Origin of the sequence: Paraburkholderia sp. A1RI-2L, assembly GCF_048957375.1 — a bacterium.
In the GTDB taxonomy this organism is placed as follows: domain Bacteria; phylum Pseudomonadota; class Gammaproteobacteria; order Burkholderiales; family Burkholderiaceae; genus Paraburkholderia.
Window position 1 is genome coordinate 171,638 of the sequence record NZ_JARBTA010000001.1, and the last position, 55,667, is coordinate 227,304.

The following is a 55,667-nucleotide window of genomic DNA, read 5'->3' on the forward strand; positions in this document are numbered from 1 at the left end:
TCGTCGGCGATTGAGAATAGCGCGCTCAGGAGTGCTTCAACCTTGTCGCGATCTACACGTTCGGCGTGCGTTATCAGTTCGCCGAGCCATACCGCAGCCTTGGTCCCGCCCGATCGTCGAGTCACCGTTAAGGCGTGGCGCAACGTGGCCTTCACATATTCCATGTCGTCGGCGCGCGCCACAAACTCATCAAGTTCGGTGCTCGTGAGCACCTCGTCGCCGATCGAGAAGCGGAAGTAGGCATCGAAATGTGCGGGTGAACACACACGGCGTTTCATTGCCCATTGTTTTGCGAAGCCTTCGCCGTAGCCCATATTTGCCCACGCGGACTCCAAGACTGGAAAAAGCCGCATCAGTAGCCGTCGCATCCGGTCCTGATCTGGAGGTGGCGTAGCGCCGAAGAAAAGCTCGTTGAAGTGCTGTGCTGCCGCTCCACGATCACGCCCTTCGCCGCGTCCACTACCGCTCAGTTGCTCTTTGTTTTGGCGAATGGCGCGATATATCGCGGGATGCAAGAGCCGAAGCATTTCTAGTGCGAGGAAATCGGCCCGGTCTACTTCACCGGCTACGGCGGGCCATGACACGCTCAACGAATTGGTGAAGCGTGCGACGTCTCGCGGCGTCCGCATCGCCGGCGAGATCCCTTCGTAGAAGATGTTCATGAAGCGGACCATGTCCGCCTCCGCGGGCGCGCCGCAGATCGACTCGATCAGCGATAGCAAATGTTGCTGAACATCAAGCGCTGCCGGATCGGGTAATTCGAATGCAGCCTGAACGATCTTTTCTAGGTAATGCGGGCCCTCCGAAGGGTAGCGGTCGCTGACGATCCTCTCGGCGAGCGGCCGGTCATAAACCAGCAAGTACATGACGTTCGGCAAACGGCCGACCGACTTGACGAGTCGGAAGATCAGTAAGGCCTCGTCAGGTGAGAGACGATCGATGTCGTCGATGACGATGAGGAAGCGCTTCTTCTGTTCTCGCAATGCCTTCGATAGCTCTGCGTGAAGCGCCTCGACGGTTTCGTCTTCCTCAATCAGGCCTGCGAGCCATTCCATGCCCTTTTCGGCGATACCGCCGGCAATCACTGCACCGGCGGCCTCCGCGATCTTCCCGACAAGCGCGCCGGCCCGGAGCAGGCGTGCCCCGAGCTTTGGCAGCTTCTTCTTCACCTTGTCGCCCAGGCTCGGGCCTAGGCCGGCGTACAACTCTCGGAAAAAGGCGAGCGCAAGGGCATCTTCGCCCCTAAACCACCAGCAGGCAAAGTCGATGACGACAAGCTCGTTAGCCTTGACTGCTTCGGCCAGATGGTGCTTACAAAGATTGACTGCGCTGCTTTTGCCGGAACCCCAGGGACCGTTGAGACCGATCACGGCCCCCTGGGGCGATTGCATCTTACGAATGCTTGCAGCAAGGGCGCGTGCAAAAGGGTCAACGCCGAAGCGATCCTCGCTTGGGCTTTCGATCGGTTGGTCGTTGTAAGACAGGTGCTCGGTCATAGCTCCATCTCAGCGCGCAGGTCGGATAGCCAGCCATCTTAGCAGCGCCTCGGCACCGAGGGAGCGACCGGCCGGCCTAACCTTCCGAGGCCTTGCGTGCTTCAGCTTGTGCCACCGCCTCACCGGGAAGTAGGCCACATAGTTCGCGAGCATTGGTCCTCGTGATGAACAGCGGAACGTCAAGGCTGGGGCCTTCGTCGTCTAAGAAAGTCGGCTCTGGCGCATTAGCCAAGTTGACCAAGACGTTACCCCGTGCGATGGCATCTTGCTCGCTCAAGACATTCTCCTTGAACGCACCGGTCGCGTTCTCCGCCTTGCGGCTTGGTTGGGGGTGGCCATTGAGATTCGATTGTTTTTCGTCGCTGCTCACGGTCATGGGCGTCTTGGCTCAGTTGAAGATTGACGTTCACGGGTGCGTGATACGCAGCCACTGCCCAAGAACGTCCTTCAGGCACCGCTGACAGAGGTCGATACTGACTTGACTGCCATCCCCGAAAACGGACGTGTAACCGCCCGTGAAGGAGAGCGACAATATTTCGTGCCACTCCATATGGGCGGACGTTAGGCGGCGGGTACAGCGATCGCACGTGCAGGAGACGGCTTCGTAGACGGTAATGGGCTGATACTCAAGCATCGGGGCACTCCAGCTCAGTTCAAATGCGATGCACCGTGTTGCGGTAGCCGGTAAGAAGAATAATATTCTTACCGGCGCTATGCGCTACGTGCTGGTCACAAACGGCGTGCCCTGGCTCGAAGGTCATCCGGCATGGCTCTCGGCAGTGATATGAAGTCGAGCTCGGCCATTGTCTCGTAGGTGCCTCGAAACGGTAGGTAGCAATCCACAACCCACGATTCACCTTCTTTGCGCCCAGCATAAGGGTGAAGAACTTCGCCATCCGAACGCTTGCGGTCAAATCGCAGAAGTCCTTGGTGTGGGTACCGGTGCGCGCACCGAGTCGCCATCATCCGTTCGACAACCTCGTGGGGAAAGCCCGGATGCCCGGACGTATCTGCGGCGTGGACCGCTGTACGAACCGATTCCTCGACTGTACGATGACAACGCGCAATGTCGTCTTCGTCAAATACCTCCTCTTTGACGATATAGGGCGGGCCTTCATACCAGCGCGGATCGTCGTGGTCCAACCGGATCGCCAAGATGGTTCGCGCCCCGACATCGGTGCAACGCCACCATCCAGTGCAATCCATGAAGACCCGGCCGATATGAAAGTCGGAGTGGTTCATGGAAACTCCTTGTGTCGATAGATGCCACTCGCCAGCGACTCAATGGTGCTGCAAGGTTTCGCGTACAGCAGCCATTGCCTCACTGAAATCCAGGTGCGTCGCTCGTCCAGTTTCGGCCTGGTAGAAAACGACCATGAACAAGTTCGCAACTGCCTCGGCCATTTTTGATAGCTCCCGAGCGGTGCGCTGGTCCATGAAGTCCAAGTCCGCGAGTTGCGCTGCGGCATGATGGATAACTTGCTGCGCTTCGGTATTATGCGTAGTTGCCATGCTTCACCTCTCCAGCAGGTGTTGATACGTGGAAGTGCCGGCCGGTTACCGCCGGCCGGTGCGCTTTCTAAGCATCGTCTTGTGTTGGACGTTGCCTGTTCACGAACGTGGCTACCTCATCGTTCGTGGGGGTGCCGGCCGTCGCGCTTTGCTGCTCCCCACTGAGACTGTCGCCGGCGAAACTCGGTCCGTCGTCGGTGCCGGCGCCGCTCTTGCTCGAAATTGCCGATGCGATTTTGCCACCCGTCGTCTGCGCGATTCGTTCCGTGGCGGTATCCGCGATGTTCGCGGCTTTGCCCTTGGCGATTTCGCCTGCACCCTTGGCGAGATTCCCACCCATGTCAGCCGCGAATCGACCGGCCGTGCTCATCGCCGATGCGAAGCCACCGCTGCCACTCGAACCACCAAGCGAAGCACCGCCCGAACCACCTCTGATACCGCTCGAGCTGCCGCCGCCGTCCGAGAACATGCCGCGACCCTCGGCCATGTTCTGCTGCGCTGACTGAAACGCTGCCTTGAGCGCCGACGCCCCACCAGCCGCGCTTGTCGCGCCAGCCATCGCAGCAGAGCCGACCGAAGCCGCCGCGCTCGCAGTCATGGCGGCTGCACCCATCACCGAACCAACCCCGACGCCACCTATGGACCCAGCGCCGCCAACCCCGACGATGCCTGCGATCCTCGGCGGCACCTTGTTCGTGAGATACATCAGCACGAATGCGGCGATGAGCATGATCGCCATTTCCTTGAGGTCGATGCCAGCTCTCATGCTGGCGTAATACTCGTTGATGAACGTTCTGCCAATGCCGATGAGCAGCAGCATCACCATCATCTCGGCACCGATCGCTAGGACATGCTTGTAGTAGCTGATTGCGATGTCCGACGTCCAGCGCGCCCCGCCAAAGCCTAGGAAGAACACTCCGCCGTAGATCATGATCCAGGCCGACACGAAGACCAGCAGCAGGTTCACACCGACAATCGTGAGAACAATCATCACGACCAACGCCATGAGAAGGCCTACCACGCTGTCCGTTGGCGACCAGACCGACGACTGATCGAACGCCTTGGTAAAGATGTCGTAGCCGATTTGCACAATACCTCCTGGCGTAAAATCGGTTGACTGGCCGATGGCCTTGGCACCGATCATCCACATCGACTTGACGATGGAGTCGGCAATCGCGGGGCCATTGAACAGAATCCACCAGAAGAAGCCGAGCACGGCGAAGAAGCGAACGATTTCGGCAAACGCCTCCTGAATGCCGGCGTTTCGCAACGCCATCATTCCGAAGGTCCACACCATGCTTATCAGCGCGAGGCCCCAAAAGAGCCACGATGCGTAATTGACCATGACGCTGCCCCACGCGCTGGCTGCTGCCTGGTATTTCCCCATCACCGAATCGACCACATCGGCATTCATCGGCGCGGCCGTCACAGTCGCCGAGTACGCGACGGCTATTAGGCCGAGCACTGAGAGTTTGCCGCCGTTGGAAAACATCGTTTTCATAGCGCTGTCCTTCATCATTGATCGTTTTTCTGCGGTTGTGACGGCGTATCGCCCCATGACCAGTTTTTTGGAGACGGGATGACGATGTTGCTGCCATCATGCAGTTGTTTCGCTGCGGCAGCCCGCTGGGAATCGGTCTGGGTGCTCTTGTCATTGCAGCCAGCAAGGAGCCCGATCAGTGAGAGCAAGATAATGAATTTCATCGTCGCCCCCTTATTCAAAGCTCCAGTTTTTCGGTGTCGGGGTGGTGATGTTGCTGCCATCACGAAGCTGCTTTGCCGATGCCGCCTGCTGGGCCTCTCGATCTGCAATCACCTGTGCGCGGGTGGCGGCCGCTGTTGCCTGCGCTGTCAGCATGCCCCGGATTTGCAGGAGCTGGTTTGTCTGCGCGCTAGCGAGCTGGTTCGCTGCCTGCAGCGCCTGCATTTGTCCCTGCGCACTCGTCGCTTGTGACTGCAACTGGCGAAGGTTCGCGGCGTCTGTCGCAAGCGTTTGTTGCTGCTGATCGACGCCCTTCAATACGGCATCGTTCGCCTTTTTTTGCGCCTCAGAGCCGTTCGCTTGCGCATCAAGCAATGCTTGCCGCTGCGCGTCTGTGCAACCAGTCGAGGTGAAGCACGGCGACGAGCGGTAATAGGCCACGTCTTGGTAACGCGACAGATACCCGTCGATGCTCCCAGCCTGGTTCTTGTAGTAGTTCAGCGTGTCCTGTGCTTGTAGGAGCTTGCTGATGGTCTGGTTTGCCTGATCCCACACGTAGGCAGCCGGCGCGAGCGTGTTTTGCAGCATGTTTTGGTATTGCTGCAACTGCGTCTCGTACTGCTGAATCTGTTTCGCGACCGCCGCCACGTTTTGCATGGCGCTGATCGTCGTTTGAACAACGTTCGTCGCGTCGATAACGGGGATGCCGGCGTGTACCGGGCCACCGAATGCTGCTGTGATTCCGATAGCCAGTGCCATCTTGGTGGCCTGACGCGTTGCTCTACGCATCTTGCTTCTCCTTCGATTTGTGAGGCGCCGCGCTGCGAACCGAACATCAGGAGCGATGGGATGCTCGTTTTAGCGGCTAAAAAAATCATCCGAGCACTATTCGTTTCATGACAGCTCGCAATTCGTCCTGCGTGGCCTCGATCTTCGCCAGCAGCGCACGGATAGTTGCTGGCGTGAACCCAGCCGTCCGCTCATCGTTCGTCAACCAGAGCTTCAACAGGCCACCGAGGCGACCGAGGTCGCCATTGACTCGGGCCAAATCCTGGACCTGAACGAGATCGAGGATGCCGCGAACCTCATAGCCCACACCGACGTTTCGCAAGTAGGCGGCGATGCTCAAGCCAGTGGCCGCCGCGTTGCGCTTTATTGCTGCCTCTTCGTCGGGCAAGACCGGCACGCGGAGGTGACGACCATACTTGCGCGTTGTCATCTTTTTCTCGTCGTTCATCGCTTCTCCAAGCCGGTGTGAACCGGCACTGAGCGGCGGTAGCCGCTGCCTCGCAGAGCAGGATTCCCGTTGAGCGCCGAGGGCGCGAATGAGGGAAGTGAAGATAGATAGCCGGCTTGCCGGTTAGCTAACTTCACCTATCCTGCCCGGTATGCAATCGCTCTCGAAATGAGATCGGACCTTTCCGCCATCGACATGCCGGTGTTGATTTGCCATATCCCTTTCGATCAATCGAAAGAACAACGTGCGAATGCCGCATGGTTCGAAAAAAGACCTGTTTTGTTCGACTCCAGGAAGGTAATGGCCGAGTGCAGCAAGGTTGTTGACCATTACCGAGACACTTCCTGATTGCGCGTCAGTTCGTCGGCGTATCTGCGGAAAGCTTGGTAGCCGTAGTGGATGTGTCCTTCCTCCACCAGTGCCTCCCAGATGCTCATCAGCGAATGTCCGTCATCGATGGCTGCCTGAATTTCGGTGCGCATGAGAAGAAACGCTGCGCGGTTCCTTGCATTGCGACCAACGGCGCGCTTCAGCGCCCTCTCTGCTATGCGCTCGGATAGTGTTTTCATGGCATCAGACCGTATACCCGTGAGACGACAGAACATTGGCCATGTTGGCCCCCTCCCAGCTTCCCGGCCGACTGACTACCAGGCCGGCATCCTCAGCCAGCATGGCAAGAAGGCTCGCTCGGGTGAGGCGGCCGTGACTGCTGTACTGGTCGACGGATTCATGGTGATCGTTGAGTAGCCTCACGAGCTCGTCGAGCTCGGTTGCCGTCTTGTCACTCAAGGTGACGGTGAGTCGTTTCATGAGCGTCCCTCATTTCAGATTTCGCAGGTTGTCCACAGCCTGCTGCCGGCCGCTGCGCTTCTTGTTAAATAGATTTATCTATCTTGTTAGGGTGTCCGGCTGACACCGATTCGCGGTCAATTGGTATCTGCCGGGCACCAATGTGGATAGGTCGGGTGTCAGGCAGACACGTATCAGCCTGAGCTGTGTACAACTTCTTCCTGGCGTCGAGCCTCGATCTTCGTTCGCAGCGACATCAAGATGTCTCGCATGTCCTGCGGCAGGCAGGCGATGTCCTGAGCGTTGAACACGACGGCGTTGCCGCTCGCGTGTGTGACGTTGACCTGTAGCCGCTCGATTTGAACAATCCTCGCCCCTGCGAAGTCGCCCGAAAATAAGACGTTTCTCAGGTCGGCCGTCGCAGCCTGAACCGTTGAGGGGAGGTAATCCCATGTCGCCACCGCGGCCGGCTGACCGGCTCCGTCCTGAATGCAAATTTTCTCGCGCAGCCGATATTCGTTGCGCCGGCCGTCGCGGGTCTTGGTGATGTATCCGAATGCCTCAAGCGTCTTCAGCTCGCGGATCACTTGGCTGCGGCTGATGCCTGACTCCGCAGAAATCGTGTCGATTGCCGGGAACGAGCGTCCGGTCTTGAAATTGGTGTGAGCCTTGATGACGAGATAGACCGTTACCGCATACGGTCCCATGCGAGCTATATCGCCGGTTTCGATCATGGAGTGGAACACGTGGAACCACGTGGTCTCCGCGCGAAACAGGTCGCCTTGCTCGTGCATGACGTTGGCCTTCATGACTGCACCGAGAACTGCTCGTCGATCAACTTCGCGATCGCTTCGGTGCGGAAGTAAATCCGGCGTCCGATATGAACTTTCGTCGCGTTGATGTGGCGTACCCAATCGGCGCGCGACGTGCTCAAGCTGATGCGCAGGCCTTCCGGGCTGCGGTCGAGAATTTCCGCGAGCTGATCCAGCGTTAGCAATACGGAATATCGTTCCTTCAATGCGGCAAGCGTCGTTGTCACGGTAGCTCCGGGGATATCTGCAAGTTACGTTTGGTATCGCTAGTTTTCGCTGAACTCAGCTATATTGGGCGGTAAAAGAAATTCGCCGCGAGTCCGCCGATGCCCAAAGCTCTTTCGACTACGTTAAGTGTGGTGCCTGTCCGGCCAAGGCGCGGTCGGCCGCTTGGTTCCATCAAGGACGACCAAGCGCGCTTGCGCGACCGCATCCGCGTGGTCGCAACATTGAATGAGCTGCTGACGCGGGATACCACTGTAGAGAATGCAAACCAGTTCGCACGCTGGTTCGACGGGATCATGCGGAAGCAGCATCCGCTGCTTCCGTGGGAGACCGAAGAGTCAGGCAAGTGGCGCAAGAATTTCGCCGGCAGCGTCGCGCTGAATCCGGAGTCAATTGAGCACTTGCAGGAACTGTTTCCAGATGGTCGCTACTACAGTGCCGTTGGCTTGTGTGGGCGAGAGCATGAAACGAGAGTTGCGTATCCGGTAGCGCGAGGATCTGCACCAATGCGTGTGCGCGAGCTTTACGATGCCGGCCCCGGTAGGTTGTGGGAGGCTCTTTGGGCACACAGTGAGGCTTTGTCGAAGCTGTGGGAGATCTACCCACCGAATAGTCTATGGGGGCCGAGCGAGAGTTTTACCGATGTGCTCGCGGAGCTCTCGATGAAGCTATGGAGCGATTCACGCTGTGGTGTTGAGATTGAGTTCGAAGACCTCGGGCGCGCAATCGTGCTTTACCGACTTGAGCTTGCCGGTATAGCGGGGAGTCCAGAGGATGGCGTTGATGCATATCTGTTGGTCAGGCTTGCGATGGCGGAGCTGTCACCGGTGCTTCGATGTCTTGGCGTATGGAATGATCTAGCGTCCTACATCATCGATATGGAGCGTGACCGGGTTCGGTTGCATCCCCAATATGCGGCCGTTATTGAGACAAGGTATTCGACGGGGCATCCGTTCGATGTGTACACCTACGTCGAAAACCCATTTTTCGCGATGCTGGGTGTGGTCCAAGGCGAGCCCTCGCTGGCTCGCCATATTGAATGCATCGCCGGGCTGTCGCAGTGCTAGGAAGGCACGGTTCGATGGCATGCGGAAGTACGACATAGCTACATGCACGGGGCATAAGTGAACGCGATTAAGAATCGAAGTGTTCTCTCTCTGATAGCGCGGGGCGTAAGGTAAGCGGTAAGCCATGAGCGTTATAGAGTTCGCGTAGATGTCGTTGCAGAATGCTCCTCGTTCAATGCGATCAGGAGCAGACGATGAAGGCAGCAGCGAAGCGAGAGGAAGTGGAATTAGCGTGGCGCCAGAGGCTGGCACGCTTCGCAGAGCGCGGACTGACGGTCAGAGCGTTCTGCCGTGAGGAGTCGGTGTCGGAGTTTCGCTTCTATCATTGGCGGCGGCGCTTGCAGGGCCTGGCATCTCCGTGTGGCGTGGATGCATCCGCCGGGGACTCGGCCTTTGTCGATCTGGGGACCATTGCGGCAACTGACACGCACATCAACCCGGGCACGCAGGCTGGACAGGCGAATCTGACGATCCGCCTCGATCTGCCCGGCGGCATCGTTCTGACAATCGCGAGAAGCTGATGTTCTTCCCTGAGCAGCAGGTACGTGTGTTCCTGTACGGCGCACCCGTGGACATGCGGCGCTCGTTCGATGGCTTGCACGCGATCGCACGCCACAGCATGCCGGTCGATCCACTTGGGGGCCATCTGTTCGCGTTCATCAATCGTCGTGCCACGCAAATCAAGGTGCTTTATTTCGATCGCAGCGGCTGGTGCGTTTGGGCCAAGCGGCTCGAGCAAGGCCGATTTCTGGCCAACTGGAACCGGGCGGACACGCGTGAGATCGATGTCACCCAACTGAAGCTGTTGCTCGAGGGAATCGAGGTCGTCCGGCAGCGGCATCGTTACCGGCACACGCAGCCACAGTCGCCGGTGAGGCCCTCGCCATGAGGCATGCGTTGCCCTATGATGGTGGCCATGCCATCGACTGCCGCCACCGACGAAACGCTCGTAGCGCTCACTGCGCACGTGGCGGCGTTGTCAGCGCGATGCGAAGCGGTACTGAGCGAGAACGCACAATTGCGCGCGCAAGTCGCGTGGTTCCAGCGCCAGCTGTTCGGCCGCAAGAGCGAGCGTCGCATCGTACAGCCCGATGCGGCACAAGGCACGCTGGGCGAAGCCTTCGATGCTGTGCCCGATGCACCGGCGCCGGGCAGGAAGACGCGCATAGCAGGCCACGAGCGCAGCACCACGCCCAGTCGCCCGGGTGTCGACGAATCAACGCTGTTCTTCGACGAGGGCAAGGTGCCGGTCGAAGTCATCGAGATCGCGAACCCCGAGAGCGCAGGTCTCGATCCCGAGGATTACGAAGTAATCGGCGAGCGTGTGAGCCACCGGCTGGCCCAACGTCCCGGCAGCTATGTCGTGCTCAAGTACGTGCGCCCGGTGATCAAGCGGCGCGATACGCAGGCACTGTCGTGTCCTGCGGCGCCGGTTGGTGTGATCGAAGGCAGCCGCGCCGATGTGTCGTTCATCGCCGGGCTGCTCATCGACAAGCTGGTGTACCACCTGCCGCTGTACCGCCAACATCAGCGGCTTGCCCAGTGCGGCATCCGCGTGTCGCGGCAGTGGCTCACGCAGATCGCGCAAGCGGCCATTGCGCTGATCGAGCCCGTCCACGACGCGCAGTGGCAGTCGATCCTGAGCTCGCGTGTCAAGCGCATGGACGAGACGCCGATCAAGGCCGGACGGGACGGCCCGGGCAAGATGAAGTCGGCGTACTTCTGGCCGGTGATGGGCGAGCTCGAGGAGATCTGCTTCCACTACCAGCCGAGCCGGCGGCAGGAGCACGTCGAGCAGTTGCTCGGGCAAACCGCGGCGGCTGGCAGCGTCCTGCACACGGACGGCTACAAGGCGTACGCCTGGTATGCGAAGAAGACGGGTCTGGCCCACGCGCAGTGCTGGGCGCACAGCAGGCGTGCCTTCGTGAAGGCCGAAGAGATCGAGCCGGCACGCGTGGCCGAAGCGCTGGAGCATATCGGCGCGCTGTATCGCGTCGAGGAAGACATCCGGCAGAAGGGCCTGACAGGCTCCGGCAAGCGCGCATGGAGGCAGCAGCATGCGAAGCCGGTGGCGCAGCAGTTCTTCGTCTGGGTGGACAGGCAGTTCGAAGCGCAAGGCTTGCTGCCGAGCAGTCCGCTCACGAAGGCGCTGGCCTATGTCCGTGAGCGCCGCGATGGCCTGTTGCTGTATCTGGATGATGCGGATGTCGAGATCGATACGAATTCATTGGAGCGGGCGCTGCGCGCCATCCCAATGGGCAAGAAGAACTGGATGTTCTGCTGGACCGAACTCGGCGCCAGGCAGATCGGTATCGCGCAAAGCCTGCTGGTGACGTGCAAGCTGCACGACATCGATCCCTACGACTATCTGGTCGACGTGTTGCAGCGCGTGGGCCAGCATCCGGCATCGCGCGTGCATGAACTCACGCCGAGGATGTGGAAATCACTCTTCGCCGGCAATCCCCTGCGCTCGCCCTTGCATCAGAGCGCCTGAGATCGCAAGAACGTCGGTGAATTACCGATTACGGCGTAAGCTCGGAACTCGCACAACGTTTGTTTTCCGAAGGGCACAAAATTGGCACGCTCAAGACAAAAGCGCTCGACGAGCTTCTGTCGCTCGGGCTATCTGAGCCCGTTGCACGGGGCCTTCGGTCTGGACGAACTCCCATCCCCGAAGACCGTCTACTGAAATTGCTCTATGACAACAAATGGGTCTGCTGTGTTTGTCGTTCACGCGACGACGCGGTCGTAGTTCATCACATAGAACCGTGGGCGACCAGCCGGTCACATGACGCAGACAATTTGGTTGTGCTGTGTCCCAACGACCACAGCAGAGCACACAGCAGAGGTGACCTTACCCAAAATCTAACGCCGAATCGGCTCAGAGAATTAAAGCGCTTGTGGGAAGCAGAGGTAAAAATCGATGACTCAGCGGTGATACAGAAGGCTGCTCAATCAATCGGTGAGTATTGGTATTTCTTTAATCTTCTTCGATTGTATGAGTTCGCCGAGCACGAGCATATCGACTTACAAACACTCCCTCACTATGTCGATGCGCGTATAGCTGGAATTTTGGATGCTCACGGGCATTTGGTGCCAGAAGAGAGGGGAAGTTTATATGCGTATTCAGGTTCGCACGCGCCGCTAAGGTATTACTATGCTAAAGACCTTTTCATGCGCGTACTTGAAGGAATATCCATAATCAATATCTCGGATCGACTCGACAAGGGAGATCTTTCCAACACGATAATTCAAAACGACTTAATCTATGTTGCAGGGGCGCACAACTTTAAGCAGCTCAATGACGTGTCATTCGGTCCAGGGCAATTAGTCCGGGGACGTCGATCGGCAAACTCAGTTCAGATCGAGTTTGTATTCGATCGTTGGGAGGCAACATCGACGTCTGCCAATACGGTGTGGCTAACAGGCCGGAATGTTGTCGGTAGTTTTTGTCGTGTAGGAAGCATCTCACGTAGTGAAGACAAAAAGGCGATCTTAATTAAGTGCACAGTTCTCGCTATATGTGCCGAGCTACCAGATATGCGAACGCGTTCTTATGTGTCGAATACACTCTTCGAAAATTTTCACAGCATCAATGGCGGAGATGATGAGGAGTCTGACGATTGGAATGTTACATTTGATGAATCGGATAACTTTTGAGCTAATCGCCTTGGTTTCGCAGAAGGAAAGATTGAGCCTAGTATCATAAAAGTTCTTGCAGTCGTGTCTTGCAGGAGAAATTTTTAGACGTAGAGAAATGGATGCAATTATCGGCGACATGGTTCAATGCCACGGATGCACAAGAGAACGTGCTAGAACCGTAGATTGCGCTTCCGAGGAGAGCGCCTCATTGCTCTCCGGTGGCTGCATGCGACTTCAAAAGGCCGCGTCCCGGAAATTCGGAGTGCCGCTTCGGGGCCGGTACCGGCGTTCACTACGTGCATGGTTGAAAAGCCTTCGCCGGATCTGACGGTATCCGTCCGCTGACGTCCCAAGTTATGCGGGCCGAGCGCATCTGGCATTTCGGCATCCGCTTCTGCACGTAAAGCCGCGTTGAGCTTGAGATGATTTAGGTCTTGCCCTTTCGATAGTGCTCTAACAGATCTTCGTTCCCGGAAAGGACCTCCACCATCATTTGAAGCATCAAGACCGGTCCCGGAACGATCCCCGCCTCATCGATCTCCTGCCCGTCAAAGTCGGGATTGGTTGGAATCTCAACGTTCACCACCCACCAGACCTCGATTTTTCTCAAGATGGTGATCAAATCTTGGAAAATCTCGACGTGGTCAAAATCCACCGCGCTCATCACGACCGATGGCAGTTCGTGAGCTAGCTTGTTTCGGATCGACTTGATGTGTTCGAAGGTTTCAAGATCGCCAAGATCGATTGCGCCATGCTCGGTCAGCCAATCGAGCGATGCGTACAGGGTGCTTTTGTTGCGAGCGAGAACTTCCGAGCGATATTCCTCGCTCAGCTGATACGTACCCGGCTCGAGACCAATGCTTTCAATGTTGTAGAAATCGCGAATACGCCCGACGATTGATTGCCTCAGAAGTTCAAAGGCTGTGATGTAGAGCGACGCCGAGATGAGCTTTTCTTGCATCACCGCTGGCGTCAGCAATTGTTCCCATTGCTCGTTGGCGGGCATAGGTCGTGAACTCCGTTAGGTCCGCGAGGCCGTTTTGATGGTATCAAGCTTGCCGACAAGGTCCTCGGCACGCAAGTGCGTGTACCGGCGGAGCATCTGCATCGACTTGTGCCCGCTGATCGAAGCCACTTCCTGATCGCTCAGCCCCGCCTCGACCAGCCGGCTAACCGCTTCGTGGCGGAGGTCGTGAAAGCGGAAGTCGATCAGGCCTGTCTGCTTTTTGATGGCGTTCCAGACCTTTGCGAATTGGTACGCTCGCCGTTTCCTGTCGCGGCCGGGTTCTCCGAAAAAGACGAGGTCGGTGTCAATAGGACGAATCGGGTTCGCAAGGGCGCTTTGCAAGACCGACGCCGCGAGCTTGGTCAGGGGCACTGTGCGGGCAGCATTGTTTTTGGTGTCGGTCAGGCGGACAACGCGACGTTCCAGGTCGATCTGGCCTCGCCGTAGCCCAACTATTTCCGACTGTCGCATTCCGGTTTCTATCGCCAGGCGCACAATCCAGCCCAGCATGGGGTTCGTGTGTTTATCGACAGCTGCGAGTAGCAGTGCTTGCTCACGGCCGGACAGACGCCGATTTCGCCCCTCTCCGGGGCGGGGCTTGCGGATATTGGCGACAGGGTTGTAGACCAGTCCGATATGCCATTCCTTGATTGCTACGTTGAACAAGTGACCAAGCAGGGCGAGTTCGAGGCGGACGGTGTTGTTTGCTTTACCTTGGGCGAGCCGGTCGTCGCGGTAGCGGCCCACGAGGTCAGGCGTGACGGCCGCCAATGAGTATCTCCCGAAGTGCGCTTTCAGCTCTCGAATACGAGCGCCTTCCCGACGCTGCGTGCTGGCTTTCTTGGTGGGGACGATTTCTCGCTCGTAGCGGTCGAGCGCATCGGCTACCGTGGTCTTTTCCGAGGGCGCGCGCTGGATGAACACGCCGCGTACCATCTCGTCCTCGGTGCGCCGCGCCCAATCCTCGGCGTCGCGCTTCGTGCGGAATGTCTTGGCGACGGTCGGCCAACCAACGCGTCGGATGGTTGCCTTCCACGTGCCAGAGGGGGTTTTTGTCAGTGCTGCCATGGTGCTCCTTCCGTGAGGTCTGCACCGCGTATTGCACCGAATTTGCACCGCGAGGGGCCGGTAAAAGAAAAGGGCTCGCAGCGAAGCCGCAGAGCCCTTAGTGAAAAAGCCCTGTAAATCAAAGATTTACAGGGCTTTCGCATTTGGTGGCGAATCAGGGATTCGAACCCCGGACCTGCGGATTATGATTCCGTCGCTCTAACCGGCTGAGCTAATTCGCCTAAGAAAAAGAATTATGAAGGTGCCGGCCTAAGCTGTCAACCCCTATCGACATCTTTTTTCAAGATTCTCGGAACCGGCTCGCGCCGGTCCTCCATCAGCGCATCAATCCTGCGCGTAGATATCCGAGTCCTTGGTCTCCTTCACGAACAGAACGCCAATCACGCAGGTCGCGAGTGCGATGATGATCGGATACCAGAGCCCCGAATAGATATTGCCCTTGGCCGCCACGATCGCGAAGGCCGTCGCCGGCAGGAAGCCGCCGAACCAGCCGTTGCCGATGTGATAGGGCAGCGACATCGACGTATAGCGGATGCGCGTCGGGAACATCTCCACCAGCATTGCCGCGATGGGCCCGTACACCATCGTCACGAAGATCACGAGGATGGTCAGAATCGCCACGGTCATCGGCCAGTTGAGCTGCGCCGGATCGGCCTTGGCCGGGTAGCCCGCCGATTTCAGCGTGCCCGAGAGCGTCTTCTCGAACGCCGCGCCCGCTTCCTTCGCACCCGCAGCCTTGCCGTCATAGGTGTCGACCGTCGTGTCGCCCACCTTGATCTGCGCCATCGTGCCCGCCGGCGCGGCCACGTTCGAGTAGTTCAGGCCCGCCTTCGAAAGCGCGCTCTTGGCGATATCGCACGAGCTCGTGAATTTCGAGGTGCCCACCGGGTTGAACTGGAACGAGCATTCGTCCGGGTTCGCGATCACCACGATCGGCGCGCGCGCCGTCGCGGTTTCGAGCGCCGGGTTGGCGAAGTGCGTGAGCGCCTTGAAGAGCGGGAAGTAGGTGAGCGCCGCGATCAGGCAGCCGGCCATGATGATCGGCTTGCGGCCGATCTTGTCCGAGAGCGCGCCGAAGAACAGAAAGAACGGCGTGCCGATCAGCAGCGCCAGCGCGATCAGGATGTTGGCGCTCGCGCCGTCGACCTTGAGCGTCTGCGTGAGGAAGAAGAGCGCGTAGAACTGGCCCGTGTACCAGACCACGGCCTGGCCCGCCGTCACGCCGATCAGCGCGAGGATCACGACCTTGAGGTTCTTCCACTGGCCGAACGCTTCGGAGAGCGGCGCCTTCGAGACCTTGCCTTCAGCCTTGATGCGCTTGAATGCCGGCGATTCGTCGAGTTGCAGGCGGATCCACACCGACACCGCGAGCAGCAGGATCGAGGCCACGAACGGAATGCGCCATGCCCAGGTGGCGAACGCTTCTTCGCCCACCGTCGTGCGCACGCCGAGAATCACGAGCAGCGAGAGGAACAGGCCGAGCGTCGCCGTGGTCTGGATCCACGAGGTGTAGAAGCCGCGGCGTCCGGGCGGCGCATGTTCGGCCACGTATGTCGCCGCGCCGCCGTACTCGCCACCGAGCGCAAGGCCCTGGAGCAGGCGCATGCCGATGAAGATCACGGGCGCGGCGATGCCGATCGACGCGTAACCGGGCAGGAAGCCGACCACGAAAGTGGACAGGCCCATGATGACGATGGTGACGAGGAACGTATGCTTGCGGCCCACGAGGTCGCCGAGGCGCCCGAACACAATCGCGCCGAACGGCCGCACTGCGAAGCCCGCCGCAAAGCCGAGCAGCGTGAAGATGAAGCCTGCGGTGGGGTTCACGCCAGAGAAAAAGCTCTTGCTGATGTAGGCCGCGAGCGAGCCGGCCAGGTAGAAGTCGTACCACTCGAACACCGTGCCGAGCGACGACGCGAAGATTACGCGTTTTTCGTCGCTGGTCATCGGCGCGTGTGAGACTTGTCCGCCAACGGTTGCCATATGTGTCTCCATTTTTGATATGCGTATGGGCCCGCCATGCGAGCGGTCCTGCGGAGCATTATTGGAATGGAAACTTACGGGGTTCTGACGACAGTGACGCTTTCCTGTGGCGCGATCCGGATGGCCTATTGTTTGCTAATTGCTCTCAACGATTGGGTAACGGTCGTCAAAATCAGGTCAATTGATGCTATCTTTCGAGCTCGTGTGGGGTGGGCGGGTGCTGGCTAAGGGTAAGTCCCATCCCGGTTTTCGCCCGTTTTGCCGTCAGCTGCCGTCGCGCAGACGCAGTGTCACGCGCACGAGCGTGCCGGCGAGACGCGGTTCGGCTTGATAGACGTTGTCGTCGATGGTGAGCGTGCCGCCGTGCATCGTGGCAATCTCGCGCACGATCGCGAGCCCGAGGCCGCTGCCGTCGCCGTCGCGCCCGAGGATGCGATAGAAGCGTTCCTGAACGCGTTCGCGCTCCGCTGCCGGAATGCCGATGCCGGTGTCCTCCACTTCCAGATGCACCACGTGCGCGGCGGGTTCAGGCCGCACGCGCACCGTGATGCGGCCGCCGGCGGGCGTGTAGCGGATCGCATTGTCGATCAGGTTCGACAGCATCTCGCGCAGCATCACGGGGTTGCCGTCGACCTGCACCGGTGCGGCGCGGTCCTGCGTGCCGCGTTCATCGCCGTCGTTCGCTTTGCTCTCCGGACCTTCGTATCCGAGGTCCATCTGCTTGGCGAGCGCGGGCTGCACCCAGTCGCGCACCGCGTGACGGGCCACATCGGCGATATCGACGGGGGCGAAAATCTGCCCCGTCATCCGGTTTTCGGCGCGCGCGAGCGCGAGCAGTTGCGTGACGAGCCGCGCGGCGTGCTCGGAACTCGTCGCGATCTGCTCGAGCGAGCGGTGCACCTCGGCGCTTGCGTCCTGGCGCAGCGCCAGCTCGGCCTGGGTGCGCAGGCCCGCGAGCGGCGTCTTCATCTGGTGCGCGGCATCGGCGATAAAGCGCTTTTGCAGCTGCATGTTCTGTTCGAGGCGCGTGAGCAGGTCGTTGAACGAGGTGACGAGCGGCTCGATCTCGGGCGGCGCGCGCCGCGCTTCGAGCGGCGAGAGGTCGTCGGGGCGGCGCATGCGCATGTTCGATTCCAGCGCATGCAGCGGCGCGAGGCCGCGCGAGAGGCCGAACCAGACGAGCAGGATCGCGAGCGGCAGGATCACGAACTGCGGCAGGATCACGCCTTTAATGATGTCGTTGGCGAGCTGGCGGCGCTTGTCGAGCGTTTCGGCCACCTGCACGAGCACGGGCTGCGAGCCCGACAGATTCGCCAGTTCGACCGTCGTATAGGCCACGCGGATATCGATGCCATGCAGCATGTCGTCGCGGAATTCCACAAGGCCGGCGGGCGGGCGGTCGTCGTCGCGCGGCAGCGGCATCTCGCGGTCGCCGCCCACCAGTTCGCCGCGGCGGCCGAGCACCTGGTAGAACACGCTGTCGACGTTGTCGGCGCGCAGGAAGTCGCGCGTGGAGGCGGGCAGCGAGAGCTCCACCACGCCGTTGACCGGATGGATCTGGCGCGCGAGCACATAGGCGTCGGTTTCGAGCGCGCGGTCGAACGGGCCGTTGGCGATCGACTTGGCGACGAGATACGTGACCGCGATGCTCATCGGCCAGAGCAGCAGCAGCGGCGCGAGCATCCAGTCGAGAATTTCGCCGAACAGCGAGCGGGGGCGCGCGGCGGCGGCTTCGGCCTCGTCGGGCGGGGCGAACGGGTTGGCGTAGCGGGCGTCGCGCGCCTCGTCGTCGAGCGCGCCGGGCTGGGCGGCGGGAGCGGGCTCGGCCATCGTGGCGCCTGGCTATTTGTAGTGGTGGCTCGCCGGCATGGCGGGAGGCGCGGCGGCGCCTGCCGAGGGGCTCGCCGGGGTGCCTGCCGGGTTGCTCGCGTTTGCCGGATTCGCTTCCTTTTCGAGGCAATATCCGAGCCCACGCACGGTCACGATGCGCACGCCGCCCGTTTCGAGTTTTTTGCGCAGCCGGTGCACGTAGACCTCGATCGCGTTGTTGCTCACTTCCTCGCCCCATTCGCACAGATGGTCGACGAGCTGTTCCTTCGAGACGAGCCGCCCGAGCCGCTGCAGCAGCACTTCGAGCACGCCGAGTTCGCGCGCGGAGAGATCGAGCACCTGGTCGTTGATGCGCGCCACACGCCCGACCTGGTCGAACGCCAGCGCGCCATGGCGCACGACCGTGGGGCCACCGCCCGCGCCGCGCCGCGTGAGCGCACGCACGCGCGCTTCCAGTTCGTTGAGCGCAAACGGCTTGGCCATGTAGTCGTCGGCGCCGAGGTCGAGGCCTTTCACGCGTTCGTCCACGCTGTCGGCGGCGGTGAGGATCAGCACGGGGAGGTTGGAATTGCGCGCGCGCAAGCGGCGCAGCACTTCGAGGCCCGGCATTTTCGGCAGGCCCAGATCGAGGATCAGGAGGTCGAACGACTGCATCGACAAGGCCGTATCGGCATCCACGCCGTGACGCACGTGATCAACGGCATAGCCCGCCTGGCGGAGTGATCGGACGAGACCGTCCGCGAGTATGCTGTCGTCTTCGGCAATGAGAATTCGCATGTGCGCCAGCGTCGCCCTCATAGCGCTTTGATGCCCGTTTTGTGCGGCGCGGGGTGTGCAGCGCGCGCAGCGCTCCCGGCAGGGAGCGGGCCCGGGCAGCGTCGGGCGGCGGTCTCCGAAAATTCGCGGTTTCGGCGCGCGCGTTTGCCCAAAAGGGCCAAAAACGGGCTTGCCAAAACTACTGTTTTTTTATACAGTGTCTGCGTTCAGGCGCATGTGCGCAAAAGCACGCGCGCATCGTCACCAGACGCCGTTCATCATAGCAAAGGACGATTCATGGAAGATAGCAAGAAAGGCTCGGCTGGGCTGACTGCTGAAAAGAGCAAGGCACTGGCTGCCGCGCTCGCGCAGATCGAAAAGCAGTTCGGCAAAGGGTCGATCATGCGGCTCGGCGACGGCGAGGCGGTCGAAGACATTCAGGTGGTCTCCACCGGTTCGCTCGGCCTCGACATTGCGCTCGGCGTGGGCGGCTTGCCGCGCGGCCGGGTGGTCGAGATCTACGGTCCGGAATCGTCGGGCAAGACCACGCTCACGCTCCAGGTGATCGCCGAATTGCAGAAGCTCGGCGGCACGGCGGCGTTTATCGACGCGGAACACGCGCTCGACGTGCAGTACGCGTCCAAGCTCGGCGTGAACGTGCCGGAGCTGCTCATCTCGCAGCCGGACACGGGCGAGCAGGCGCTCGAAATCACCGACGCGCTGGTGCGCTCGGGCTCGATCGACATGATCGTGATCGACTCGGTTGCGGCGCTCGTGCCGAAGGCCGAAATCGAAGGCGAAATGGGCGACTCGCTGCCGGGGCTGCAGGCGCGCCTGATGTCGCAGGCGCTGCGCAAGCTCACCGGCACGATCAAGAAGACGAACTGCATGGTGATCTTCATTAACCAGATCCGCATGAAGATCGGCGTGATGTTCGGCAACCCGGAAACCACCACGGGCGGCAACGCGCTCAAGTTCTACTCGTCGGTGCGTCTGGATATTCGCCGTATCGGTTCGATCAAGAAGAACGACGAAGTGATCGGCAGCGAAACGCGTGTGAAGGTCGTCAAGAACAAGGTGTCGCCGCCGTTCCGCGAAGCCGTGTTCGACATCCTCTACGGCGAAGGCATCTCGCGCCAGGGCGAAATCATCGACCTCGGCGTGCAGGCCAAGATCGTGGACAAGGCAGGCGCGTGGTACAGCTATAACGGCGAACGCATCGGCCAAGGCAAGGACAATGCGCGCGAATTCCTGCGCGAGAATGCGGACATCGCTCGCGAGATCGAAAACCGCATTCGCGAGTCGCTTGGCGTGAGCACGATGCCGGACGGCGTCAACGACTCCGGCGAAGTCGAAGTCGCGGGCGAAGAATAAGTTCGGATCATCAGTCTCGAATGGGCACCAGAGAGTCAGCACGATCGTGATGCGCAAGGTTGGGTTCGCTTCGGTGCCGCATGAGACGGAAACGTCAGAGGCCCCGCCTTCGTCTTTGGGCGAAGGCGGGGCCTCGTCGCAAGCCGACCAATTCGAGCGCACCTCCACCTCGCGTACCTCACGCACCTCGCGAAACGCGCCCACGAACGAAGCGCCTGGCAGGCAGCGCCCCGAGCGTTCCCTCAAGGGCCGTGCGCTCGGCTATCTCTCGCGCCGCGAATACAGCCGCGCAGAGCTTTCGCGCAAGCTCATGCCTTTCACCGAAAACGCCGACGAGCTCGAAGCACTGCTCGACGCGCTCGAACGCGAAGGCTGGCTATCCGACGCACGCTTTGCGGAAAGTGTCGTGTACCGCCGCGCCGCGCGCGTGGGAGCGGGGCGCATCGTCAGCGAGCTCAAGCGTCATGCCGTGGGCGACGCGCTCATTGAAGAAGTCAACGCTCAACTGCGCGAAACGGAACTCGCCCGGGCCCGTGCCGTCTGGCAAAAGAAGTACGGCCAGTTACCCGAGACGCCCGCCGAGCGCGCGCGTCAGGCGCGTTTTCTGGCCGCGCGAGGCTTTTCGATGTCGATAATCGGCAAGATTTTGAAGGGCATCGAAGACAGCTTCGAGGGCGACTGACCAAAAATTGATCCGGTCGACTCAAAAAACAGCTGCGGCCTGGCACTGCCGGGCGCTGTGGGTTCGCCGCTGTCTCAAATACTCGGTATGCTAAAATTGAGAGGTTTTCCTGTCCGGTCTTACCTCTACTAGCATGCCGCTTTCTTCGCCAGCGCCTCGCCAGTTGCGTCATCAGCGCGCTATCCGGGCGGTCGCCTATGAGCGCGAAGACGGCCTGTGGGACATCGACGCGTGCCTGACCGATCATAAGCCACGCGACGTGCCGCTCGCCGCCGGTGTGCGGCCCAACGGTTCGCCAATCCATGAACTCTGGCTCCGCATCACGATCGATCGCAAGCTCAACGTCGTCGACGCCGAAGCGTCGTCCGACTGGGTGCCGTACGACGGTCAGTGCCAGAACGCTCATCCCGCCTATCGGGCCCTTATCGGGCTCAATCTCCTCAAGAACTTTCGCCGCGAAGCCGGCCGGTTGCTCGCCGGCACGGTTGGCTGCACGCACCTCACGGAAATGCTGGGCGTGTTGCCGACAGTCGCGGTCCAGGCGTTTGCAGGAGAGGTGTGGGAAATCTCGCGCGGAACGCCCGGCGAAGCGTCCGGGCAGGAACCGAGCAAGACCGCCGACGGCGAAGCCGCCGGCGAAACGCCGCCTTTCCAGCTCGGCCGCTGCCATGCGCTGCGGTTCGACGGTGAGGCGGTGAGGCAGTTTTATCCGCGCTGGTATGGTCATGTGCCGCAATCAATAGAACGCGGCGCACAAGCCTCCAGCGTGCGCGACAACCCAACAGGCCTGAGCCAAGAGGGCAGGGCCGGCGTTCTCGCGCATGAATAACAACAGCGGAAACGAAGTTCACTCCAACTCTCAGACTGAAGGAATCACGCATGAAGATTCACGAGTACCAGGGTAAGGAAATCCTGCGGAAATTCGGAGTCGCGGTACCGCGCGGCAAGCCGGTGTTTTCGGTGGACGACGCGGTCAAGGCCGCTGAAGAGCTGGGCGGTCCGGTGTGGGTCGTCAAGGCGCAGATTCACGCAGGTGGCCGCGGCAAGGGCGGTGGCGTGAAGGTGGCGAAGTCGCTGGAACAGGTTCGCGAATACGCGAGCCAGATTCTCGGCATGCAGCTCGTCACGCACCAGACCGGTCCGGAAGGCCAGCGCGTCAACCGTCTGCTGATCGAAGAAGGCGCCGACATCAAGCAGGAACTGTATGTCAGCCTCGTCGTTGACCGCGTGTCGCAAAAGATCGTTCTGATGGGTTCGAGCGAAGGCGGCATGGACATCGAAGAAGTTGCCGAAAAGCATCCGGAACTGATTCACAAGGTCATCGTCGAGCCGTCGACGGGTCTGCTCGACGCTCAGGCCGACGACCTCGCCGCGAAGATCGGCGTGCCGGCTGCCTCGATTCCGCAAGCGCGCGCGATCCTGCAAGGCCTGTACAAGGCATTCTGGGAGACCGACGCGTCGCTGGCCGAAATCAACCCGCTCAACGTCACGGGCGACGGCAAGGTCATCGCACTCGACGCGAAGTTCAACTTCGACTCGAACGCGCTGTTCCGCCACCCGGAAATCGTTGCTTACCGCGACCTGGACGAAGAAGATCCGGCTGAAATCGAAGCCTCGAAGTTCGACCTCGCGTACATCTCGCTCGACGGCAACATCGGCTGTCTCGTGAACGGCGCAGGCCTTGCGATGGCCACGATGGACACGATCAAGCTGTTCGGCGGCGAGCCGGCGAACTTCCTCGACGTTGGCGGCGGCGCCACGACCGAGAAGGTCACCGAAGCGTTCAAGCTCATGCTCAAGAACCCGGGCCTGAAGGCGATCCTCGTGAACATCTTCGGCGGCATCATGCGCTGCGACGTGATCGCGGAAGGCGTGATCGCCGGTTCGAAGGCCGTGAATCTGAATGTGCCGCTCGTCGTGCGCATGAAGGGCACGAACGAGGACCTCGGCAAGAAGATGCTGGCCGAATCGGGCCTGCCGATCATCTCGGCGGACAGCATGGAAGAGGCTGCGCAGAAGGTCGTCGCGGCTACCGAAGGCAAGTAATTTTCAGCGGATACGAATGGCATCGTGCCGGCGCGAAGGCTCGGGTCCGCCCGGCTGACGCGACGCGCGACGCCAAACGAACAGAGGTCAATACATGTCGATTCTGATCAACAAAGACACCAAGGTCATCACGCAGGGCATCACCGGCAAGACCGGTCAGTTCCACACGCGCGCCTGCCGTGAATATGCCAACGGCCGCGAAGCGTTCGTCGCGGGCGTGAACCCGAAGAAGGCCGGCGAGGACTTCGAAGGCATTCCTATTTACGCGAACGTGCGTGAAGCCAAGGAAGCCACTGGCGCGACCGTTTCGGTCATCTACGTGCCGCCCGCAGGCGCCGCCGCCGCGATCTGGGAAGCCGTCGAGGCCGACCTCGATCTCGCGATCTGCATCACGGAAGGCATCCCTGTCCGCGACATGATCGAAGTCAAGGATCGTATGCGCCGCGAAGGCCGCAAGACGCTGCTCCTCGGCCCGAACTGCCCCGGCACGATCACGCCGGACGAGCTGAAGATCGGCATCATGCCGGGTCACATCCACAAGAAGGGCCGCATCGGCGTCGTGTCGCGTTCGGGCACGCTCACGTATGAAGCGGTGGGCCAACTGACGGCGCTCGGCCTCGGCCAGTCGTCGGCAGTGGGTATCGGCGGCGATCCGATCAACGGTCTGAAGCACATCGACGTCATGAAGATGTTCAACGACGACCCGGATACGGACGCCGTGATCATGATCGGCGAGATCGGCGGTCCGGACGAAGCCAACGCCGCTTACTGGATCAAGGACAACATGAAGAAGCCGGTGGTCGGCTTCATCGCAGGCGTCACGGCGCCTCCGGGCAAGCGCATGGGCCACGCCGGCGCGCTGATCTCGGGCGGTGCGGACACGGCCGACGCGAAGCTGGAAATCATGGACGGCTGCGGCATCAAGGTGACGCGCAACCCGTCGGAAATGGGTCGTCTGCTGAAGTCGATTCTGTAATTTCGGCGCGATAAATTTCAAAACTGGCTGCGCGCCCGCGCACGATGTGATGCGCGGGTGGCCAGCGTTTTTTGATATGCTTGCGGAACCCTTTCAAGAGGTTTCCGGACAGAAGCGAGGGAGTCAGTCATGGCTGCCTCGCTTTTTTACTTGTGCGGCTACTTTTTTTACGGCGGCCGCGCCTTGTTGCTGCATTCACGATTCTCTTGTCGCTTTCATGCTTGAGTTTTTCACGTCGCTCCACTGGGGCGCTGTTTTTCAGATCATCGTCATCGACATCCTGCTCGGTGGCGACAACGCCGTGGTGATCGCGCTCGCCTGCCGCGACTTGCCCGCACAACAGCGCCTGCGCGGCATCGTTTGGGGCACGGTCGGCGCGATCGTGCTGCGTGTCGTGCTGATCGCTTTTGCGGTCGTGCTGCTCAACGTGCCGTACCTGAAGTTCACGGGCGGCCTGCTGCTGCTGTGGATCGGGGTGCGGCTGCTTGCGCCTTCGCATCTCGAGCACGCCGACGTGAAGCCCTCCGACAAGCTGATCGGCGCGATCAAGACCATCATCGTCGCCGATGCGGTGATGAGCCTCGACAACGTCGTGGCTATCGCGGGCGCGGCCGAAGCCGCCGACCCGCGCCACCGCATCGCGCTCGTGATCTTTGGCCTGATGGTGAGCATTCCGCTGATCGTGTGGGGCAGCCAGCTCGTGCTCAGGCTGCTCGACCGCTATCCTGTGGTGGTGACGCTGGGCGCTGCGCTGCTCGGCTGGATCGCGGGCGGGCTGATCATCAACGATCCGGCCGGCGACCGCTGGCCGCTGCTCGATACGCCCGCGGCCGAATATGGCATGAGTGCGGGGTGCGCGATTCTGGTGGTGGTGGTCGGGCATCTGCTCAAGCGCCGCAACGAGCGGCGCGCGCAGGGCTCGCATTGAGTGCGGCGCTGGCGTTCTTCTGGTCGTTCTGAGCGGGCCGTCGCGTGGACGCTGCGCCTCGCACACAAGCCGATGCTCCGACAGCGTCAGGCCTAAGCCATCCGGCCGACTGCTGCGCCAACGGGGGCGCCGATACGATCGAAGCGCCTGTTCACTGTTTCGTGAGCAGGCGTTTCTCGTTTCAGGAGCCCTGATGATGACCGTATCCCCATCCCTTTCCAGCCCGAGCGCGTCTCGCTTCGCCGGGCCCTGTGCCGCGTCGGCCGCGGCCCCACCGTTTGCGAGCCATGCCACGCATGCCGCGGCTTCGCTCGTGCGGTCCTGTCGCGCGTTCGTGCGTCTCGCGAAGCGCTGGTCAGCGCCCGGTTTCACGCTCATCGAACTGATGATCGTGCTCGCCATCGTTGGTGTGATCGCCGCGTATGCCATTCCTGCGTATCAGGACTATCTTGCGCGCAGCCGGGTGGGCGAGGGCCTCTCGCTGGCTTCCGCAGCGCGGCTTGCAGTGGCGGAGAACGCGGCAAGCGGCAATGCGTTCGGCGCAGGCTACACGGTGCCGCCGGCCACGCGCAACGTAGACTCCGTGAAGGTGGACGACACGACCGGGCAGATCACCGTGGTGTTCACCAAGCGCATTGCGCCCGATGGCAGCAACACGATCGTGCTCGTGCCGTCGGTGCCCGACAACGCGGACTCGCCCACCGCGCGCGTGGCGCTCACGCAAGGCAGCGTGCAGGGCGGCACGCTCACGTGGGAATGCTTCGCGGGCGGCAAGTCGGCCTCGTCGCTCGGCGCACCTGGCTTGGGTCCGGTGCCTGTCGAGGCGGCTACGCTGCCCGCCAACCTCGCGCCGCCGGAGTGCCGGGCTTGAGAGCGTGAGGGTCTTGTGAAGCACGCGTGAGAGGCGGCAATTCGCGCGCCGGCCGTCGTGAGAGCGTCCGGCGCGCGATGTCTGGCGCATGCGCCGCCATGCTGCACCCATCTGGAGCCGGGGCCTGATGCGCGGCGTACGGATCGAAGGCATGGCAGGTGCGGGCGGATTTCATTCGTCTGCCTTCCGCACAGGGAGGGAAAAGTTTTGTATAGTGCGCCGGTTGCCGACGCCCCCCATTCCCATGCCTTCTCCTTTTGCGCGTTACCTTACGTTCGTCCTGCTGGCCGTTGCATTGATCCTGCCGTATGCGGTCGTCGTCCACACGTATCCCATCCCGACGTTCTATTCCGAATTCACCGCGCTCGCGCTGTATCTGATGGTCGGCGCCGGGGTCTGGCTGCTGGTGCGCTCCGCGCGGCCGGCGCGCGACTTCGCTTCGCCCGCGGTCGCGCTCGTGCCGCTCGCCTTCGGTGTGCTGCTCATCGTGCAGACCCTCGCGCTGCCCGTCGAGCAACCGTCGATGAACTGGCTGGGCGCGGGCTATCTGCTGGCCGCCTTCATGGCCGTCCACGCGGGCTATGGCATCACGCGCGTGAACCTCACGCGCACGGCGATGGTGTGGGGCGCCTGGGCGCTCATGATCGGCGGCCTGTTCGCGGTGTTCTGCCAGGTCATTCAACTGCTGCATCTCGAGGCGAAGGTCACGCCGCTCGTGGTCGCCTACAACGTGCGCTTCGACCGGCGGCCGTTCGGCAACATGGCGCAAGCCAATCACCTCGCGACCTACATCGCGTTCGCGACGGCAGCGGCGCTGTACCTCGTGCAGACGCGTCGTCTGAACGTCCTGTTGTGGGTCGTGCTTTCGGTCATCTACTCGGGCGGTCTCGCGCTTACCGTGTCGCGCGGCCCGTGGCTGCAGATGGCCGTAATTGTCGTTGCGGGACTCTGGATGGCGCTGTCCGCGACGCGCGGCGTGCGTGCCGGAGACGAGGCGGGCAGCACCACCGGTGCGTTCGCGCGTGTCGGCAGCGCGCGTGCCTGGGTCGTGCCCATCGTGCTTTTTGTGATTTTCTTCGCCGTGAACGGGCTCGTGCGCTGGGCCAACGTCCACTACGAGTTGTTGCTCGACCAGTCGGCGGCCGATCGCTTCAAGGATGCCGGCCAGATCGCGCCGCGCATCGCACTGTGGCGCTACGGCTGGACGATGTTCAAGACGCATCCGCTGCTGGGCGTGGGTTGGGGAGACTTCCCGATCCATCAGTTCGAACTCGCGCGCACGCTGGGCGGCGTCGAGATCGCCAACAACTCGCACGACATCTTCATCGACTTGCTCGCCAAGACGGGTGTGCTGGGCTGCGCGATCGTCGTGATCGGGCTCGTCGCCTGGTTCGTGCGCGCGCTGCGCGCGCCGCATACGGCAGAGCGCATTTTCGGTTTTGCGCTGATTGGCGCGCTGGTCATGCATGCGCTCGTCGAGTATCCGCAGCAGTACATGTTCTTCCTGCTGCCCGCGATGTTCGTGTTCGGCCTGCTCGAGACGAAGCCGCTGCGCTTCGTTCCGCCGAGCCTCACGCGCGCCGTTTATGCGGTGCTCGTGTTCGGCGGCATCGTTTCGCTGTGGCCGGTGCTGCACGACTACAACCGAGCGGAGGTGCTGTACTACGGTTCCCATCCCGCCGAGGAGTATGCGGCGCAGCCGTCGTTCCTGTTCCGCGCCTGGGGCAATTACGGCATGGCGACGCTCATGTCGATCGACGCCCGGGATCTCGCGAGCAAGCTCGCCGCGCACGAGCGCGCGATTGCGCTGCTGCCGGGCGAGACCGTGCTGCGCCGCTATGCGGCACTGCAGGCGCTCGATGGGAATCAGGACGGCGCGTTCGACACGGTCGAGCGCCTGAAAATCTTTGCGCAGGAACTGCATGACTGGCCCACGCAAATGGCCTCGCTATACAGCCTCTGCGACGCCGAGCCGGCGCTCGCAGGCTTCAAGGCCGCGCTGGTGAAAAAGTACGGCATGCCGGCGACGAAAGTCCAGCAAGAGTCGAACGAATCGGACGACGATTCGGATGATTGAGGGATGATTGACTATCGGGCGCGGCGGCTGGGCTCCGGCTCGCCGCTGGGCGCGCCAACGAACGCGCTCAGCGTTTGGACATTGCCTTAACTCCGCCCTGGCGGCGCCTTAACCCGCCGCCACCCAATCCCCCGACTTCCCGCCGTGCTTCTCCAGCACGCGCACATCGGTGATCGTCATGCCGCGGTCCACCGCCTTGCACATGTCGTAGACCGTCAACAGGCCCACCTGAACCGCGGTCAGCGCTTCCATTTCCACACCCGTGCGGCCCAGCGTCTCCACTTGCGCGGTGCAGTGCACGCCTGGCAGCGCCTCATCGAGCGCGAAATCGACCTTCACGCGCGTGATCGCGAGCGGATGGCACAGCGGAATCAGATCCGAGGTGCGCTTGGCGCCCTGGATCGCGGCGATGCGCGCGACGCCAATCACATCGCCTTTCTTCGCGTTGCCGTCGCGCACCAGCGCGAATGTGGCCGGCAGCATGCGAATCGTGCCGCTCGCCACGGCGATGCGCCGGGTCTCGGCCTTGCCGCCGACGTCGACCATGTGCGCGTCGCCTGCGGCGTCGAAATGGGTGAGTTCGGGCATGGTGGGTTCTTTCATGATAAAGGCGCGGATTAGCAGGATTTCGCTCGACGCGCCGTGTATTTGCTATCGACGCAGGTGCTGCGCCAAGGTTCCGGGATTGTAAGCTCGGAGTGAATCGTTCGCGCCGATATATTAAGCGAAAGATTCGAATACGGCCCCGCCCGTCGGAGCATCCGGTCAAGCACGGAACATGGAGACCTGGCGATGGCTCTCGCGCATCGTTGCGGCTGCACTTCCATTGGGGAGTGCAGCGTTCCAGGCTTGCCGCACGGGGCTACAATCGGTCGGTCGGGGCCAGTCGGCGCAGGCGCCAGATGATGGATTCCTGCCACTGGGCCAGCGCTCTGCATTCTTCGATCCTGTCATCAATGCATCTGAAACGGCTGCTTGCTGCGTGGTTGTGCATGTCGCTTGCCGTTACGCCGCAAGCGCACGCACAGGCGCCGGGCGGTGGGGCGGGGGCATCGGCTGCGCACGCGGCCGTGCTCGATCTCCATGCGGCGAGCGCGCCCGCCACGGGTGCGGCCGGGCCTCGCGCGAGCAAGCCATCCGTCGTTGGCGCGCTCGCCGCCGATGCACCCGCGCTCGTAAGCGGCCCGCCCGACGATGAAGCCAGCTTCGCCATTCCGGCCTCGATCGCGCAGGGGGTATTCGGCACTTATGGCGGCGCGCAGAGCCGTTTCGGCACGTCCGGTTCAGAACAACTCGCCGACTCCTCCGGGATGCCGGGCGCACGCGGCAACGCCAGTGCGCGCGCGCCGGCCTGGGTTCCGCAACTGCCCGACCTCGGCGACGGCTCGGGCGGCGAACTCACTCCGCAGGCGGAGCGCCGCATCGGCGAGCGCGTGATGCGTGAAATCCGGCGCGATCCCGACTACATCGGCGACTGGCTCGTGCGCGACTATCTCAACTCGGTGGCGGAGCGCCTCTCGGCTTCGGCGGCGGCGCAGTTCATCGGTGGGTATCGGCCGGACTTCGATCTGTTCGCCGTGCGCGATGGACAGATCAACGCGTTCTCGCTGCCGGGCGGCTTCATCGGCGTGAATACGGGACTGATCATGGCCACGCAGACCGAGTCGGAGCTGGCTTCCGTGCTCGGCCACGAGATGGGCCACGTGCTCCAGCGGCACATCGCGCGCATGCTTTCCCAGAGCGAGCGTACGGGTTATGCCGCGCTCGCGGGTATTGTGTTCGGCATTCTCGCGGGCGTGCTGGCGAGGAGCGGCGACCTCGGCAGCGCGATCGCCATGGGCAGCCAGGCTTACGCCGTCGACAGCCAGCTGCGCTTCTCGCGCGCCGCCGAGCATGAGGCGGACCGCGTCGGCTTCAAGCTGCTGGCCGGCGCAGGCTACGATGCCTGGGGCATGGTGGCGTTCTTCGAGCGGCTCGAGCGCACGTCGCTGGGCGACGCCGGCGTGCCGGCCTACGCGCGCACGCACCCGCTCACGATCTCGCGCATCGCCGACATGGAGGATCGCGCTCGCCGCTCGCCGTACCGGCAGCCGCGTCAGTCGCCCGAATACGGTTTCGTGCGTGCGCGTGTGCGCGTGCTTCAGGACCGTTCGCGCGGCGATTACCTCGACGAGATTGCGCGTCTGCGTGTCGAGATCGACGATCGCGTCGCGCTCAACGTCGCGGCGAACTGGTACGGCATTGCCTGTGCGCAGATGCGCGTCGAACGCTACGACGACGCCGCGGCGTCGCTTGCGAATGCGCGCGCATCGTTTGCCAGCTTCGAAGCCGCGGATGGTGAAAGCGGGGGCAGCAACGCGGGTAAGAGCAGTGGCGGCAAAATCCGCAGCTCGCCGAGCCTCGACGTGCTGGCTGCCGAGATCGCGCGTCGCGCGGGCCGCTTCGACGAAGCTGTGCGGCTCGCGCAGGCCGCGCATGCGGCGTGGCCCGCGTCGCATGCGGCCACCGACGGCCTGCTGCAGGCGCTGATCGACGCGCGCCGCTTCAAGGAGGCGCAGACGCTCGCGCGCAGCGAGACCGAGTCCGAGCCGCGCGAGGGGGCGTGGTGGCTGTATCTCGCTCAGTCGAGCGCGGGGCTGGGCGACCTGCTTGCGCAACGGCGGGCGCTCGCGGAAAAGTTCGCGCTCGATGGCGCGTGGCCGTCGGCGATCCGGCAGCTAAAGGAGGCGCGCGACATGAAGTCGGTGGGGTTCTACGATTTGTCGACGATCGATGCGCGCCTGCATGACTTCGAGGCGCGCTACAAGGAAGAGCGCGCGGACGAACAGGACCAGGGGTGAACGCGCCTATCCGGCTCAGCCAGCGGCTTTTTCCGCCTTTTCAGCTTGCTCCGGACTCCGTATGAACGCGAAACGCGCGGGCACGTCCGCGCGCGCGATGGGCTGCAAGGGCAGCGCGGTCTCGGCGCGCCAGTGAAACGTGCCGCTCTCGCCGTCCTCGGCTAGCGTCGCATGCTCCGTGAAGCAGTCGAGGTCGTGATCGTGCAGCAGGGCCACGCGCGCATGCGTGGCTGCGGCGATGTCGGCGCTTTCCGTGGCCGCTTCCATCGTCGATTCCGGCGCAGCTTCGAACAGCACGCTGCCATGCTCGTCGACGTACACGGCAGTCGGCTCGAAAGGCTGGCCCGCCTGATCGGCGAGCGTCAGTACGCCGCCGTTCGCGCTGGCGAGGCGCACGACCAACGGCGTGTATTCGAGCTCGACATAGACGCGTTGCGGCCCGTTCTGAAAGAACCATTGGCCCTTGGCGTCGCGTCCGTAATTGCGGTTGATGAAGCCGATGAGCGCCTCGTGCCGGATTAGCGTGCCTGGTGCGCCCTGGGCCTGGTCGGCTTCGTCGCGCAGGCGCCAGTGGCCGCGCGCGTCGAGCAGCAGCCAGCCGGTGCAATGCGGAACGTTGGGCCAGCGCGCGAGCGCCTGTTTGACGATGTCATCCATGGGTTTTGGCGAGGTGGGGCGAGAGGTAGCGGGTCACGCGTTGCGCGAGCCAGTCGTTGCGGCCAGGAAACGGCCCCGTCATGAAGCCGACGTGGCCTCCGTCTTCGGGCTGCTCGAGCTCGACCGCAGAACTCACTTCGTGGTGCGCAGGCAGCGCATCGCCGGGCAGGAACGGGTCGTTGCGCGCGTTGAGGACGAGCGTGGGCACGGCGATCTCGCCGAGCTTCGGGCGCACCGTCGCGCGGGTGTAGTAGTCGTGCGCGCTCTTGAAGCCATGCAGCGGCGCGGTCACGACATCGTCGAATTCGTACATGTTGCGCGTCGCCAGCACCGCTTGCGCGTCGAACAAGCCTGGATACTGTTCGAGCTTTTGCAGCGCTTTCACCTTGAGCGTCTTCAGGAAGCTGCGCGTGTAGACCATGCCGAAGCCGTTCGCGAGCATCTTGCCGCCCGCGTGCACGTCGAGCGGCGCCGAAATCGCGGCGGCGGCGCTCACGATCCTTGCGTCTTCGCGTTGCTGCGCGAGCCAGTGCAGCAGCACGTTGCCGCCGAGCGAAACGCCCGCCACCACGAGCGGGCCCGCGTGGCGCGCGGCGAGGCGGCGCAGGACCCAGTCGACTTCGGCTGCGTCGGCGAGATGGTAGAAGCGTGGCAGCAGGTTCATCGGCCCGCTGCAACTGCGAAAGTGCGGGATGACCGCGTGCCAGCCGTGCGCGTGCGCTGCCGCCGCGAACGCGCGGGCATAGTGCGAGCCGGAGCTGCCTTCAAGACCGTGAAAGAGCACGAACAGCGGCGCTTGTGACGAATGCTGCGGCGGCGCGTCGGCCCAATCGAGCTCGATGAAGTCGCCATCGGGCGTGTCCCAGCGTTCGCGCCGATAGGCGGGCAGGGGCAGGCGCGAAAACAGCGCGGGGATGATGGTCTGGAGGTGCGCGCCCGGCAGCCAGAAGGGGGCCTGGTAGGGCGTCTGGCAGGGTGACTGGCAGTGCGTCTGATAGGCGGCGGGGTGGTTCGCGTCCCCCTGCGCGTGGCCGCGCGCACCGTTCAGGACAGACGCGGCGGCAGGGTGTCTTGCCGCTTCGTTGCTAGTCCGGCTTAACGCCGCTTTTTCGCTTGTCGTGCTCATGGCCGTCCCCTTTCTCCCGCGCCTGGCCCTGCTTTTACCGCTGTCCTGCTGGCGCCGCGCACGCCTTTGTCAATGCAGCGCGCCCTGGCCGTGGCGCAGCTTTGCTGAGAACTGGCTCGCGGCGTCGTCGGGCATGCGGCTCGCGTGAATGTGCGCGATGCGCCACTCGCCGCGCTCATGCACCATCACATAAGTCGTGAAGACCATTGCCGGAATCGCGTTCGGATCCACAGGGCGATGCGCCTCCACGATGGCGTAGACCACCGTGCCCAGGCTGTCGTAGACGCGGATGTCGAGCGGCTCGATCGACACCGGCGCGGCTTCGAGCTCCGCGGCGAGACCGGCGCGAATGTCGGACAGGCCGTGCAGATGCGAACCCTGGGCGCTGATGCAACTCACGAACTCCTCGTCGATCCACAGGCCCATCAACGTGTCGATGTTGACCTCCGCGACGGCCTGATAGTACGCGTTGAGGGTGTCCGCGGCGGCTTCGAAGATGTGGGCAAAACGTGGCATGGCTCGTTGATCTGATGCGCTTCTTGCGCGGGTTGGCGTTGGCTTCGGCGTTTGCTTCGGTTCCGAGGCGGCGGTTGGTGGCGCCTGGCAGCCAGGCGCACGCCGCCGCATCATGAGACCGTCGCGAGACAGGCCTGTGACGCCCCGCTTCGTAGCGCGTTACCTGAATTGGGCGCGCGCTCGATGCATGGTGTCAGTGGCGTGCCGCACATCCACGGCCCGAAGCCCGTGAGGGGCGCGAGGTTTGCCGGGCGCCGGCAGCCCGCGGGCAGGCCGAAGGGAAACCGCGCGGGGGCGTGCGCGGCGCGCTCGCCGCCCGGGTTCGGTGCTGCTAGCGCTGGGCGACCAGCATACCGCGCAAATCGTCGAAGACCTGTTCCGGGCTCAGTTCGCGCAGGCAGTTTAGATGCCCGAGCGGACACTCGCGCGCAAAGCAGGGGCTGCATTCGAGATGCAGCCATTGTACCTTTGCGAGGTCGGACAAGGGCGGCGTGTGGCGCGGATCCGTCGATCCGTAGATCGCCACGAGCGGCCGGCGCAGCGCGGCGGCGACGTGCATGAGACCCGAATCGTTGGTGACCACGGCGCTCGCGCGCGAGATGAGCGCGCAGGCTTCGCCCAGCGCGGTCTGGCCGCACAGGTTGCGCACGTTCGGGGCTTTGTCGGCGATCGCCTGGGCGAGCGGAGCGTCCTTGGGCGAGCCGAGCGCGATGATCTGCATGTACGGGAACGACTGCCCGACCATGCGCGCGAGCGCCGCGAAATGCTCGGGCGGCCAGCGCTTGGCGGGGCCGTATTCGGCACCGGGGCAGAACACCAGCAGCGGCACGCGCGTGTCGAGATTGAAGCGCGCCGAGACGCGCGAGGCTTCGTTCGGATCCGCTTCGAGACGCGGCAGCGGCAGGTCGTCGGGTGCGGTGGCGCCGGGCGCGTAGGCGAGCGCGGCGTAGTGCTTGACCATCGGCGGGCGCTCGTCCTTGGGGGGATTTGCGTGGCGCACGTTCAGGAAGCCGTAGCGGCTCTCGCCGGTGTAGCCGATGCGCAGCGGAATGTTCGCGAGCCACGGGATCAGCGCGGACTTGAGCGAATTCGGCAGCACGTAGACCGCGTCGTAGCGCTCGGCGCGCAGGTCGCCGGCCAGTTGCCAGCGGCGCAGCAGCTGCAGCTTGCCGTGGGCGAGGTCGGTGGCGTAGACGTCGCGTATCTCGGGCATGCGCTCGAGCACGGGCGCAACCCAGGTGGGCGCAATCGCATCGATGTCGATGCGCGGATGCAGTTTTACGAGCCGCGAAAGAAGCGGCTGCGCCATCAGTGCGTCACCGATCCAATTCGGTGCAATTACCAGCGCGCGGCGCATCGGGAGTCAGGGTCCGGAAAAAGGGCGGGGATTTCGTACGCGGCCCGGCAACCTTGGGCCGGAGCGTGCGCGAAACGCGGTTAGGGAATCGGCGCGGCAAGCGCGCCGGCGGGTTGCGGGCCGTTCGAGGGGCCTGCGTGGCGGATGATGCGCCAGTGGCGGCAGGCGCGAGGAACATGCCGCGTGCCGGCGCGGGCATCATCGGGTGCCCACGCTGGCGCGGCGTCTTCTGTTGCGCTGAGCGCCCGGAATGCGGCGGCCCGGGCCGCCTGTCCTCACGTTACCGCCGTGTGTGCGAACCTTGCGAACCGTGCCGCTTCCTGCCAACAGCAGCCGTCAGTGGCCGTGCACGACCTCGCCGTCGCGCAGCTTGTAGCGCGTGCTGCAATACGGGCACTTCGCTTCGCCGTGGGTCACGTCGAGAAAGACACGCGGATGATTGCTCCAGCGCGGCATCGACGGATTCGGGCAATACGCGGGCAGGTCCTTGGCCTTCAACTCGACCAGGGGCATTTCCTTGAGTTCGCTCATGAGGATGATTCTCTTTGTATCCGGTGTATCGATCGGGCGCAGCCGGCTGTCTTGCCACATTCGGCGCCGCACGCCCCAGGCGCGAACCCTTCGGGCGCGCGCGGGGCAAAGAGTGCCATTTTAGCGTCATTTGTGCGCCGCAAGCGCGCTCACGGGCGCGCGCGTTGGCGCTGTAAGGTCTCGCAAGGTCTGCGCAGCGCCCATGCAAATACGCGACATTCTCTGATGCACGCTCAGATCAACCTGGCTATCGGCTAAAATACCGATCTCGCAAATCGATGCTGGCCTCGCGCCCGGCGCCGAGCAGCGACCCGCAGCGGCGCAGCGGCCTGTCACAGAGCCGGCAGAGGGCAGCCGCGCGGATCCCGCGCCGCGCCCTTTGCGTCTTTGTCCCCGATTGCACGTGTCGGGCACCCATGGCACCCACGGTAGCCATGGCACCCGGGCACGCGTTGCATTCGGCGCCCGCATCGGCTTGCCACCGCCTTCCCACCATCAAGATGAAATCTCCATGAACAAGGTTCTGCGTCTTTCCGACCTCATCTCCGAAGGCAAGCTCAAGGGCAAGCGGGTGTTTATCCGCGCCGACCTGAACGTGCCGCAGGACGACCAGGGCAACATCACCGAAGACACCCGCGTGCGCGCGTCCGTGCCGGCCATCAAGGCGGCGCTCGACGCCGGCGCGGCCGTCATGGTCACCTCGCACCTGGGCCGCCCGACCGAAGGCGAATTCAAGCCAGAAGACTCGCTCGCGCCGGTCGCGAAGCGCCTTGCCGAACTGCTTGGCCGCGACGTGCCGCTGGTCGCGAACTGGGTCGAGAACGGCGTGAACGTCGCGCCGGGCAACGTGGTCCTGCTCGAAAACTGCCGCGTCAACAAGGGCGAGAAGAAGAATTCCGACGAGCTCGCACAGAAAATGGCGAAGCTCTGTGACGTCTATGTCAACGACGCTTTCGGCACCGCGCATCGCGCCGAAGCCACCACCTACGGCATCGCGAAGTATGCGGGCATCGCCTGCGCAGGCCCGCTGCTGGCGGCCGAGCTCGACGCGCTCGGCAAAGCGCTCGGCGCGCCCAAGCGCCCGCTCGTGGCGATCGTCGCGGGCTCGAAGGTCTCGACCAAGCTCACCATCCTCAAGTCGCTGGCCGAGAAGGTCGACCAGCTGATCGTCGGCGGCGGCATCGCCAACACGTTCATGCTCGCGGCCGGCCTGAAGATCGGCAAGTCGCTCGCCGAAGCCGATCTCGTCGACGAAGCCAAGGCCATCATCGAAGCAGCGCGCGCGCGCGGTGCTTCGGTGCCGATCCCGACCGACGTCGTGACCGCCAAGGAATTCGCGCCGACGGCCAAGGCCGAGACGAAGAACGTGGCCGACGTGGCCGACGACGACATGATTCTCGACATCGGCCCGGTCACGGCCAACGCGCTCGCCGCGCAGCTCGCGCAAGCCGGCACGGTGGTGTGGAATGGCCCGGTCGGCGTGTTCGAGTTCGACCAGTTTGGCAACGGCACCAAGACGCTCGCGAGCGCCATCGCGAATTCGGGTGCGTTCTCGATCGCCGGCGGTGGCGACACGCTCGCGGCCATCGCGAAGTACAACATCGCCGACAAGGTCAGCTATATCTCGACCGGCGGCGGCGCATTCCTCGAATTCCTCGAGGGCAAGAAGCTGCCGGCAGTCGAAGTGCTCGAAACCCGGGCGGCAGGCTAAGTGGCGCCGCGCGCCCCGGCCGCCAAAGTGGCAAAGGCGGTGGCAAGAGCGGCGGCACAGGCCGCCGCTGGCAAGTCTCCTCGCGCCGGCGCGGCCAGGCCGCGCGGCGCAGCCGGGGTGGCAAAAGCGGCAAAAGAGCAGGGGCGCGCAGCGCCCCTCGCAGGCGCAGCGCGGGCGAGCGCGACGCCCGCCGCCGCGCCAAAGCGCGAGCATGCGCCGCTCGCGGGCACGAACATCCATAACGCCGGCAACGTCGGCACAAGCAACGCCGCGCCAGTCCAGCCGACTGGCGCCGAGCCCTCCAAGAAAGCGACGCCGGGTCTGACCGGTGCGCGTTCCGGCCCCGCCTCATCGGCGTGGGAGCCGGCCAGCACATCTCGCAACATCGGTTTTTCCAGCGATCCCATCCAGACGAGGAGACTCATGCATCGCGCCACCAAGATTGTTGCCACCATCGGTCCGGCTTCCAGCACGCCGGACGTCCTGCAGAAAATGATCCGCGCGGGATTGGACGTGGTGCGTCTGAACTTCTCGCACGGCACCGCCGACGATCATCGCCAACGCGCCGAGATGGTGCGGGAATGCGCCCGTCAGTGCGGCCGCGAAGTCGCGATCATGGCCGACCTGCAAGGCCCGAAGATTCGCGTGGGCAAGTTCGAGAACGGCAAGACGACGCTCCAGCCCGGCCAGCCCTTCATCCTCGACGCCGACTGCGAGCTCGGCAACGACGAGCGCGTCGGCCTCGACTACAAGGATCTGCCGCGCGACCTGAAGCCCGCCGACGTGCTGCTGCTCAACGACGGCCTGATCGTGCTCGACGTGGTGCGCGTGATCGGCAGCGAGATCCACACGACGGTGCGCGTGGGCGGCGACCTGTCGAACAACAAGGGCATCAATCGCCAGGGCGGCGGCCTCACGGCGCCGGCGCTCACCGCGAAGGACATGGAGGACATCCGCACGGCGATGTCGCTCGGCGCGGACTTCGTGGCCGTGTCGTTCCCGAAGAACGCCACCGACATGGAAATGGCGCGCCAGCTTGCGAACATCGCGGGCGCGCCCTACGGCATCAAGCCGAAGATGATCGCGAAGATCGAGCGCGCCGAAGCCATCCCGGCGCTGCAGGAAATCCTCGATTCGTCGGACGGCATCATGGTCGCGCGCGGCGATCTGGCCGTGGAAGTGGGCAACGCGGCGGTGCCGGCGCTGCAAAAGCGCATGATCCGCATGGCGCGCGAGTCGAACAAGCTCGTGATCACCGCCACGCAGATGATGGAGTCGATGATCCACGCGCCGGTGCCCACCCGCGCCGAAGTCTCGGACGTCGCCAACGCCGTGCTCGACGGCACCGACGCCGTGATGCTCTCGGCCGAATCGGCGGCGGGCAAGTACCCGGTGGAGACCATCGAGGCCATGGCCGCGATCTGCGTGGAAGCCGAGAAGTCGGAGCACAGCGAGCTCGACAAGGACTTCCTCGACCGCACCTTCACGCGCATCGACCAGTCGATCGCCATGGGCGCGCTGTTTACGGCCTATCACCTGGGCGCGAAGGCCATCGTCGCGCTGACGGACTCGGGCTCGACCGCGCTCTGGATGTCGCGCCACTGGACCCATGTGCCCATCTTCGCGCTCACACCGCGCACCGGCAGCGAGCGGGCGATGTCGCTCTACCGCAATGTCACGCCGCTGCATCTGGACACCAGCAACGACCGCGACACGGCGCTCCAGCAGGCCATCGAAGTGGTGGTGAGCAAGGGCTACGCGGCGCGCGGCGACATGGTCGTGCTGACCGTGGGCGAGCCGATGGGCCAGCCGGGCGGCACCAACACGCTGAAGATCGTGCGGGTCGGCGACGTCCTCTAAAGCCGCGGCGATTTTTTTCGCTTTATTTTCGAGACTCGTGCAGGTAGGGGAGATGAGTGCCTGATGCTGGTATCGAATTGGTATCTAAAAGGTGCCAGTCAGGTGCTGGTCGGGCTGCTGTCCCCGGCTGTAGCGGCCCGTGCGCAAGCGAGGCAGGCGCGGGCTGTCAACCCTTTTTGCATCTTCTCGCCGATTTGACGTCCTGATACGCTAATTTCATGCCAGTTCGTTTTTTGGGCGGCGGGAATGGGGCGGCTTCGCGATAAAATCACGCCATTGAGCCCGCTGCCCGGCGCGCGGGCGGTGGCCGTCAGGCCATCCTCGACCGGCCGCGCTAGACGGCCGGCGGCATGAAGCAATTCGTTTCAAATCAAAGGAGTAGCAACAATGCCTCTCGTTTCAATGCGTCAACTGCTCGACCACGCCGCGGAAAACGGCTATGGCCTGCCGGCGTTCAACGTGAACAACCTGGAACAAGTCCAGGCCATCATGGAAGCCGCTAACCAGGTCGGTTCGCCGGTGATCATGCAGGCTTCGGCAGGCGCGCGCAAATACGCGGGCGAGCCGTTTCTGCGTCACCTGATCGAAGCGGCGATCGAGTCGTATCCGCATATTCCGGTGGTGATGCACCAGGACCACGGCCAGTCGCCGGCGGTCTGCATGGCAGCCATCCGCAGCGGTTTCTCGAGCGTGATGATGGACGGCTCGCTCGAGGCCGACGGCAAGACGGTCGCTTCGTACGAGTACAACGTCGATGTTTCGCGCAAGGTCGTCGAAATGGCGCACTCGATCGGCGTCACCGTGGAAGCGGAACTGGGCGTGCTCGGCTCGCTCGAGACGATGAAGGGCGACAAGGAAGACGGTCACGGCGCCGAAGGCACCATGACGCGCGAGCAGCTCCTGACCGATCCGGAGCAGGCCGCCGACTTCGTGAAGCTCACGCAGTGCGACGCGCTCGCGATCGCCATCGGCACCTCGCACGGCGCGTACAAGTTCTCCAAGAAGCCCACGGGCGACATCCTGTCGATCCAGCGCATCAAGGAAATCCACGCGCGCATTCCGAACACGCACCTCGTGATGCACGGCTCGTCGTCGGTGCCGCAGGAGCTGCTCGCGGAAATCCGCGAATTCGGCGGCGACATGAAGGAAACCTACGGCGTGCCGGTCGAAGAGATCCAGGAAGGCATCCGTCACGGCGTGCGCAAGATCAACATCGACACCGACCTGCGTCTGGCGATCACGGGCGCGATCCGTCGCTACATGTTCGAGAACCCGTCGAAGTTCGACCCGCGCGACTACCTGAAGCCGGCTCGCGAAGCTGCGAAGAAGGTCTGCGTGGACCGCTTCCTCGCGTTCGGCTGCGAAGGCCAGGCTGGCAAGATCAAGCCGGTCTCGCTCGACAAGATCGCCGAGAAGTACAAGTCGGGCGAACTCGCGCAGATCGTCCGCTAAACGGATGGCCGCGCTAACGCGGCTATCCCGGAGTCGTAAAAACATCGCCGTTTCCGCCTGTTTTGGGGGAACGGCGATGGGCTTTTTCGGGATTTCTGATTAGTTTTGGTTTACCCTCGCAATACTTTCAGATTCCGGCTCCCCGCCGGGGACTGATTCCGCGATCCGTGGCTGCGATATTGCCCGGATCTGCCCGTTTTCGATTGTTCTTTTAGCGAATCACGACGATGTCTACCCTCTACGAATCCACGCTCCGCTCGCTGCCGCTCCTCGGCCGCGGCAAGGTCCGCGACAACTACGCCGTGGGCGACGACAAGCTGCTGATCGTCACGACCGACCGGCTGTCGGCGTTCGACGTCATCATGGGCGAGCCGATTCCGCGCAAGGGCGAGGTGCTCAACCAGATGGCTGATTTCTGGTTCGAGAAGCTCAAGCACGTCGTGCCGAACCACCTCACGGGCATCGCGCCCGAGACGGTCGTGGCCGCCGACGAAGTCGATCAGGTCAAGGGCCGCGCCGTGGTGGTCAAGCGCCTCGAGCCGATCCTCGTGGAAGCCGTGGTGCGCGGCTATCTGGCCGGCAGCGGCTGGAAGGACTATCAGGCAACCGGCGCCGTATGCGGCGTGGCGCTGCCGCCGGGCCTGCAGAACGCGCAGAAGCTGCCCGAGCCGATCTTCACGCCGGCAGCCAAGGCCGAAATGGGCCACCACGACGAGAACATCACCTACGAAGAGATGGAGCGCCGCATCGGCACGGAGCTTTCGCGCACCATCAAAGAGATTTCGATCAAGCTGTACAAGGAAGCCGCCGACTACGCGGCCACGCGCGGCATCATCATCGCCGACACCAAGTTCGAGTTCGGTCTGGACAACAACGGCAAGCTTTATCTGATGGACGAAGCGCTCACCGCCGATTCGTCGCGTTTCTGGCCCGCCGACCAGTACCAGGTGGGCTCGAACCCGCCGTCGTTCGACAAGCAGTTCGTGCGCGACTGGCTCGAAACCCAGCCGTGGAAGAAAGAGCCGCCGGCGCCGAAGCTGCCCGACGACGTGCTGGCGAAGACGTCGGCTAAGTATCAGGAGGCGCTCGAGCGCCTCACGGGCCAGAAGCTCGCATAAAGCAGCGAAGAGGGAAGAAGGAAGCACAATGAGTGAAGTTCAGACTGCTCACCAGCACGCGGCGCCGCTCGTCGGCGTGTTGATGGGCTCCAGCTCCGACTGGGACACGATGAAGCACGCGGTCGCGATCCTGCAGGAATTCGGCGTCGCGTACGAGGCCAAGGTGGTCTCGGCGCACCGCATGCCCGACGAAATGTTCGAGTACGCGGAACGGGCACGCGAGCGCGGCCTGCGCGCGATCATCGCGGGTGCGGGCGGCGCGGCGCACCTGCCGGGCATGCTGGCGGCCAAGACCACGGTGCCGGTGCTCGGCGTGCCGGCGGTCAGCAAGTACCTGAAGGGCGTGGACTCGCTTCACTCGATCGTGCAGATGCCCAAGGGCGTGCCGGTCGCGACCTTCGCCATCGGCGAGGCGGGCGCGGCCAATGCGGCGCTGTTCGCCGTATCGATGCTGAGCGTGACCGATCCCGAATACGCGAACAAGCTCGCGGCCTTCCGCGTGCGCCAGAACGAAGCGGCGCACGCGATGGTGTTGCCGGCGCTTTGATTGCGTCGCGCGAAAGCGCATGAAGTGACATCGTCGAGGGGCAAACTGGCGGGGCAGCGCGTTCCCGTCTGTGTGTGCTTCGACGTTAAACCCCGGTTTGGCCACGCGCGACGTTCCCCACGCGCCGCGGCCAGCCGCGACCGACCACGAAGATGACTCCTGACAACTCTCCGGTTTCACCGATCCTGCCCGGCGCATGGCTGGGCATGGTGGGTGGCGGCCAGCTCGGCCGCATGTTCTGCTTTGCCGCCCAGGCCATGGGCTATCGCGTCGCCGTGCTCGATCCCGATGCGACGAGCCCCGCCGGTGCGGTCGCCGATCGCCATATCTGCGCGCCCTACGACGACCCCGCCGCGCTCACCGAGCTTGCGCGTCTGTGCGCAGCCGTTTCGACCGAATTCGAGAATGTGCCTGCCGCAAGTCTCGACGCGCTCGCCAAGTCGACCTTCGTGAGCCCGGCCGGCCGCTGCGTGGCCGTCGCGCAGGACCGCATCGCGGAGAAGCGCTTTATCGCGGCGGCGGGCGTGCCGGTCGCGCCGCACGTGGTGATCGAGTCGCGCGAGGCGCTGGCAGCTATCGGCGACGAGGCGCTGGCCGCCGTGCTGCCGGGCATCCTCAAGACCGCGCGCATGGGCTACGACGGCAAAGGCCAGATTCGCGTGACCAACGCCCACGAAGTGCGCGAGGCGCATGCCTCGCTCGGCGGTGTGCCCTGCGTGCTGGAAAAGCGCCTGCCGCTGAAGCTCGAGGTGAGCGCGCTGATCGCGCGCGGCGTGAGCGGCGCGAGCGTGGTGTATCCGCTCGCGCAGAACGTGCACCGCGACGGCGTGCTGTCGCACACCATCGTGCCGGCGCCTGACGCGAGCGCGGCGCTCGTGCAGCAGGCGCAGCAGTCGGCGTTGCAGATCGCTGCGAAGCTCGGCTACGTGGGCGTGCTGTGCGTGGAGTTCTTCGTGCTCGAAGACGGCTCGCTCGTCGCCAACGAAATGGCGCCGCGTCCGCACAACTCGGGCCACTATACGACCGATGCGTGCGCGACGAGCCAGTTCGAGCAGCAGGTGCGCGCGATGACTGGCATGCCGCTCGGCGATCCGCGCCAGCACTCGCCGGCCGTGATGCTCAACATTCTCGGCGACGTGTGGTTTGCCGTGGGCGCGGGGGAGACCAAGGCCCAGAAAGGCGCTGCGCCCGTCACGCCGCCGTGGGACCAGGTCGCGGCGATGCCCTCCGCGCGCCTGCATCTGTACGGCAAGGAAGAGGCGCGTCCGGGCCGCAAGATGGGCCACGTGAATTTCACCGCGCCGACGCTCGACGAAGCGCGCACGGCCGCGCGCGATTGCGCGCGCCTGTTGCACATCGTCACGCGCTGAGCCGGGCCGCATCATGTCTGATCAGCAGCCAGGCCGCAACGTAACCGCGGCCGAGATCGAAGCCGCCGCCGCATTGCTCGACGCGGGCGAGCTGGTCGCGTTTCCCACCGAAACGGTCTACGGCCTTGGCGGCGATGCGGCGAGCCCAGAGGCCGTCGCGCGCATCTATGCCGCGAAGGGCCGGCCCGCAAATCATCCGGTGATCGTGCATCTGCCGCCGGGCGGCGATCCGCAATACTGGGCCGCCGAATGGCCCGAGGCGGCGCAAAAGCTCGTCGACGCGTTCTGGCCCGGCCCGCTCACGCTGATCGTCAAGCGTCACGCGCGCATTCCCGACGCGGTAAGCGGCGGCCAGGACTCAGTGGGCCTGCGTTGCCCATCGCATCCGGTCGCGCAGCAACTGCTGGCCGCGTTCTCGAAGCGGCGCGGCGGCCATGGCGGCGTCGCGGCGCCCTCGGCGAACCGCTTCGGCCATGTGAGCCCGACCACGGCGCAGCACGTGCGCGACGAATTCGGCGCGACCGTGCATGTGCTCGATGGCGGGGCGTGCGATGTCGGCATCGAATCGACGATTCTCGACCTTTCGCGTGGCTTCCCGGCGCTGCTGCGCCCGGGCCACGTGAGCCCGCACGATATCGCGCGCGTGCTGGGCGAGGCGCCGCGCCTGCCCGATGGCTCGGACGCCACGGCGCCGCGCGCGTCGGGCACGCTCAAGGCGCATTACGCGCCGCGCACGCCGCTCGCGCTGCTGCCGTTCGAGGCGCTGGAGCCGCTGCTCGCGGCCGCGCGCGACGCGGGCGAGACGGTTGCGCTGGTGGCGCGCGGCTCGCGCGCCGGTGCATGGGCGAGCGCCGCGAACGTGCATTTCGTGGCCGCGCCGGAAGAGCCGCAGGCCTATGCGCGCGAGCTCTATGGTCTGCTGCGCGCGCTCGACCGCGCGAACGTCTCGCGCATCCTCATCGAGAAGCTTCCCGAGACCATCGAGTGGATCGCCGTGAACGACCGCCTGGGCCGCGCGGCTGCGGCGTTCGAAGCGCAGCAGGACTAACGCGCGATCCTCCGCGCTCGATAAAAATGAAAACACCCCACGACCCTGGCGGGCCGTGGGGTGTTTTTTTACGCCGGGAGGCCCGGCGCGGGTGGCCTGCGCGTGCTCTGTTACTGCGGTGCCTTGCCGATGCCGGCGGCAGCCAGCTGCGTTTCCACGAAGGTGGCGAACTGGGCGTGCAGCGAAGTGGTCGGGTGCACGAGATCCGCGAACATGTAGGTCGTGGGCGCGTTCGGGGTCGTGTAGGTCTGCGGCGAGCAGAACAGCGAGTCGCCGAAAGCCTGGCCGTATTGCTGCGCGGCGGCGTCGATGACCGACTGCGGCGTCGTCGCCGGGTTCAAGCCGAGCGTCGCCTGCGGATTGGCCAGTGCGTACTTGGTGGCGCTGGCCGCCATCTGCGTGATGTTGCAGCCCGTCCCCGTGTTCGTCACGGTGAAGCCGAGGCTCGCCGCATTCTGGATCGACTGGTCGATCCACGAGAACGTGTCGATTGGCAGGACCTTCTTGGCGGCGATCGACGGCTGGAGCCCCTTCAGCAGCGCGAGGTTGTAGACGGCGGAGATGAGCGAGAGCGCCTGGTCGGGCGCGTTCGCCGAGCCCGGCGTCGCGCCGACGGCCGCATCGGCCGTTATCGCAGCCGGCGTCTTGCCGACGTCGGGCACCGTCACGACCGCGACCTTGGGCGCGCCCGCGATCTGCGTGTTGACGATGGTGGCCAGCGTCGTGGCCGCCGTGACGATCGGCAGAACCGATGCGAAGTCGGTGGCGGCGTTCGGATCCGTCGTGATGATCTGCAGCGCGATGGCGGCCGGCACCAGCGCCTGGGCTTGAGTCTGCGTGAAGCCCTGCGCGACCAGCGACTGGACCGTCTTGGCCTGCGTGGCGGGATCGTTCACGAGCGTCGAGAACGGCGTGGCCGCGAGGGCCTTGCCGAACGCTGCGAGCCCTGCGCCATTGTTGTCTAGCAGCGCCAGGATTTCGTTTGCGCCGCCTTCGACGAGCACGAGCTGGTTCGCATTGAAGCTGCCGTGCTGTGCCAGGTACTGGCCGACCTGCCAGGTCACGGGCTGCTGGCTCGCGGTGGGAATCGGGGCGCTGGTGTTGGCCACGCCGCCGGTGGAGACCATTGCGCCGCCCTGCGCATAGTCGAAGCCGCCCGAGGCCGTCAGCGGCAGGCCGAAGCCGCCTTCGAAGGCCGGCGTCATCGGACTGCCGAAGTACTCGGACACCTTCTGGGCCCAGACTTCGCCCGGATTGGTCGTGAAGCGGCCGCCGCCGAAGCCCGGCGTGATTTGCGGCGAATACGTGCCAGCGTCGGTGAGGCTCGTGCCGAATGCCACGACCTGCATGCTCACGCCGGACGGCGGCGGCGGTGGCGGCGTGCTCGAGTCGCTGCTGCTGCCGCCGCCGCATGCGGCGAGGAGCGCGAAAGCCGCGCTCGCGACAGCGATCTGGGTGGCGCGCACGAGCGTACGGTGTCTCGGTCCTTGTTGCTTCATATTCACTTCATCTCCTCTGTTGTGGCGTGTGTTGCCATTGCCTGCTGCCAGCTTTTAATCGTCAGACTACGCAATCTGTCAGGTCTTGCGCGATCCGATGTCACCCTCGGTGTTGTTTTCCGACACGTATGTGCGTATCGCAGCCAGGCCGGTTGCCGCGTGCGCGGCGTCGCGGCGCTCGCACCAGTCGGGCGGCGCGAACAGCGCGGCCAGCCGCGAGCGCCAGTCGGGCATGCGCGAGCAGTCGCGCGCCATCGCCAGCCATTCGTGAAAGCTCGCCTTAAGCGGGTTGTAGGTGTCGAGCGGCTTGACGATGCCGTAGATGGGCGGCGTGTGCGCCTCTTCCTCGACGTAGCTGCCGAACAGGCGATCCCAGATCGCAAGCACGCCTGCGTAATTACGATCGATGTACTGCGCATTGCGCGCGTGATGGATGCGGTGCATCGACGGCGTGTTGAACACGTACTCGAGCCAGCCGAGCTTGCCGACGGTTTGCGTATGCACGAAGAACTGGAACGCGAGATTGACGAGCACGATGCCGACGATCTGCATCGGCGGGAAGCCGATCACGGCGAGCGGGATCCAGAAGACCCACATGCCCGCGACCGGATACATGAGGCTCTGGCGGAACGCGGTGGAGAAGTTGAGCCGCTCCGACGAGTGATGGACGACGTGCGCGGCCCATAGCCATCGCACGCGATGGCTCGCGCGGTGGAACACGTAATAGAGCAGATCCTGCGCGACGAACAGCGCGAGCCACGCGCCAATGCCGGGCTGCCACGAGACGATGCGCCAATGCTGGTAGACGTAGGCGTAGACGGGAATGGCGACGAGCCAGGCGAGCTTGTCGGCGCCCTGATGCATGAGCGCGAGCGCGGCGTTGCAGAGCGTGTCGGGCCAGCTATAGAGCGCGGCGTCGGGGCGCGTGCGGGCGAGGTGCCACGCCTCCCAGCCGATGCAGGCGAGAAAGACGGGCGCGAGGGCGAGCAGCAGCCATTCAGCGTCGAACTGCACGAATCCCGTTCTCCTTGTCCCTTGAGCGGCGCTGGCGAGTCAGCGCCGCGTTGTTGTGTTTGTCTCGATAGGCATATTCCGACGCGCCAATCGACTGTGCCCGTCAGAGTACACGCCCGACGCGCACGGCGCGCGGGGCTTTGCTAGAGGAAAGCTTCGAGCGGAGCGCCAGGCGTGAGGGGGATGGGGGAGAGAGAAGGAGGGATGCGCAGGCGCGGATTCGCGCATCGAATTTGTGCGGGAAGCGGGCGCGCCAGGACCGGCTGGCGCGCCCGGACGATCAATGCGCGCCGCGCGTCCGCTTCACGACCCTGGTGGTCTTTTCCGCTTTCGTGGCGTGCCTGGCTTTGGCCTTCGACGCACGCTTCGGATGCGGATCGACATACACTGGCTTCTCCTCCGGCATGCCCTGATAGACCCATTCGAGCAGCGCGTCGTGCGCGGCGCGCGCGGCTTCGGCGCGTGGATCGTTGATGAGGCTCACGACGATCCAGGTCTCGCCGTTCTGGGCGGCCACGTAGCCCGCGATCGCGCGCACGTCGCGCAGCGTGCCGGTCTTGATGTGCGCGTTGCCGTCGACGCCCGCGTTGTTCAGGCGATTGCGCATGGTGCCGTCCACGCCCGCGATCGGCAGCGAGTCGATGAACGGCTGCGCCACCGGGCTCGCATTGGCGGCTTGCAGCAGATTCGCGAGCGAGAGTGCGCTGATGTGCTCTTCGCGCGAGAGGCCGCAGCCGTTGTCGAGCACGAGATCGGGCATGTTCAGGCCGCTCTTGCGCAGGAACGCCGTGACGGCGGCTGCGGCCTTCGCCGTGGTCGCGGGCGGCTTGCCGGCGACCGCGCCGAGCGTGAGGAACAGATTGCGTGCCATCACGTTATTGCTGAACTTGTTGATGTCGTGCACGACGTCCGAGAGCGGCGGGCTTTGATGCACGGCGATCGGACGCGAGCGCGGCGGCACGACGCCTTCGCGCGTCGTCCCCTCGAAGCTGCCGCCGGCCTGCTGCCAGAGCGCGAGGAAGCCGTCGGCGAAGAAGGTGCTGTGATCGACGGGCGCGGCCATGTTGAGCGTGCGCTCGCCGCAGCGCGTCGCGTAGTTGCCCGCGAAGCTCGCCGTGACCACGCCGTTCGCGCCCGGCGTGACCTGCGGGCTCGGCAGCAGGCCGCCGCATTTGCCGCCGCGCTCGCGGATCTGGTTGTCGATCTGCCATTGCGCGACGGGCGGCACCACGTTGACCGACACGCCGTCGTGCGATGGTGCGAACGTGAACGAGACCGCCTTGAACGCGTACATCAGCGGATCGGGGCCGACGTTGTACGGTGCGCTGTCGTCGCCGTCGAACGAGGGCAGGTCGCGCGTAGACACGTCGAATTCGCTCTTGTCGAGCACGAGCGCGCCTTCGATGCGCACGATGCCGGTCGCGCGAATCTTCTGCACCAGATCGATCAGCTCTTCGGGAACGAGCTTCGGGTCGCCTGTGCCCTTGATATAGAGATTGCCGTGCAGCGTGCCGCTCGCGTCCACCTCGCCGTCGGTGTAGGCGCTGGTCTTCCAGCGGTAGTCGGGCCCGAGCATCGAGAGGCCGCTCCAGGTGGTGACGAGCTTCATCGTCGAGGCGGGCATCATCGGCTGGCCCGCGTTGACGGCCACGCTCGGCTGTCGGTCGCCCACTTTCTCGATCACCACGCTCACCGACGAAAGCGGTACGTGTGCGCGCTCGAGCCCTGCCATCACGCCCGGCGGCAGGACGGTGCTGACGTTGACGGCGGGCACGCGCCCACCCTGGTGCTGGGCGGGCAGCGGTTCGCCCTGGCCTTGCGCCAGGGCCGGCGTGCCGGCAAAGGAGGTGGCGAGCGCCGCGCAGGCGAGGACGAGCGCGAGGGGGCGAGTAAATTGACGTGCAAGCGAACGAGGGGTGTTCGGGCAGAACCGGGTACGTAGACGGGACAGCGAGATGGGCAGCAAAACGGGCGGCATGAAGAGCGTTGGACGAGAAAGGGGGCGTTCGCATCGCGGCGCCGCGCGCCGCAAAAGCGCACATTGTAAAGACCTCGCGTGGCGTGCGCGCATCGCCGGCGAGAAATGTGGGAAAAGGTCGCGCGGGCGCAGGGCTGGACCACCCATGCACGCGCGTCGTTCTCGCGGGTGGTGCGGGGCGAGGCGCTAGAATGCAGCCATCTTCATTCACTTCGAGCTTCAAGCGCGGTGCCGCGAGCGCCGCCTTGCCAATTCATTACGATGCGCATACTGCTAGTCGAAGATGACCGCATGATCGCCGAGGGCGTGCGCAAGGCGCTGCGCGGCGAAGGCTTCGCGGTCGACTGGGTCGAGGACGGCGAGGCCGCGCTCTCGGTCGCGAGCGCCGACTCCTACGATCTGATCCTGCTCGATCTCGGGCTGCCCAAGCGCGATGGCCTCGACGTGCTGCGCACCTTGCGCGCGCGCGGCGTGGCGCTGCCGGTGCTGATCCTCACCGCGCGCGACGCCATCGCCGACCGCGTGAAAGGTCTCGATGCCGGCGCCGACGACTACCTCATCAAGCCCTTCGATCTCGACGAACTGGGCGCGCGCATGCGCGCGCTGATCCGCCGCCAGTCGGGCCGCAGCGAGTCCACGATCCGCCACGGCTCGATCACGCTCGATCCCGCCTCGCACCAGGTGACTCAGAACGGCGCGCCCGTCGCGCTCTCGGCGCGCGAGTTCGCGTTGCTGGAGGCACTGCTCGCGCGTCCCGGCGCGGTGCTCTCCAAGACCCAGCTCGAAGAGAAGATGTACGGCTGGGGCGAGGAGATCGGCAGCAACACGGTCGAGGTCTACATCCACGCGCTGCGCAAGAAGCTCGGCGCCGACCTGATCCGCAACGTGCGCGGCCTCGGCTACATGATCGCGAAAGACGCGTGAGGACGAGCGCCCGCTTGATGAGTTCCGAATGAGTTCGATCCGACGACAACTGCTGTTCTGGCTGCTCGCGATCGTGGTCGCGGGCGTGGGCCTCGCGGGCTGGCTGATCTACCGCCAGGCGCTCGCCGAAGCCAACGAGCTGTTCGATTACCAGTTGCAGGAGATTGCCGCTGCGCTGCCTTCCGAGCCGTTCAACGAGATTCTAAGCTCGCGCGACACCGGCACCGAGGGCATCGTTCTGCAGATCTGGAACCGCAACGGCGAGCTGATGTACTACTCGCATCCGCGCGCGCCGCTCGCGCCGCGCGCGGAGCTCGGCTTTTCGACCGAGCGCACCGACCGCGGCGACTGGCGCGTCTATGGCGCGATCGTCGGCGACAACGTCGTGCAGCTCGCCCAGCCAATGACGGTGCGCAACCGGCTCGCCGCAAACGTCGCGCTGCGCACGCTCTGGCCGCTGATCGTCCTGCTGCCGTTCCTCGGGCTCGCCGTGTGGCAGGTGGTGGGGCGCGGACTCAAGCCGCTTTCGCGCGTGGCGCTCGCGCTCGATACGCGCCACCCCGAGGCGCTCGAGCCGCTGCCCGAGCAGCGCCTGCCGCGTGAAGTGATGCCGCTCGTGCATGCGCTCAACGCGCTGCTCGAACGCCTTGCCCAGGCGCTCGATACACAAAAGGCCTTCGTGGCAGATGCTGCGCACGAACTGCGCACGCCGCTCGCGGCGGTGCAGATTCAGGCGCAACTCGTTGCGCGCGCAAGGGATGATGAAACGCGCCGCGAAGCGCTCGTCGATCTGCAAGCGGGCGTGACGCGCGCCACGCGTCTTGCCGAGCAACTGCTTGCGCTCGCGCGCTCGGAGCCCGACGGCCACGCGCGTGAGCAAAGCGTCGACCTGCATGCACTGCTTGATGATTGCGTGCTCAACTATGCGCCGCTCGCGCAGCAGCGCGGCGTGGATCTCGGCATCGAGGAGAGCGTCGACGCGCATGTGCATGGCGATGCCGACGCCTTGCGCGTGATGTTCAACAACCTGCTCGACAACGCGACGAAATACACGCCCGCGGGTGGCCGCGTGGACGTGAGCCTGATCGTGGACGATGGCCATCCGCTCGTGCGCATCGACGACAGCGGGCCAGGCATTCCCGTCGACGAACGCTCGCGCGTGTTCGATCGCTTTTATCGCGTGGGTGCGAGCGCGAGCCGCGCGCCAACGGACGTATCGGGCACGGGGCTCGGTCTTGCGATCGTGCGCCGCATTGCCGACCAGCACGAGGCCACCATCACGCTCGGTGATTCGCCGGCGGGCGGGTTGCGGGTGGACGTGCGGTTTTGAGATCGCGAGTCATTTCGGAAATCCAGCAATCGCCCGGTGCACGGGCGTTTGCGGCGAAGTTCCCCGCTTAAGACTCCTTTAAGCGATAGCGCTTAATCTTCGTTACGTCGTGACAGTATCCCGCGCAAGGAGTCCGCTATGAATACCAAAGTCTTTACCCGCAGTGCCGTGGCCATGGCCGTTGCAGTCGCGTTGTCGGCGGGCTATGTGGCCGGGCGCCGCGACGTGCCGCCGCCGCAGGTGATCACCCCGGCGCAGGCCGCGATGATGCCCGCCGAGGCCGCTGCCAAGACCGGCATTCCGGACTTCTCGGGCCTCGTGGAGACCTACGGCCCGGCCGTCGTCAACATCAGTGCGAAGCATGTGGTGAAGCAGGCCTCCATGCGCGGCGGGGCGCAGCAACTGCCGATCGATCCGGGCGATCCGTTCTACCAGTTCTTCAAGCACTTCTACGGCGGCGTGCCCGGCATGGGCGGCGACGGCGGCGGCATGCAGCCCGACACGCCTAGCTCGAGTCTCGGCTCGGGCTTCGTCATCAGCCCGGACGGCTACATTCTCACGAACGCGCATGTTGTGGACGGCGCGAACGTCGTGACCGTGAAGCTCACCGACAAGCGCGAATTCAAGGCCAAGGTCGTGGGCGCGGACAAGCAGTCCGACGTCGCCGTGCTCAAGATCGACGCGAAGGATCTGCCCACCGTGAAGATCGGCGACCCGCGCCAGAGCAAGGTCGGCCAGTGGGTGGTGGCGATCGGCTCGCCGTATGGCTTCGACAACACCGTGACCTCGGGCATCATCAGCGCGAAGTCGCGCTCGCTGCCCGACGAGAACTACACGCCGTTCATCCAGACCGACGTGCCGGTGAACCCCGGCAACTCGGGCGGCCCGCTGTTCAATCTGCAGGGCGAAGTCATCGGCATCAACTCGATGATCTATTCGCAGACGGGCGGCTTCCAGGGCCTTTCGTTCGCAATCCCGATCAATGAGGCCATGAAGGTCAAGGACGAACTCGTCAAGACCGGTCATGTGAGCCGCGGCCGCCTCGGCGTGGCCGTGCAGTCGATGAACCAGACGCTCGCCGACTCGTTCGGCATGGACAAGCCGCGCGGCGCGCTGGTGAGTTCGGTGGACGCAAGCGGTCCGGCCGCGAAGGCGGGCCTGAAGCCCGGCGATGTGATTCTTGCCGTGAACGGCCAGGCGGTGGGCGATTCGGTCGACCTGCCTTCGCTGATCGCGGGCATGAAGCCGGGCACGAAGGCCGACATTCACGTTTGGCGCGACAAGTCGACCAAGGACTTCACGGCGACCATCGGCGCGCTCACCGACAGCAAGCTCGCCTCGAACGACACGCCTAAGTCGCAGATGCAGGGGCGCCTCGGTGTTGCGGTGCGCCCGCTCTCGCCGCAAGAGAAGGGCAATGGCTCGATCGATCACGGCTTGCTGGTCGAGCAGGCGTCCGGCGCCGCGGAAAACGCCGGCATCCAGCCCGGCGACGTGATTCTCGCGGTGAACGGCCGCGCGGTGACGAGCCCCGACCAGCTCAAGCAGATGATCGCGCAAGCGGGTAACAGCATCGCACTCCTGATTCAGCGCGACGACGCGCAGATCTTCGTGCCGGTCGATCTCGGCTGAGCGGGACCCTATTTTTTCACTGCCGCCGTGGGCTTCGCGCCCCGGCGGCAGTTTTCTTTTCAGCGTGTTGTTCATGCCTCACAGTTGGGCATGCATTTTGCGCCGGTTCGATACCGAGGCAATTTGTAAGGAGCATTCACGATGAAGAGGTTCCATCAAGCGCGTCCAGTTCTTTCGACCGTTGCGATTGCGGCGACCCTGACACTCGGTTTCGCGGGCGTCGCGGCAGCGCAGCAAGGCAGTGCGCCGGTGCAGCAGGTGCCGATGCCGCAAGAGAACGCGCCGGCGCAGCAAATGCCGGCGCAGCAAGCACCAATGCAGCAAATGCCGGCGCAGCAAGCACCAATGCAGCAAATGCCGGCGCAGCAAGCGCCGATGCAGCCGATGCCAGCCCAGCAAGGCGGCGCCCACGGTACAGTGAACGGCATGAATCCCGCGAACGGCGCAGTGGGCGGTTCGAGCACCGATATGTCGAGCGCCGGCAACACCAACGGCGGCGGCATGCCGCAAGTGCAGCAGCAAGGCAGCGTGGAGTTCGTGTCGGGCGGTGTCGGCCTCGACGAATCGAAGGCGCTGCAAGCGGCTCGGTCGCAGTGGCCGCTTTCCTTGCGCTTCACCGACCGCAGCGCCGAATTCCTTGCCGACGTGCGCGTGCAGATCGTCGACGCCCGCGGCGCGAGCGTGCTCGATGCGACTGCGCGCGGGCCGTACATGCTCGTGCGCGTGCGCCCGGGGCGCTATACCGTGCACGCGAGCCACAACGGCATCGACAAGACCAGTGCCGTGACGGTGGGCTCGAATGGCAGCGCCCGCGCATCGTTCATCTGGTAAGCCCTGGCGGCGCGCGGCAGCCGAATTCGCGCAAGCCCCCGGAGTTTCGCGGATAATGAAAACCATGGACTTGCCGTGAATTTCCTGGCACCGCTGCCGCGCGACCGGACCTTTTCGCCCCGGCGTGGCTGGGCCGGCAAGTTGACGATAGAACCGGCACGCCGTGCCGGGTGAGGCGCCGCGCGAAAGCGCGGCGGCGCCCATCGCTCAGGGAGCAGACCATGACGGTCGAACCGGATACCGGCCATCGCATCGACATCGTCGTGAACCGTCACCGCGTGCGCGTGATCCACGGCGGCATCACGATTGCCGATACGCTCGCGGCGCTCACGCTCGTCGAGACCGGCAATCCGGACGTCTTTTACTTCCCGCGCGCCGACGTGAACATGGCGCGGCTCGAACGCTCCACACGCACCGAAGCCTGCCCGCACAAGGGCGAGGCGTCCTTTTACCACCTGCGCACCGAGGATGGCTGCGTCGAGGACGCCGCATGGAGCTACGAGACGCCACTCGAGGCGGTGCGCGGCATCAAGACCTATCTGGCGTTTCACGCCGGGCGCGTGGACCGCATCGATCAGACCTCCTGAGAAAGCGCCCGAGCGCTCGACTATTGATCGCCGATTGATGCTCTCACCCGCCGAACGACCTGAAGGAACTTCTCGAACCGCCACCGGGGAGCCGCCATGGAACTGAACGATGCGTTGAGGATTCCGCTCGAGCCGTCTGCCGTCTGGCAGGCGCTGCAGGAGGTCGCGCTCGTGCGGGCGAGTCTGGAGCATTGCGAGTCGTTCAGGCGGCTCGGCCCCGGCGAGTATGCGATCACGCTGACCGTGCCACTCGGACCGCTGCGCGCGCGTTACGAAGTGCGCGCTCACATCGCCAGCGACGTTGCGACGGTGCCGCTCACGCCGCGCCGGGTGCTGAGCTTTCGCGCGCGCGCCGACGGCATCGGTTCGCTGCGCGGCCAGATCGACGTCGCACTGCGCGAGGAGGAACCGGCCGCGATGGGCAAGGGCGCGAGCACGCGCATCGACTATTCGGTGTGGGCCACGCTGACCGGGCCGCTGGGCGAACTGCCGCCGCGTCAGATCGAAAACGCGCTGCACGAACTCGCCGACGAGTTCTTCACCGAATTTTGCGCCGTGGTTGCGGCCAAGCATGGACGGGCGCCGAACCGCGCGCGTGGCGAGGCGCCCCGGCGTCAGCATGTGTTTTTGCGGCCCATCAATCTCGCGGCGGTCGCGCGGCGTGCGCATCTGCTCCCGCAAGCGGGCGGCACGCTCTCGGGCCGCGCCGCGGGCACGCTTCATCACGAGCCTGCGCCGCACGTGATGCCGAACTGGGTTTGGGCCGCGATGATCTTTTTCGTCGCGCTGCTGTTTTACGTCGCGCGGCGTCTTGCGGAAGGCTGAGGCCGCGCGGCTTCACATCACCCTCACATTCTTTCACGTCCCCCGGAACTCCCGTCGCCATGCCGACGGCGAGGTCCTGAATGCCTCCACGAAATGCTGGCGCAGCGACGCGGCCGAACCAAAGCCCGCGCCCTGCGCGATGGCGTCGATCGGCTGGTCGGTGGTTTCGAGCAGTTGCTGCGCGCGGGCGAGCCGCTCGCCGAGCAGCCACGCGCTCACGGTGGCGCCTGTCGTCAGGCGGAATTGGCGGGTGAAGGTGCGGCGGCTCATGAGCGCGCGCTGCGCAAGCGAGTCGAGCGTATGCGGCGTGTCGAGATGAGCGCGGATCCAGTCGAGCAGGCTCGAGAGCCGGTCGCCGCGCCCGCGCGCCGCCACGGGTTGCTGCACGTACTGCGCCTGGCTGCCCTGGCGATGCGGCGGCACCACTAACCGCCGCGCCACGTAGTTGGCCGACTGCGTGCCGGCGAGGCGCCGCAGCAGATGCAGGCAGCAGTCGAGACCCGCTGCCGTACCCGCCGAAGTGAGGATGTCGCCGTCGTCGACATAGAGGACATCGGGATCGAAGCGCACTTGCGGGAACTGGCGCGCGAAGGCGTCCGCGGCGGCCCAGTGCGTGGTGGCCGGGCGGCCGTCGAGCAAGCCCGCGTGCGCGAGCACGAAGGCGCCGAAACACAGGCCCACGAGCACCGCGCCGCGTGCGTGCGCCGCGCGCAGCGCTTCGCACAGCGCGCCGGGCGGCACTTCTTCGGCATCGCGCCAGCTTGGCACGACGACCACGTCGGCGTGTTCGAGCGCTTCGAGGCCGCAGGACGCGCCGATCGTAAAGCCGGCCGTC

Annotated in this window: 54 protein-coding genes, 1 tRNA gene and 1 pseudogene (2 of these 56 running past the window's edge); 28 read left to right on the plus strand and 28 right to left on the minus strand. The window is 64.2% G+C overall.

Annotation, left to right across the window (positions count from 1 at the left end):
* The 12 genes from PWP93_RS00765 to PWP93_RS00820 all read right to left on the minus strand — a co-directional run.
* Window positions 1–1,496, minus strand: partial view of a KAP family P-loop NTPase fold protein gene (locus PWP93_RS00765; RefSeq protein WP_421043118.1) — the 5' portion only. The gene continues 667 nt to the left of window position 1, outside the view; only the first 1,496 of its 2,163 coding nucleotides appear in the window; the start codon lies at window positions 1,494–1,496; its stop codon lies off the left edge, out of view.
* A gap of 76 nt (window positions 1,497–1,572) precedes the next feature.
* On the minus strand, window positions 1,573–1,872 hold the full coding sequence (locus PWP93_RS00770) for a hypothetical protein (protein WP_421043119.1): 300 nt from the start codon (window positions 1,870–1,872) through the stop codon (window positions 1,573–1,575).
* Window positions 1,873–2,225: 353 nt separating this feature from the next.
* Window positions 2,226–2,738, minus strand: a complete 513-nt coding sequence (locus PWP93_RS00775) for a hypothetical protein (protein WP_421043120.1) — start codon at window positions 2,736–2,738, stop codon at window positions 2,226–2,228.
* Between the two features lie 39 nt (window positions 2,739–2,777).
* The gene (locus PWP93_RS00780) at window positions 2,778–3,008 is read right to left on the minus strand and encodes a type I toxin-antitoxin system ptaRNA1 family toxin (protein ID WP_421043121.1); all 231 of its coding nucleotides are present in this window, start codon (window positions 3,006–3,008) and stop codon (window positions 2,778–2,780) included.
* A gap of 67 nt (window positions 3,009–3,075) precedes the next feature.
* The gene (gene trbL, locus PWP93_RS00785; RefSeq protein ID WP_421044970.1) at window positions 3,076–4,500 is read right to left on the minus strand and encodes a P-type conjugative transfer protein TrbL; all 1,425 of its coding nucleotides are present in this window, start codon (window positions 4,498–4,500) and stop codon (window positions 3,076–3,078) included.
* A gap of 23 nt (window positions 4,501–4,523) precedes the next feature.
* Window positions 4,524–4,712 carry a hypothetical protein gene (locus PWP93_RS00790; RefSeq protein ID WP_421043122.1) on the minus strand — a complete coding sequence of 63 codons (189 nt, stop codon included), beginning with the start codon at window positions 4,710–4,712 and terminating at the stop codon, window positions 4,524–4,526.
* 10 nt (window positions 4,713–4,722) lie between these two features.
* Entirely contained in the window at window positions 4,723–5,499 is a 777-nt protein-coding gene (gene trbJ / locus PWP93_RS00795; protein WP_421043123.1) for a P-type conjugative transfer protein TrbJ, read from the minus strand.
* A gap of 85 nt (window positions 5,500–5,584) precedes the next feature.
* Window positions 5,585–5,947 (minus strand): conjugal transfer transcriptional regulator TraJ, encoded by a 363-nt coding sequence (traJ, locus tag PWP93_RS00800; RefSeq protein ID WP_038740056.1) that lies wholly within the window; start codon window positions 5,945–5,947, stop codon window positions 5,585–5,587.
* Window positions 5,948–6,276: 329 nt separating this feature from the next.
* Entirely contained in the window at window positions 6,277–6,516 is a 240-nt protein-coding gene (locus tag PWP93_RS00805; protein ID WP_179095920.1) for a TraK family protein, read from the minus strand.
* A 4-nt stretch (window positions 6,517–6,520) separates the two neighbouring features.
* Entirely contained in the window at window positions 6,521–6,757 is a 237-nt protein-coding gene (locus tag PWP93_RS00810; protein ID WP_027807623.1) for a hypothetical protein, read from the minus strand.
* Window positions 6,758–6,930: 173 nt separating this feature from the next.
* Window positions 6,931–7,545 (minus strand): helix-turn-helix domain-containing protein, encoded by a 615-nt coding sequence (locus PWP93_RS00815; RefSeq protein ID WP_421043124.1) that lies wholly within the window; start codon window positions 7,543–7,545, stop codon window positions 6,931–6,933.
* Window positions 7,542–7,775: a hypothetical protein gene (locus tag PWP93_RS00820; protein ID WP_027807621.1), complete on the minus strand. Its 234-nt coding sequence runs from the start codon at window positions 7,773–7,775 to the stop codon at window positions 7,542–7,544. Before PWP93_RS00820 ends, PWP93_RS00815 begins: the two co-directional genes overlap by 4 nt.
* A gap of 99 nt (window positions 7,776–7,874) precedes the next feature.
* Here PWP93_RS00820 and PWP93_RS00825 point away from each other — a divergent pair, with 99 nt between their 5' ends.
* The 6 genes and pseudogenes from PWP93_RS00825 (at window position 7,875) to PWP93_RS00850 (ending at window position 12,500) form a co-directional block, all read left to right on the plus strand.
* On the plus strand, window positions 7,875–8,840 hold the full coding sequence (locus PWP93_RS00825; protein ID WP_421043125.1) for a hypothetical protein: 966 nt from the start codon (window positions 7,875–7,877) through the stop codon (window positions 8,838–8,840).
* 194 nt (window positions 8,841–9,034) lie between these two features.
* On the plus strand, window positions 9,035–9,361 hold the full coding sequence (gene tnpA / locus PWP93_RS00830) for an IS66 family insertion sequence element accessory protein TnpA (protein ID WP_342964817.1): 327 nt from the start codon (window positions 9,035–9,037) through the stop codon (window positions 9,359–9,361).
* On the plus strand, window positions 9,361–9,729 hold the full coding sequence (gene tnpB / locus PWP93_RS00835) for an IS66 family insertion sequence element accessory protein TnpB (RefSeq protein WP_421043126.1): 369 nt from the start codon (window positions 9,361–9,363) through the stop codon (window positions 9,727–9,729). Before tnpA ends, tnpB begins: the two co-directional genes overlap by 1 nt.
* An 18-nt stretch (window positions 9,730–9,747) precedes the next feature.
* A complete protein-coding gene (tnpC, locus tag PWP93_RS00840; protein WP_421044971.1) occupies window positions 9,748–11,334 on the plus strand; it encodes an IS66 family transposase in 1,587 nt (528 codons plus the stop codon).
* A gap of 197 nt (window positions 11,335–11,531) precedes the next feature.
* Window positions 11,532–11,675, plus strand: a pseudogene (locus PWP93_RS00845) (HNH endonuclease signature motif containing protein); the annotation flags it as partial.
* Window positions 11,676–11,738: 63 nt separating this feature from the next.
* Window positions 11,739–12,500, plus strand: coding sequence for a hypothetical protein (locus tag PWP93_RS00850; protein ID WP_421045096.1), 762 nt, complete (start codon window positions 11,739–11,741; stop codon window positions 12,498–12,500).
* A 409-nt stretch (window positions 12,501–12,909) separates the two neighbouring features.
* Here the strand turns inward: PWP93_RS00850 and PWP93_RS00855 are convergent, their stop codons facing one another.
* The 6 genes from PWP93_RS00855 to PWP93_RS00880 form a co-directional block, all read right to left on the minus strand.
* Window positions 12,910–13,488, minus strand: a complete 579-nt coding sequence (locus PWP93_RS00855; RefSeq protein ID WP_421043127.1) for a hypothetical protein — start codon at window positions 13,486–13,488, stop codon at window positions 12,910–12,912.
* 15 nt (window positions 13,489–13,503) lie between these two features.
* On the minus strand, window positions 13,504–14,556 hold the full coding sequence (locus tag PWP93_RS00860; RefSeq protein WP_421043128.1) for a tyrosine-type recombinase/integrase: 1,053 nt from the start codon (window positions 14,554–14,556) through the stop codon (window positions 13,504–13,506).
* Window positions 14,557–14,700: 144 nt separating this feature from the next.
* Window positions 14,701–14,777 (minus strand) — tRNA-Met (locus PWP93_RS00865).
* A 103-nt stretch (window positions 14,778–14,880) separates the two neighbouring features.
* On the minus strand, window positions 14,881–16,539 hold the full coding sequence (locus tag PWP93_RS00870; RefSeq protein ID WP_421043129.1) for an MFS transporter: 1,659 nt from the start codon (window positions 16,537–16,539) through the stop codon (window positions 14,881–14,883).
* A gap of 264 nt (window positions 16,540–16,803) precedes the next feature.
* A complete protein-coding gene (locus PWP93_RS00875) occupies window positions 16,804–18,369 on the minus strand; it encodes a sensor histidine kinase N-terminal domain-containing protein (RefSeq protein ID WP_421043130.1) in 1,566 nt (521 codons plus the stop codon).
* 12 nt (window positions 18,370–18,381) lie between these two features.
* Entirely contained in the window at window positions 18,382–19,146 is a 765-nt protein-coding gene (locus PWP93_RS00880) for a response regulator (RefSeq protein ID WP_421043131.1), read from the minus strand.
* 276 nt (window positions 19,147–19,422) lie between these two features.
* On the opposite strand from PWP93_RS00880, the gene recA reads away from it, so the two are divergent.
* The 8 genes from recA to PWP93_RS00920 all read left to right on the plus strand — a co-directional run bounded on the left by recA (window position 19,423) and on the right by PWP93_RS00920 (window position 28,079).
* Window positions 19,423–20,499, plus strand: coding sequence for a recombinase RecA (gene recA, locus PWP93_RS00885; protein ID WP_421024694.1), 1,077 nt, complete (start codon window positions 19,423–19,425; stop codon window positions 20,497–20,499).
* A 49-nt stretch (window positions 20,500–20,548) separates the two neighbouring features.
* Window positions 20,549–21,181 carry a recombination regulator RecX gene (gene recX / locus PWP93_RS00890; RefSeq protein ID WP_421025264.1) on the plus strand — a complete coding sequence of 211 codons (633 nt, stop codon included), beginning with the start codon at window positions 20,549–20,551 and terminating at the stop codon, window positions 21,179–21,181.
* 133 nt (window positions 21,182–21,314) lie between these two features.
* Window positions 21,315–22,010 carry a DUF2889 domain-containing protein gene (locus PWP93_RS00895; RefSeq protein WP_421024693.1) on the plus strand — a complete coding sequence of 232 codons (696 nt, stop codon included), beginning with the start codon at window positions 21,315–21,317 and terminating at the stop codon, window positions 22,008–22,010.
* 50 nt (window positions 22,011–22,060) lie between these two features.
* A complete protein-coding gene (sucC, locus tag PWP93_RS00900) occupies window positions 22,061–23,227 on the plus strand; it encodes an ADP-forming succinate--CoA ligase subunit beta (protein WP_421024692.1) in 1,167 nt (388 codons plus the stop codon).
* 94 nt (window positions 23,228–23,321) lie between these two features.
* The gene (gene sucD, locus PWP93_RS00905) at window positions 23,322–24,203 is read left to right on the plus strand and encodes a succinate--CoA ligase subunit alpha (RefSeq protein ID WP_035532387.1); all 882 of its coding nucleotides are present in this window, start codon (window positions 23,322–23,324) and stop codon (window positions 24,201–24,203) included.
* Between the two features lie 217 nt (window positions 24,204–24,420).
* Window positions 24,421–25,131, plus strand: coding sequence for a TerC family protein (locus tag PWP93_RS00910; protein ID WP_421043132.1), 711 nt, complete (start codon window positions 24,421–24,423; stop codon window positions 25,129–25,131).
* Between the two features lie 193 nt (window positions 25,132–25,324).
* The gene (locus PWP93_RS00915; protein ID WP_421024690.1) at window positions 25,325–26,002 is read left to right on the plus strand and encodes a pilin; all 678 of its coding nucleotides are present in this window, start codon (window positions 25,325–25,327) and stop codon (window positions 26,000–26,002) included.
* Between the two features lie 244 nt (window positions 26,003–26,246).
* Window positions 26,247–28,079, plus strand: coding sequence for a PglL family O-oligosaccharyltransferase (locus PWP93_RS00920; RefSeq protein ID WP_421043133.1), 1,833 nt, complete (start codon window positions 26,247–26,249; stop codon window positions 28,077–28,079).
* Window positions 28,080–28,187: 108 nt separating this feature from the next.
* On the opposite strand, the gene moaC is transcribed toward PWP93_RS00920, so the two are convergent.
* Complete coding sequence (gene moaC, locus PWP93_RS00925; protein ID WP_213299674.1) at window positions 28,188–28,667, minus strand: cyclic pyranopterin monophosphate synthase MoaC; 480 nt, start codon at window positions 28,665–28,667, stop codon at window positions 28,188–28,190.
* A 368-nt stretch (window positions 28,668–29,035) separates the two neighbouring features.
* Between moaC and PWP93_RS00930 the strand changes: the two genes are divergently transcribed.
* Window positions 29,036–30,919, plus strand: a complete 1,884-nt coding sequence (locus tag PWP93_RS00930) for a M48 family metalloprotease (RefSeq protein WP_421043134.1) — start codon at window positions 29,036–29,038, stop codon at window positions 30,917–30,919.
* 15 nt (window positions 30,920–30,934) lie between these two features.
* Here PWP93_RS00930 and PWP93_RS00935 read toward each other — a convergent pair whose 3' ends face one another.
* The 5 genes from PWP93_RS00935 to PWP93_RS00955 form a co-directional block, all read right to left on the minus strand.
* A complete protein-coding gene (locus tag PWP93_RS00935) occupies window positions 30,935–31,576 on the minus strand; it encodes a DUF2946 family protein (RefSeq protein WP_421043135.1) in 642 nt (213 codons plus the stop codon).
* Window positions 31,569–32,702 (minus strand): hydrolase, encoded by a 1,134-nt coding sequence (locus PWP93_RS00940; RefSeq protein WP_421043136.1) that lies wholly within the window; start codon window positions 32,700–32,702, stop codon window positions 31,569–31,571. The genes PWP93_RS00935 and PWP93_RS00940 overlap by 8 nt, the downstream gene beginning before the upstream one ends.
* Before the next feature lie 69 nt (window positions 32,703–32,771).
* Window positions 32,772–33,218, minus strand: a complete 447-nt coding sequence (locus PWP93_RS00945) for a nuclear transport factor 2 family protein (protein WP_421024685.1) — start codon at window positions 33,216–33,218, stop codon at window positions 32,772–32,774.
* A gap of 331 nt (window positions 33,219–33,549) precedes the next feature.
* Window positions 33,550–34,575 carry a lipopolysaccharide heptosyltransferase II gene (gene waaF, locus PWP93_RS00950; protein WP_421043137.1) on the minus strand — a complete coding sequence of 342 codons (1,026 nt, stop codon included), beginning with the start codon at window positions 34,573–34,575 and terminating at the stop codon, window positions 33,550–33,552.
* Window positions 34,576–34,911: 336 nt separating this feature from the next.
* Entirely contained in the window at window positions 34,912–35,106 is a 195-nt protein-coding gene (locus PWP93_RS00955) for a zinc-finger domain-containing protein (protein ID WP_213299692.1), read from the minus strand.
* Between the two features lie 511 nt (window positions 35,107–35,617).
* Here PWP93_RS00955 and PWP93_RS00960 point away from each other — a divergent pair.
* The 7 genes from PWP93_RS00960 (at window position 35,618) to PWP93_RS00990 (ending at window position 44,212) form a co-directional block, all read left to right on the plus strand.
* Window positions 35,618–36,817 (plus strand): phosphoglycerate kinase, encoded by a 1,200-nt coding sequence (locus tag PWP93_RS00960; protein ID WP_421024683.1) that lies wholly within the window; start codon window positions 35,618–35,620, stop codon window positions 36,815–36,817.
* Between the two features lie 423 nt (window positions 36,818–37,240).
* Window positions 37,241–38,677: a pyruvate kinase gene (gene pyk, locus PWP93_RS00965; protein ID WP_421044972.1), complete on the plus strand. Its 1,437-nt coding sequence runs from the start codon at window positions 37,241–37,243 to the stop codon at window positions 38,675–38,677.
* A gap of 387 nt (window positions 38,678–39,064) precedes the next feature.
* Window positions 39,065–40,129 carry a class II fructose-bisphosphate aldolase gene (gene fba, locus PWP93_RS00970; RefSeq protein ID WP_035532433.1) on the plus strand — a complete coding sequence of 355 codons (1,065 nt, stop codon included), beginning with the start codon at window positions 39,065–39,067 and terminating at the stop codon, window positions 40,127–40,129.
* Between the two features lie 227 nt (window positions 40,130–40,356).
* Window positions 40,357–41,247, plus strand: a complete 891-nt coding sequence (locus PWP93_RS00975) for a phosphoribosylaminoimidazolesuccinocarboxamide synthase (protein WP_421024680.1) — start codon at window positions 40,357–40,359, stop codon at window positions 41,245–41,247.
* Between the two features lie 28 nt (window positions 41,248–41,275).
* Window positions 41,276–41,794 carry a 5-(carboxyamino)imidazole ribonucleotide mutase gene (purE, locus tag PWP93_RS00980; protein WP_238462633.1) on the plus strand — a complete coding sequence of 173 codons (519 nt, stop codon included), beginning with the start codon at window positions 41,276–41,278 and terminating at the stop codon, window positions 41,792–41,794.
* 152 nt (window positions 41,795–41,946) lie between these two features.
* Window positions 41,947–43,164 carry a 5-(carboxyamino)imidazole ribonucleotide synthase gene (locus PWP93_RS00985; protein WP_421024679.1) on the plus strand — a complete coding sequence of 406 codons (1,218 nt, stop codon included), beginning with the start codon at window positions 41,947–41,949 and terminating at the stop codon, window positions 43,162–43,164.
* A gap of 13 nt (window positions 43,165–43,177) precedes the next feature.
* Window positions 43,178–44,212: an L-threonylcarbamoyladenylate synthase gene (locus tag PWP93_RS00990; protein ID WP_421043138.1), complete on the plus strand. Its 1,035-nt coding sequence runs from the start codon at window positions 43,178–43,180 to the stop codon at window positions 44,210–44,212.
* A 110-nt stretch (window positions 44,213–44,322) separates the two neighbouring features.
* Here PWP93_RS00990 and PWP93_RS00995 read toward each other — a convergent pair whose 3' ends face one another.
* From PWP93_RS00995 to dacB, 3 genes are all read right to left on the minus strand, one after another.
* Window positions 44,323–45,711: an acylhydrolase gene (locus PWP93_RS00995; protein WP_421044973.1), complete on the minus strand. Its 1,389-nt coding sequence runs from the start codon at window positions 45,709–45,711 to the stop codon at window positions 44,323–44,325.
* A 78-nt stretch (window positions 45,712–45,789) separates the two neighbouring features.
* Complete coding sequence (locus tag PWP93_RS01000) at window positions 45,790–46,725, minus strand: sterol desaturase family protein (RefSeq protein WP_421043139.1); 936 nt, start codon at window positions 46,723–46,725, stop codon at window positions 45,790–45,792.
* Window positions 46,726–47,005: 280 nt separating this feature from the next.
* On the minus strand, window positions 47,006–48,703 hold the full coding sequence (dacB, locus tag PWP93_RS01005; RefSeq protein ID WP_421043140.1) for a D-alanyl-D-alanine carboxypeptidase/D-alanyl-D-alanine endopeptidase: 1,698 nt from the start codon (window positions 48,701–48,703) through the stop codon (window positions 47,006–47,008).
* Window positions 48,704–48,964: 261 nt separating this feature from the next.
* On the opposite strand from dacB, the gene PWP93_RS01010 reads away from it, so the two are divergent.
* The 6 genes from PWP93_RS01010 (at window position 48,965) to PWP93_RS01035 (ending at window position 54,832) form a co-directional block, all read left to right on the plus strand.
* Window positions 48,965–49,627: a response regulator gene (locus tag PWP93_RS01010; protein ID WP_421043141.1), complete on the plus strand. Its 663-nt coding sequence runs from the start codon at window positions 48,965–48,967 to the stop codon at window positions 49,625–49,627.
* Between the two features lie 28 nt (window positions 49,628–49,655).
* The gene (locus tag PWP93_RS01015; RefSeq protein WP_421043142.1) at window positions 49,656–50,957 is read left to right on the plus strand and encodes an ATP-binding protein; all 1,302 of its coding nucleotides are present in this window, start codon (window positions 49,656–49,658) and stop codon (window positions 50,955–50,957) included.
* Between the two features lie 138 nt (window positions 50,958–51,095).
* The gene (locus PWP93_RS01020) at window positions 51,096–52,589 is read left to right on the plus strand and encodes a DegQ family serine endoprotease (protein ID WP_421043143.1); all 1,494 of its coding nucleotides are present in this window, start codon (window positions 51,096–51,098) and stop codon (window positions 52,587–52,589) included.
* Window positions 52,590–52,973: 384 nt separating this feature from the next.
* Window positions 52,974–53,420: a carboxypeptidase regulatory-like domain-containing protein gene (locus PWP93_RS01025; RefSeq protein ID WP_421044974.1), complete on the plus strand. Its 447-nt coding sequence runs from the start codon at window positions 52,974–52,976 to the stop codon at window positions 53,418–53,420.
* 221 nt (window positions 53,421–53,641) lie between these two features.
* Window positions 53,642–54,007: a DUF427 domain-containing protein gene (locus tag PWP93_RS01030; RefSeq protein WP_421043144.1), complete on the plus strand. Its 366-nt coding sequence runs from the start codon at window positions 53,642–53,644 to the stop codon at window positions 54,005–54,007.
* A gap of 96 nt (window positions 54,008–54,103) precedes the next feature.
* Entirely contained in the window at window positions 54,104–54,832 is a 729-nt protein-coding gene (locus PWP93_RS01035) for a CoxG family protein (protein ID WP_421024671.1), read from the plus strand.
* Window positions 54,833–54,865: 33 nt separating this feature from the next.
* Here PWP93_RS01035 and PWP93_RS01040 read toward each other — a convergent pair whose 3' ends face one another.
* Window positions 54,866–55,667: the 3' portion of a helix-turn-helix domain-containing protein gene (locus PWP93_RS01040; RefSeq protein ID WP_421043145.1), read on the minus strand. Its footprint extends 248 nt past the window's final position; the window shows 802 of its 1,050 coding nt (coding positions 249–1,050); its start codon lies beyond the right edge, outside the window; its stop codon occupies window positions 54,866–54,868.

What these genes read in the sequence shown, in the direction of transcription:
- traJ (WP_038740056.1), bottom strand. Translation starts at nt 5,947, where the DNA reads ATGAACGACGAGAAAAAGATGACAACGCGCAAGTATGGTCGTCACCTC.
- PWP93_RS01030 (WP_421043144.1), top strand. Translation starts at nt 53,642, where the DNA reads ATGACGGTCGAACCGGATACCGGCCATCGCATCGACATCGTCGTGAAC.
- tnpA (WP_342964817.1), top strand. Translation starts at nt 9,035, where the DNA reads ATGAAGGCAGCAGCGAAGCGAGAGGAAGTGGAATTAGCGTGGCGCCAG.
- PWP93_RS00975 (WP_421024680.1), top strand. Translation starts at nt 40,357, where the DNA reads ATGTCTACCCTCTACGAATCCACGCTCCGCTCGCTGCCGCTCCTCGGC.
- recX (WP_421025264.1), top strand. Translation starts at nt 20,549, where the DNA reads ATGCGCAAGGTTGGGTTCGCTTCGGTGCCGCATGAGACGGAAACGTCA.
- PWP93_RS00815 (WP_421043124.1), bottom strand. Translation starts at nt 7,545, where the DNA reads ATGAAGGCCAACGTCATGCACGAGCAAGGCGACCTGTTTCGCGCGGAG.
- PWP93_RS00940 (WP_421043136.1), bottom strand. Translation starts at nt 32,702, where the DNA reads ATGAGCACGACAAGCGAAAAAGCGGCGTTAAGCCGGACTAGCAACGAA.
- pyk (WP_421044972.1), top strand. Translation starts at nt 37,241, where the DNA reads ATGCATCGCGCCACCAAGATTGTTGCCACCATCGGTCCGGCTTCCAGC.
- PWP93_RS01025 (WP_421044974.1), top strand. Translation starts at nt 52,974, where the DNA reads ATGCCAGCCCAGCAAGGCGGCGCCCACGGTACAGTGAACGGCATGAAT.
- PWP93_RS00915 (WP_421024690.1), top strand. Translation starts at nt 25,325, where the DNA reads ATGATGACCGTATCCCCATCCCTTTCCAGCCCGAGCGCGTCTCGCTTC.
- PWP93_RS00770 (WP_421043119.1), bottom strand. Translation starts at nt 1,872, where the DNA reads ATGACCGTGAGCAGCGACGAAAAACAATCGAATCTCAATGGCCACCCC.
- PWP93_RS00880 (WP_421043131.1), bottom strand. Translation starts at nt 19,146, where the DNA reads ATGCGAATTCTCATTGCCGAAGACGACAGCATACTCGCGGACGGTCTC.
- waaF (WP_421043137.1), bottom strand. Translation starts at nt 34,575, where the DNA reads ATGCGCCGCGCGCTGGTAATTGCACCGAATTGGATCGGTGACGCACTG.
- PWP93_RS00855 (WP_421043127.1), bottom strand. Translation starts at nt 13,488, where the DNA reads ATGCCCGCCAACGAGCAATGGGAACAATTGCTGACGCCAGCGGTGATG.
- PWP93_RS00875 (WP_421043130.1), bottom strand. Translation starts at nt 18,369, where the DNA reads ATGGCCGAGCCCGCTCCCGCCGCCCAGCCCGGCGCGCTCGACGACGAG.
- PWP93_RS00895 (WP_421024693.1), top strand. Translation starts at nt 21,315, where the DNA reads ATGCCGCTTTCTTCGCCAGCGCCTCGCCAGTTGCGTCATCAGCGCGCT.
- sucC (WP_421024692.1), top strand. Translation starts at nt 22,061, where the DNA reads ATGAAGATTCACGAGTACCAGGGTAAGGAAATCCTGCGGAAATTCGGA.
- PWP93_RS01010 (WP_421043141.1), top strand. Translation starts at nt 48,965, where the DNA reads ATGCGCATACTGCTAGTCGAAGATGACCGCATGATCGCCGAGGGCGTG.
- PWP93_RS00805 (WP_179095920.1), bottom strand. Translation starts at nt 6,516, where the DNA reads ATGAAAACACTATCCGAGCGCATAGCAGAGAGGGCGCTGAAGCGCGCC.
- PWP93_RS00935 (WP_421043135.1), bottom strand. Translation starts at nt 31,576, where the DNA reads ATGGATGACATCGTCAAACAGGCGCTCGCGCGCTGGCCCAACGTTCCG.
- PWP93_RS00990 (WP_421043138.1), top strand. Translation starts at nt 43,178, where the DNA reads ATGTCTGATCAGCAGCCAGGCCGCAACGTAACCGCGGCCGAGATCGAA.
- PWP93_RS00945 (WP_421024685.1), bottom strand. Translation starts at nt 33,218, where the DNA reads ATGCCACGTTTTGCCCACATCTTCGAAGCCGCCGCGGACACCCTCAAC.
- PWP93_RS00860 (WP_421043128.1), bottom strand. Translation starts at nt 14,556, where the DNA reads ATGGCAGCACTGACAAAAACCCCCTCTGGCACGTGGAAGGCAACCATC.
- PWP93_RS00955 (WP_213299692.1), bottom strand. Translation starts at nt 35,106, where the DNA reads ATGAGCGAACTCAAGGAAATGCCCCTGGTCGAGTTGAAGGCCAAGGAC.
- PWP93_RS01020 (WP_421043143.1), top strand. Translation starts at nt 51,096, where the DNA reads ATGAATACCAAAGTCTTTACCCGCAGTGCCGTGGCCATGGCCGTTGCA.
- PWP93_RS00960 (WP_421024683.1), top strand. Translation starts at nt 35,618, where the DNA reads ATGAACAAGGTTCTGCGTCTTTCCGACCTCATCTCCGAAGGCAAGCTC.
- tnpB (WP_421043126.1), top strand. Translation starts at nt 9,361, where the DNA reads ATGTTCTTCCCTGAGCAGCAGGTACGTGTGTTCCTGTACGGCGCACCC.
- tnpC (WP_421044971.1), top strand. Translation starts at nt 9,748, where the DNA reads ATGGTGGCCATGCCATCGACTGCCGCCACCGACGAAACGCTCGTAGCG.
- dacB (WP_421043140.1), bottom strand. Translation starts at nt 48,703, where the DNA reads ATGCCGCCCGTTTTGCTGCCCATCTCGCTGTCCCGTCTACGTACCCGG.
- moaC (WP_213299674.1), bottom strand. Translation starts at nt 28,667, where the DNA reads ATGCCCGAACTCACCCATTTCGACGCCGCAGGCGACGCGCACATGGTC.
- PWP93_RS01015 (WP_421043142.1), top strand. Translation starts at nt 49,656, where the DNA reads ATGAGTTCGATCCGACGACAACTGCTGTTCTGGCTGCTCGCGATCGTG.
- PWP93_RS00790 (WP_421043122.1), bottom strand. Translation starts at nt 4,712, where the DNA reads ATGAAATTCATTATCTTGCTCTCACTGATCGGGCTCCTTGCTGGCTGC.
- trbL (WP_421044970.1), bottom strand. Translation starts at nt 4,500, where the DNA reads ATGTTTTCCAACGGCGGCAAACTCTCAGTGCTCGGCCTAATAGCCGTC.
- purE (WP_238462633.1), top strand. Translation starts at nt 41,276, where the DNA reads ATGAGTGAAGTTCAGACTGCTCACCAGCACGCGGCGCCGCTCGTCGGC.
- PWP93_RS00985 (WP_421024679.1), top strand. Translation starts at nt 41,947, where the DNA reads ATGACTCCTGACAACTCTCCGGTTTCACCGATCCTGCCCGGCGCATGG.
- PWP93_RS00995 (WP_421044973.1), bottom strand. Translation starts at nt 45,711, where the DNA reads ATGAAGCAACAAGGACCGAGACACCGTACGCTCGTGCGCGCCACCCAG.
- PWP93_RS00910 (WP_421043132.1), top strand. Translation starts at nt 24,421, where the DNA reads ATGCTTGAGTTTTTCACGTCGCTCCACTGGGGCGCTGTTTTTCAGATC.
- PWP93_RS00810 (WP_027807623.1), bottom strand. Translation starts at nt 6,757, where the DNA reads ATGAAACGACTCACCGTCACCTTGAGTGACAAGACGGCAACCGAGCTC.
- PWP93_RS00930 (WP_421043134.1), top strand. Translation starts at nt 29,036, where the DNA reads ATGCATCTGAAACGGCTGCTTGCTGCGTGGTTGTGCATGTCGCTTGCC.
- recA (WP_421024694.1), top strand. Translation starts at nt 19,423, where the DNA reads ATGGAAGATAGCAAGAAAGGCTCGGCTGGGCTGACTGCTGAAAAGAGC.
- PWP93_RS00920 (WP_421043133.1), top strand. Translation starts at nt 26,247, where the DNA reads ATGCCTTCTCCTTTTGCGCGTTACCTTACGTTCGTCCTGCTGGCCGTT.
- fba (WP_035532433.1), top strand. Translation starts at nt 39,065, where the DNA reads ATGCCTCTCGTTTCAATGCGTCAACTGCTCGACCACGCCGCGGAAAAC.
- PWP93_RS00870 (WP_421043129.1), bottom strand. Translation starts at nt 16,539, where the DNA reads ATGGCAACCGTTGGCGGACAAGTCTCACACGCGCCGATGACCAGCGAC.
- PWP93_RS01035 (WP_421024671.1), top strand. Translation starts at nt 54,104, where the DNA reads ATGGAACTGAACGATGCGTTGAGGATTCCGCTCGAGCCGTCTGCCGTC.
- sucD (WP_035532387.1), top strand. Translation starts at nt 23,322, where the DNA reads ATGTCGATTCTGATCAACAAAGACACCAAGGTCATCACGCAGGGCATC.
- PWP93_RS00780 (WP_421043121.1), bottom strand. Translation starts at nt 3,008, where the DNA reads ATGGCAACTACGCATAATACCGAAGCGCAGCAAGTTATCCATCATGCC.
- PWP93_RS00775 (WP_421043120.1), bottom strand. Translation starts at nt 2,738, where the DNA reads ATGAACCACTCCGACTTTCATATCGGCCGGGTCTTCATGGATTGCACT.
- PWP93_RS00825 (WP_421043125.1), top strand. Translation starts at nt 7,875, where the DNA reads ATGCCCAAAGCTCTTTCGACTACGTTAAGTGTGGTGCCTGTCCGGCCA.
- trbJ (WP_421043123.1), bottom strand. Translation starts at nt 5,499, where the DNA reads ATGCGTAGAGCAACGCGTCAGGCCACCAAGATGGCACTGGCTATCGGA.